We start from the raw sequence: 57671 nt of genomic DNA, 5'->3' as shown, positions 1-57671 counted from the left end.
AAGTGGACCGAAGTCGGCCAACAGGTTGCTGACGGCGCCTCCGCCGACCAGGTCCATCGCGAGCAGCGCCTGGTCGTCGTCGGCGGCCCAGCTGTACGGGCTCAGGATGTTCGGGTGATCGAGCCGCAGACCCTGCTCGCGGACGAAGCGGAGCAGCGCGCCGGCATGCCGCTGCCGCAGCACCTTGGCCGCGCAGAGGCGTTCGAGCCTTCGGTCCCAAGCACGCCAGACCGTCCCGTCCCCACCTGCTCCGATCGGGTCGATCAGCTCGAACCGTCCAGCGAACACGTCCGCCACCCCGCGGTCCTCCTCTCACCCGTCCGCGGGCTACCTTGCCAGGCCACCGGGGTCCCGAGCCAGCCGGACGGTACGCCGTACGCACGAGCAGCCCGGCCGAGGCGATCCGGCGGCCCCGCGTCTCCCCGCGGGCCTGGTCGCTTGCGTCGGGGTGAGCGGTGCTGCCGACTTGAAGACGAGGGCGCGGGGGCAGCCGGGCCTGGCCGCCGCTGTCGGCGGCGCCCGCGCCGGGCCCGGTCGCTTTCGCGGGAGTGAGCGGTGGTGCCGACTTGAAGACGAGGACGCGGGGGCAGCCGGGCCTGGCCGCCGCTGTCGGCGGCGCCCGGCAGACTGCCGGTGTGGACTTCACCGACGTGCTGAAGGGCGCCCGGCGGACGCGGCGGCTCAGTCAGCTCGAGCTTGCGCTGCGCGCGGGTACGACGCAGCGGCATCTGAGTTTCATCGAGTCCGGGCGCTCGCGGCCCGGCCGGACCATGGTGGTCCGGCTGGGTGAGTCGCTGGAGCTCTCGTTGCGGGAGCGCAACGACCTGCTGCTCGCGGCCGGGTTCGCCCCGGTCTACCCGCAGACCGCCCTCGACGACCCCCGGCTCGATCATGTCCGGGTGGCGCTGGAGCACCTCCTGACCGGGCACCTGCCGTACCCGGCGGTGGTCGTCGACGCCGGCCACCATCTCGTCCTCGCCAACGACGGCTTCGATCTGCTCGTCGACGGTGTGGCCGGCCACCTCCTCCGTCCGCCGGTCAACGTTCTCCGGCTCTCCCTCCACCCCGACGGCCTGGCGCCTCGCATCGTCAATCTCGGCCAGTGGGCCCGGCACATCCTCGACCGCCTGCCGCCCGGTGAGCTCCGCGACGAGCTGTCCGGCTACGTGCCGGCCGTCGAGCCCGGTCCCGAGCACGTCGGTTTCGCCGCTCCGCTCCAGCTGCGGACCGCTCTCGGCGACCTGCGGCTGACGACGACGATCACCACCTTCGCGACCGCGCTCGACATCACCGTGTCCGAGCTGCAACTGGAGGCGTTCCTGCCCGCGGACCGGGAGACCGCCGACCTGCTCGCCGGCAGCGCGCGGACCGCCGGCGTCGGGTGATCCGGGCAGCCGGCCGCCCGCGCTGCCTGCGTCAGCCTGCGCTGCGTGCGCTGCGTGCGCTGCGTGCGCTGCCTGCGCTGCCTGCGTCAGTGATCCACGGGGCCGGCCGCCGTTGCGCGGGCGTTCGGCGTCAGTCCGGGAACTGGTAGTCCGCGACGATCCGGTCGTCGGCGTCGAGCAGCAGGACCTCGAGCCCACCACCGACCACCTCACCGTCGGCCACCGACTCCATCTCCCAGCGGAACTTGACCACGTCCTCCAGCCGCATCTCGTCCCCGGCCGCCCGGAAGACGTACTTGCCATCAGCAACGAATTCGGCATGGCTGCGCGCGACCCGGTGCTCGATGGCCGCCCGGCCGCGGGCGGCCAGCTCACCGGTCGCGAAGCCGAGCCCGGCCGCCGCGGCCCGGACCTCCTCGGGCGGGTGCAGCAGGTGCCTGCCGCCGTCGGCCCAGAGCTCGTCGATAGCGGCCCGGCGGCGTTGCGGGTCCGGCTCGCCCCAGACGGCGACGTACCGGGTGACCAGGTCATGAGTGTCGGACATTCAAGTGCTCCTCGGATCGCGGTAGTTCGTGTGCCACGATCCTCGTCACCGCCCGCGCGCCCCTCAATTCCCGCCCGGGAATGGCGCGAGGCGCCGCACCCGAGTGGGTGCGGCGCCTCGCGATCAAGCGGTACGGCGTACTGAAGGAACTCAGTAGCGGTAGTGGTCCGACTTGTACGGGCCCTCGACCGGGAGGCCCAGGTACTCGGCCTGCTCCTTGGTGAGCTCGGTGAGCTTCACGCCGAGCGCGTCGAGGTGCAGGCGGGCGACCATCTCGTCGAGGTGCTTGGGCAGCACGTAGACGTCGGTCGGGTACTCGGCGGTCTTCACGAACAGCTCGATCTGGGCCAGCACCTGGTTGGTGAAGGAGTTCGACATCACGAACGACGGGTGACCGGTCGCGTTGCCCAGGTTCAGCAGGCGGCCCTCGGACAGGATGATGATGGTGTGGCCGTCGGCGAAGCGGAACTCGTCGACCTGCGGCTTGATGGTGACCCGCTCGACACCGTCCAGCTTGTACAGGCCGGCCATGTCGATCTCGTTGTCGAAGTGGCCGATGTTGCCGACGATCGCCTGGTGCTTCATCTGCGCCATGTGGTCGGCGGTGATGACGTCCTTGTTGCCGGTCGTGGTGACGAAGATGTCGGCGATCCCGACGACGTCCTCGAGCGTGGTGACCTGGTAGCCGTCCATCGCGGCCTGCAGCGCGCAGATCGGGTCGATCTCGGTGACGATGACCCGGGCGCCCTGGCCACGCAGCGACTCCGCGCAGCCCTTGCCGACGTCACCGTAGCCCGCGACGACGGCGACCTTGCCGCCGATCAGGACGTCGGTGGCGCGGTTGATGCCGTCGATCAGCGAGTGCCGGCAGCCGTACTTGTTGTCGAACTTCGACTTGGTGACCGAGTCGTTGACGTTGATCGCCGGGAACAGCAGCTGGCCGGCCTTGTGCATCTCGTACAGCCGGTGCACGCCGGTGGTGGTCTCCTCGGTGACACCCTTGATGCCGGCGCCGATCGTGGTCCACTTGTCCTTGCTCTGCTCCAGCGAGCGGGTCAGCAGCGCCAGGACGACGGCGAACTCCTCGGACTCCGCGGTCGACGGGTCCGGCACGGCGCCGGCCTTCTCGAACTCGGTGCCCTTGTGGACGAGCATGGTGGCGTCGCCGCCGTCGTCCAGGATCATGTTCGGGGCGTCACCGTTCGGCCAGGTCAGCGCCTGCTCGGTGCACCACCAGTACTCCTCCAGCGTCTCGCCCTTCCAGGCGAAGACCGGGACACCGGCCGGGGCGTCCGCGGTGCCCTCGGGGCCGACGACGACCGCGGCGGCCGCGTGGTCCTGGGTGGAGAAGATGTTGCAGGAGACCCAGCGCACCTCGGCGCCGAGGGCCGTCAGCGTCTCGATCAGCACGGCGGTCTGGATGGTCATGTGCAGCGAGCCCATGATCTTCGCGCCGGCCAGCGGCTTGCTCTCGCCGTACTGGGCGCGCATCGCCATCAGACCCGGCATCTCGTGCTCGGCGAGCCGGATCTCCTTGCGACCGAACTCGGCCAGTCCGAGGTCTGCCACCTTGTAGTCGAACGTCATGCGGTGCCGCTCCCTGAGGGTGTCGGTTGGTGAGGTCTTCGCCGACGAGGCTAGCGGTAAGGCGACCCTGCGTGACCCACCGGGTGGCGGTTCCTGACACCGAAATGTCAAGATGTCGCCATGCGCATCACCGAGGCCGCCAAACTGCTGGGCACCACCGCGCGGATGCTGCGCTACCGCGAGACCCTGGGCCTGCTCCCGCGCACCCGCACCAGCCGCTCGGCCCAACGCCAGTACGACGACCGCGACCTCGCCGCGGTCAAGCTCGCCCTCGAGCTCGAACACCGGTACGACGTGACGCCGGCCGCCCTCGCGTTCGCCCTGAAGGCACTCGCCGAACCCTCGGTCGCCGCCGACCTCCGCAACCTCGGCTACCGCACCGGCCGCCTCACCACACCACCCAGCCCCGCGGAGATCGACCGGGAACGGGCGCTCAGATGGCTGGGCCGCTCCGGAGTGCTCCCACCCCCAGCTCAGCGACCCCGCTGACGGGAAGGGGAGGGAGGGAGGGAGAGAGAGGGGCCGCGCGCCCCGAGCGCCAGGCTCCGCCGGCGTCCGCCACCACCCGTGCCCGGCTCCACCCCACCCCGTCTTCCCGCCACGAAGCCGCCCGGTCGCGCAGCGACCGGGCGGCTTCGGATGATGTCAGTGCGAAGGCGCCTCAGGTACAGCCGGACGCTCTTCCCGGACGTAGCCCTCGACGTAGATGTCGGGCTCCAGGTAGATGTGCTGCGACATCGGCTCGGCCTCGCGGACCGCGGCCTCGGCGGCGTTGATCGCGGCGGCGACGGCGGCGGCGTCGGCGCCGGGCTCGACGGCGACCTTCGCGGCGACCAGCACCTCCTCCGGGCCCAGGTGCAGGGTCTTGATGTGGATCAGCTTCTGGACGCCGGGCACGCTCTCGATCGCCGCGATGATCTTCTGCTGGGACTCCCGGGTCGCGGACTCGCCGAGCAGCAGGGACTTCATCTCGATCGCCAGGAAGATCGCGACCACGACCAGCAGCGCGCCGATCGCCATCGAGCCCGCGCCGTCGAAGACACCGTTGCCGGTGGCAAGGGTCAGGACGACGCCGATCAGCGCCAGCACCAGACCGGTGAGCGCCGCGAAGTCCTCGAGCAGGATCACCGGCAGCTCGGGCGAGCGCGCGTTGCGGATGAACCGCGACCAGGACACGTGCCCGCGGACCTTGTTGGCCTCGACGATCGCGGTCCGGAACGAGAACGACTCCATGATGATCGCGGCCACCAGCACGGCGACCGGGACCCACTTCCAGTTGTCGATCCCGTGCGGGTCGTGGATCTTGTGGTACCCCTCGTACAGCGCGAACAGCCCACCGACGCTGAACAGCACGATCGCCACGATGAACGAGTACACGTAGCGTTCCCGGCCGAAGCCGAACTGGTGCAGCTCGTCGGCCTGCCGCTTGGCGCGCTTGGCGCCGACCAGCAGCAGCACCTGGTTGCCGGCGTCGGCCAGCGAGTGGATCGCCTCGGCCAGCATCGAGGCCGACTGGGTCAGGCCCCAGGCGGCGAACTTGGTGATCGCGATTCCGGTGTTCGCCAGCAGTGCCGCGACGACGGCCTTGTTACCGCCACCAGCCATGTGGGTCAGTCCTCCAGCAACTCAGGGGGGCCAAAGATTTCGCCGAAGTGGTTCAGCGAGCGGACACGACGAAGGCCGTGCCGGAACCACGCAGGCTACAGGGTCCTTCGGGTCCTCGAAGGAACGCCGACTGCCCACCGGACAACGCTTCGGTCTCGTCGGTGCCCTCGGCACCCACCGTCACGTCGCCGTCCACCACCGCGACGATCCGCGCACCCTCGGCCGGTACGACGACAGCCTCGCCGGTCAGGTCCACCCGCCGGACCGCGAAGTACGGACTGCCGGTCTCGTACGCCGTGACGCCCGGCGCGACCGCGACACCGTGCAGCACCGGGTCGGCCAGCGGCTCGAAGTCGACCACCGAGACCAGCTCCGGCACGTCGATGTGCTTGCTGGTCAACCCGCCGCGCAGCACGTTGTCGGAGTTCGCCATCACCTCGAACCCGGTCCCGCGCAGGTAGGCGTGCACATTCCCGGCGGGGAGGTACACGGACTCGAACCGCTCCAGCCGCACCCGGTTGAGCAGCAGAGCCGCCAGGACGCCCGGGTCGTCGGGGAAGTCGACCGCAAGCCGAGCGAGCGTTTCCACGTCGAGTGCGAACTCTTGTCCGGTGTACCGATCACAAGCTTCGGCGAGCGCGGCGACCAAGGGACGGATCGAGTCCCGGTCGCTGCTCATGAAGTCGGTGAAAGCGTCCTGCAGCTTCCCGTCGCGCAGCGCGGCGGTCAGCTCCTCCAGGCCGACTGCACCGAGCGCGTCGAGCAGCGCGACCGTCCGCTCCAGCGGCCGGAAACCGACCAGTGCGTCGAACGGCTCCAAAGCGATCAGGATCTCCGGCTTCGGCCAGGAGTCCTTGTAGTTGCGGTCGGCCGCGTCCCGCGGGATGCCGGCCTCCTCGTCGCGCCGGTACCCGTCGACGGCCTGCTCCGGTGACGGATGCGCCTGGATCGACAACGGCTGCGCGGCCGCCAAGATCTTGGCCAGGAAGGGGAAACGACCGTCGAACCGCTCGGCCGTCTCCTCGCCCAGGACAGCAACCGGCGCCTCGGACACGAGGTCGTACAGCGACTCCCCCGACGCCAGCACCGACGGCGCCGACTCGTGCGCGCCCATCCACAGCTCGGCCTGGGGCTTGCCGTCCGGCTCGACCCCGAGCAGCGCCGGGATCGCGGTCGGCGATCCCCACGCGTAGTCGCGCACGGTGTTGCTGAGCCGGACTACCACCCTGTCACCACATTCTTCCTAGTACTTCGGGAAACCATCACCAAGCCGGGTCGACGGCCGGGTTGCCCGGGACGATCGGCGTCTCGGTCGCCTCGGTGCCGTACCGGCCCAGACCGATCCCCAGGTACGCCGCGGCGTACCGGCCGTGCTGCGTCAGCGCCGCGTACCGCGCGATGTCCGTGCCACTGGCCTGCGTGACCACGTGCACCCGGACGTCGTGCCGCTCGGCCTTCTCCTCCAGCTGGCGCCGGTGCTCGGCGACGCCCGCGTCCTCGACGCCGTCGTCCAGGATGACCAGGCCGGGGCGCAGGTCGTCCGGCTGGTCGAACGGGTCGGCGAACAGGTCACGCGGCGGCTGGTTCAGCACCGGCAGCAGGTGACCGGCGTCGGCCGCGAGCGCCGGACGGCCGCTGGCCAACCGCAGGGCCTCGACGACACGACGAGCCGCACGAGCGGCGAGAACCGATCCGCCCCAGACCAGCGGCATCGCGTCGGCCAGCATCAGCGACAGATCCTTCGCCGGGTTCGACGCGACGTCGTTGTTCGGCGAGCACTCGATCGCGACGTCGTCGAGCAGCGTCGCCACCGCCTTGGCGTCGACGACCGGCCCGAGCTCCATCTGGTGCAGCCCCTGCAGTACGGCGACGGCAGCGGCGAGCTGGTCGTCGGACTGCGACGGCAGGCGGATCGCGTGCCGCGAACCGGCCGAGGCCTGGGCGATCGGTGAGTCCGCCGGGCAGGCGACCATCAGACCGCTGCCCCGGCGGACGGCCTCGGAGGCGGCGGACATGGCTTCCTGGTCAGCGGCCGTGCCACCGAGCACGATCACCAGGTCGAGCGGACCGGTCCAGCCCGGCAGACCCGGCCCGGGCCAGGCCACGAACGGCACCGGGCAGACCGGCTCCAGCACCGCACGGACCAGACGGGCGTCCCGGCCGGCCGCGACGATCGCGCGCGGGCGGAAGCCGTCGGAGTCGAGCTTCGACAGCACCTCCTCGGCGGCGTCGATCTCGGCCCGGACGCGGGCTCCGGCACCGGCGAGCCGGCGCAGCAGGTGGTCGGTCGCCTCGAGCGCGGCGGGGTCGTCCAGCCGCGAGTCGTCGAAGGAGCTCATCAGTGGGTTTCGGCCTCTTTGGTCTCGCGCGCCTCGTCGATCAGCAGCACCGGGATGTCGTCACGGACCGGGTAGGCCAGCGCGCAGGCGGCGTTGGTGCAGACCAGCTCGTTCGCCTCGTCGTCCACGCGGAACTCCGAGCGGCACTTCGGACAGACCAGGATGCTCAGCAGGTCGGGGTCCAGGTTCACTGCCATCAGTTGTTCTCCTCCACCGGTGCACCGGTGATCAGGGCCAGTACTTCGTCCCGGACACGCTCCATGGTGGCGGCGTCCCCGGCCTCGACGTTCAGCCGCAGCAGCGGCTCGGTGTTGGACGCGCGGACGTTGAACCACCACTGTCCCGCGTCCACGGTCAGACCGTCCAGGTGGTCAACGGTAGTCCCGTCCCGCCCGGCGTAGGTGTCCTCGATCGCGGCGACGGTGGCGGCCGCGTCGTCGACCCGGCTGTTGATCTCGCCGGAGGCGACGTACCGCTCGTACTCGGCGAAGACCTCGCTGGCCGGCTTGTCCTGCTCGCCGAGCGCGGCCAGCACGTGCAGCGCGGCCAGCATGCCGGTGTCGGCACGCCAGAAGTCGCGGAAGTAGTAGTGCGCGGAGTGCTCGCCGCCGAAGACCGCGTCGGTCTCGGCCATCTGCTGCTTGATGAACGAGTGCCCGACCCGGGCCCGGACCGGCGTCCCGCCGTGCTCGGTGATCAGCTCCGGGACCGCCTTGGAGGTGATCAGGTTGTGGATCACCGCGGAGCCCGGGTGCTTGGCCAGCTCGCGGACGGCGACCGCGCCGGTCACCGCGCTCGGCGAGATCGGCTTGCCCAGCTCGTCGATCACGAAGCAGCGGTCGGCGTCGCCGTCGAAGGCGAGCCCGAGGTCGGCGCCGGCCTCGACGACCTTGGCCTGCAGGTCGACCAGGTTCTTCGGGTCCAGCGGGTTCGCCTCGTGGTTCGGGAAGTTGCCGTCGAGCTCGAAGTACAGCGGCACGATCTCGACCGGGCCGGTGGCGAAGACGGCCGGCACGGTGTGCCCGCCCATCCCGTTGCCGGCGTCGACGACCACCTTGAGCGGGCGGATCGCGGACAGGTCGACGAGGTCGTGCAGATGGTCGGCGTACGCCGTGAGCAGGTCCTTCTTGGTGATCTTGCCCGGCACCGGGACGCTCGGGGTCGGCTCGCTGACGGTCTTGGCGACCAGGTCCGCGATGTCGCGCAGCCCGGACTCGGCACCGACCGGCGAGGCACCGGCGCGGCACATCTTGATCCCGTTGTACTGCGCGGGGTTGTGGCTCGCGGTGAACATCGCGCCGGGCAGCTGGAGCCGGCCGCTGGCGAAGTACAGCATGTCGGTCGAGGCCAGGCCGATCACGATCACGTCGGCGCCGGTGCTGGCCACGCCCTCGGCGAACGCGGCCGCGAGCGCGGGGCTGGACGGGCGCATGTCGTACCCGATCACCACCGACCCCGGGCCGGACAGCACGTCCAGCACTTCGACGAACGCGGCACCGGTCGCCCGGGCCACCGACTCGTCGAGCTGGTCGGGGACGACCCCGCGTACGTCGTACGCCTTGAAGATGGCAGCTACGTCAACCATGCCCGGACTTTATCCGGCCGGAGGCGTGCCCCGCTCACGAGGCACGCCTTGGCTGTGGACAACTCAGTTCTCGAACCAGCCCGGGTTCTTGCGGTGGTGGACCGTCGGGAGCTGGCGCGGGCTGGTCGGTGCGGCCCAGCGGACGGCGTTGCCGAGGATCGTCTGGACCTCCGGCTGGTGGTACGTCGGGTACTCCTGGTCGCCGGGGCGGAAGTAGAAGACCCGGCCCTGGCCGCGGCGGTAGCAGCAGCCGGAGCGGAACACCTCGCCGCCGGAGAACGAGCTGACGAAGACCAGCTCGTCGGGCTGCGGGATGTCGAACAGCTCGCCGTACATCTCCTCGCGCTCGATCACCAGCGGGTGCGGGACCCCCTGCGCGATCGGGTGCCCGGCGGCGACCGTCCAGAGCAGCTCGCGGTCGTTCTCGGAGCGCCAGTCCAGCGAGCAGGTGGTGCCCATCAGCCGGATGAAGATCTTCGAGAAGTGCGCCGAGTGCAGCGCGATCAGGCCCATCCCGGACAGCACGTGCTGCTGGACCCGGTCGACCACGGCGTCGTCGACGTCGCCGTGCGCCGCGTGGCCCCACCAGGTGAGCACGTCGGTGTCGGCCAGGATCTCCTCGGTCAGGCCGTTCTCGTCCTGCTGCAGCCAGGCGGTCCGCACGTTCGCGTCCTCGCCGAGCTGGGCCCGGACGGCGGCCGCGATCGTCTCGTGCATCGTGTCGGGGTAGACCTTCTGGACCGACGCGTCGCGCTGGTCGTGGACGTTCTCGCCCCACACCGTGACGTTAACCATTGAGCACAACCTCTCGTCCCGCCTTCGCCGAGGCGTAGCAGGCGTCGATGACCTGGGTCCGGAGCAGCGCCTCGGAACCGTTGTGGGACGTCCAGTCGCCCGCCTGGACGATCGCGACGAACTCGCTGACCACCGCGCGGTGGCCGAGCCCGGCGCCGGTCGCCGGGCGGACCTCGGCCGGTACGCCGCCGACGTCGGTGAAGATCCGCAGCGTGTCCGTCGTGGTGTAGTTCTGGACCTCGATCTTGGCGCCACCTTCGGTGCCGAACAGCTCGATGCCGAAGTTGTCACCGGGAGCCCGGTACGTCGCCCAGCTGGTCTCCAGCTGCAGCGCGCCGCCGCCCTCGAGCCGCAGGTACGCCGTGGCCAGGTCCTCGACCTCGAACTTCGAGCCGAGCGTGTCGACGGTCGGCCGGATCGTGCTGCTCGCGCTGCCCCGGCCGCGCGGGCCGAGCTCGGCGAACGTGTCCGCCGTGACCGTGGTGATCGTCGGCTCGTTCAGCAGGTGCAGGGCGAGATCCAGGATGTGCACGCCGAGGTCGATCAGCGGGCCACCGCCGGACAGCTCGCGGTTGGTGAACCAGCCGCCCATGCCGGGGATGCCGTTGCGGCGCATCCAGTGCGCCTTGGCGTAGTAGATCCGGCCGAGCTGGCCCTCGTCGATCTGGTGCTTCAGCGCCGCGACGTCGCCGCGCTCGCGGTGGTTGAAGATGACCTTCAGCACCTTGCCGGCCTTCTTCGACGCCTCGACCATCGCCAGGCCCTCGTCGACCGTGCGGGCCAGCGGCTTCTCGCAGAGCACGTGCAGCCCCTGCTCCAGCGCGGCCAGCGCGATCGGCGCGTGCAGCTGCGTCGGCGTACCGATGCTGACGGCGTCCAGGCCGCCGTCCTGCAGGAGGTCCTCCCACTTCTCGTAGAGATGCGGTACCCGGTGCTTCTCGCCGAGCTCGGCCAGGATGTCCTTCTCCAGCCCGGCCAGTGCCACCACCTCGACGTCCGGCAGCTCCGAGAACGCTTCGAGTGCGGTCCGCCCGGCAAAGCCGAGACCGACCACTCCGACCCGTAGTTTTTGATCGTTCACAGGTCAGGAGTCTTGTCAGTACTTGCGGGCCCGGTCAACCCGGTCCCACGCTGCGAAACAGCATTTCCCCATCGAGTGGAGAAAATCAGTCCTGGTCGGTACTGCCCTCCCGCGAGCCGAACAGGTCCTCGTCGCTGCCCTCCCGCGAACCGAACAGGTCCTCGTCGCTGTCGTCTCCCGAACCGAACAGGTCGTCGTCGGCTTCGTCCATCGGGGACCCCGGATCGAGATCCTGATCCGGACCGCCGGGCTGCCCGGCCGGCGCCTCGCGCTCCTCGGCCCGCCGCCAAGCGGCGAAGACGTCGAAGTCCGCCGCCTGCATCGGCATGCCGGCCGGCGTGCTCGGCGGAGCCCCAGGAGCGTTCACCGGGGTTTCCGCCGGTGTCGGGGCGTCGTCGCCCGGTTGTACCGGCGCGTCCTGGGCGACGGCCGCCTCGACAGCCTGGACGAAGAGCTCCATGTCGATGTCCATCGGCTCGCCGGCCGGAGTCACGGGCCGGCGCGGAGACGGCGCGGTGCTGCCCCGAGCCGCGGAGCCGGGCGCCACCGGCGGCCGGTAGTGAATCCTGAACCGACTCTCCGCCGCCACCCCTGCGACCCCGGGTTGAAGGATCGATCCCGGTACCGCCTGGACCAGGTAGCTCCTCGCGATCTCTGGCCGCGTCGTCCACTGCCGGAGCAGCCCGGCCGCATCGATCGCGCGCTCGCCGGCATCGACACCGAACGCGGCGACCGTCATCCGCCACTGCGGTGTGGCGTTGTCCTGCAGGAACCTCATCAATTCGGCGAGGTGCTCCCGGTCGGAGTCGGCGAGCGTCACCTGACCTGACGGGAGCACGAGCGACCAGGACCGGAAGGCCCGGCCGTCGGCGTCCACGTGGTCGCGGGGATCGATCAGCCGCGGCACGTCCGTCATCGATGCCTCCGTGAACCGGTACCGGCGGTGCACCAACTGGATCACCGGCTCGGTGGTGCCCGAGTTGCTCGAACCCACCAGGCCCGAAGCGATCCAGGAGACCTGGCTCACCGACAGCTGCGGGTGACGAGTTCTCAGCTCCTGTTCGATCAGCTCCACCAGGTGGCGCCGCTGCTGGTCCCGCGCCGGGCCGCCACCCCAGGTGCGCGCCTCGACCACCAGCCGGCTCGGGGTCTCGGCGACACCGTTGTCGTCGAGCAGCGGCGTCGGCAACGCCCGAACGATCTCCGCGGCCGCGGCGGCGGGATCGGGCCAGGCTCCGGCGCGCACATCACCGTCCGCGATCCGGTCGCGCTCGGCTCGCCCCTGGACCGGTGCCGTGAAGGCACGGCCCCCTCCGAACAGCGCGGCATCCGGGACAGCACCGCCCAGGGCGCGCAGCCGCTCGCGGATCTGTTCACGTTCCGCCTGCCCCAGGGCCGGCGCCCAGGGAGCACGAGGCTCGCCGACCGGTAGCGCGTCCGCCGGGGTGGTGCCGCCCGTGCTCCGCGCCCCGGGCCGGATGTCCACCTGCACGAGTCGCCCTTCGAGCTGTTCGCGCCACCGTGGCGTCAGCACGCGTCCCAGCTGGGCGAACTCGGGCCCGGTGATCGTCGCCCGGCGCGCGACAACCGGCGTGGTCACGATGTCGGTCCGGTCCAGGTTCAGGGCCTGGGAGAGCCCGGTGGTGGCCGGAGACGGATTCACGTACGCCGTCACCGTCACCTCCCAGGAGCGTCCGCCGGATAGCTGCTCCAGCCGGACGAGGTGCGGACGCAGCGTATCCGCGAGGACTCCGGCTTCGGCACCGGCCGGCAGCACGATCCGCATCCGCCTCGGCACCGGCTGACCGTCGGTCCCCCGGTACGTCGCGTCCGATCCCGGCAGCACGGTCACGGTGGCCGGCAACTGCCGGAGGGTGGGCTTGCCGCGACCGCCGAGCTCGATGCGCACCCGGCGGGGACCGGCGAGCGCCTGCCGCTCACGCCACTGCTGTGCCGGGAGGTCGGCGGGAATCCAGTCGCGCGACATCGACTCGACGTCATCGGTCCGCGTGGCGATCGGGACGCTCGACGCCGCGGTCTGCAGCAGCCCGGCCACCCGCGCGGCGGCACCGGCGTTCGCGTCGTACCCGATCACTGTCACCGACCGCTGGTGGTTCGGCGGCAGGGTGCTCAGCTGGTCGGAGATCTCGCGCAACTGGGCCGCGGTGACCTGACCTCCCTCAGGCAGCAGCACGTCCCACTGCGTGGTGACCTCGGTGCCGTTCACGCCGGCCACGACGAGCGGGGATGCCCAGATCTCCAGCCCGCTCGGCAGCCGCGGATCCACGTCACCGGGCAGCGGCCCCGGCTCGTTCCGTCCGTCGTGAGCGGGGTTCGCCGGAGGCGACGGCTGCCGCGGGTTCCCGTCCAGCGTCCGCCCGGACCCACTCGCCTCACCCAGCCTCGGCGGTCCCGAGCGTCCGGAGCCGCCGCCCATCACCGGGCGCAGCTCATGGCCGCCGGTCAGCACGTAGTGCGCCACGTGCCCGCCCATCGTCACGTGATCGCGCGAGACCGAACCCGCCCGGCGGTAGTGATCCTCGAGAACCGCTCGTACCGTCTCCACATCCGGAACCAGGCCCGGCCAGCCACGGCTGACGTGATCCTCCAGCACGTCGACAGCCACGGTGTGAACAGCAGCAACGAAGCCGTCGCTTCGATGCCCGTCCGGCACCACCGCCGGCTCCGCGCCGATCCGCAACGGTTCCGGCACCGGACCGCGGCCGGCGATCGACCGGCTGATCCCGTCCACCAACGACTCCTGCGCCTGGATTTCGTTCCCGGCGTTGAACTCGACTGTCGTGTTCCGCACCAGCATCAACCGCTCCGCACTGATCGGCGCCGCGCCCAGCTCCACCAACCGCTGGTTCACCCGCGTCAGCAGGTCCGACTCGGCACCGTGCGTGAGGCCTGTCCGAGCACCTGCCGCACCACGACCGGAGGACTGATCGACTCCGGCCGGCCGGACCAGGCCGGCGGCGAGTTGGCGCAGGTCGGTGGGGAAGACACCGGCGCGCTGCCCGTACTGCGCCAACGCCGGAGCGACGTCCGCCATCCGCAGGCGCTCGGGGCGGCCTTGTCTGGTCAGTTCGTTGTTGACCGCGTTCCCGAGCCGCGCGGTCAGCGTGGGGCTGGACAGGATCTCCGCCGCGCTCAGCCGGTCGGCCGGTTGCTCGCTGTCGATCGACCGAATGATGACCATCCCGTCCTCGGCCCGGTGCGGGCCACCCGGCCGGCCGGCGATCGCCTCGCTGTCGGCCAGCTGGTGCGGGACCCGGTGGACGGTGACGAGGCCCGGGTCAGCGCCGCGCCTGGTCAGTTCCTCGGACACCATCCGCGCGACGGTCTTGTGCACCGTGCCGGTCCGGGTATCACCGAGCACCAGCCACGTCCTGGCGACCGGCGTCTGCGGGTCGCCGGCGCCGTCGACGTACAGCTCGACCCGGCTGCCGCGCCGGCTTGCCTCGTCGGCCCTGGAAGCGATCTCAATGGCGAACTGCCGCAGCTGCCGGCTGCCGTCCCTGTCCAGTCCGGCCTGCGTCGGCTCGAACGGGACCGCCAGCAGCGGACCGTGCACGTCACCGGCCGCGTCGTCGGTCTGGTCGCTCCACGCCGCGTCCAGCCGGACGGCCTGATCACCGTCGTGGACCAGCCCGGCCGGTACGTCGAGCAGAACGCGCTCCGTCTGCTCGGCGCTCAGCCCGAATTCGGTCGCCAACCGCCCACGGAGCGACTCTGCCAGGTCTTCGGCCTCTTGTCTGGTCACGCGGCCGGCCTGCCGGGACACGACGAGCACGAGCCACCGGTCGTCGGTCGTGGACCGCACCAGCTCCGCCAGGTGGTCCAACGATCCGGACACCGATCCGTCGGGCGCGACGGACCAGCTCCCGAGCGGCGCCAGGCGAACGTCCGGCCACACCGCCGGGTTCTCCTCCTCCGGTTCGGGCACCGGCGGCGGCTCACCCTCCGGCCGGGTCGCCATCCAGTGGTGGTCGGTCACGCGGATCAACCGGACGGTACGGGCCGTCGAGGGCACTGTCTGCGGGCTCCACAGCCGGCGACTCGTCCCCTCCAGGTCGTGCGCCACCAGGTCCAGTCCGTACGCCGAGTTCGCCAGAGCCGGCATCAGGTCACGAGCGGTCCGGTCCCACCACCTGTGCAGTTCGAACCGCGCTGCCACCGCGTCCGCGAACGCGCCGAGGTCATCGACCCGCCCGAGGTCCGGGTACGTCGCACCGACCGCGGCGATCACCGCAGGAGTCCAGATGCTCCGCTCGGCTTCCGGACGGGCCGCGTCCACACGGAGCTCGTTGGCGAGGTGCCGCCGGACCTGGCGTACCGTCCGGGGTTGACCGGCCGAGGTCCGCAGCCCGGCGGCGGTCACCAGCGCCCGGACGAAGCTGTCACCACCGCTGCGCGTGTCCACCGGGATCAGCCCGGTCAGTTCGTCGGACCGCCGGATGTCAGCCGCCGGCCGAGTCGTCCGCCGCCGCGTGGTGAGCCAGACATCAGGACCAGGACCGTCAGCTTCGGCCTCCGGGGCGATGACGATCGAGATCGTCCGGTTCGCCTGCTCCTGGGTCACTCCGGACTCGTTCAGCAGCCTGATCGCCGTACGCCGGAGTACCGCTTCGGCCTCGTCCGGAGTCACACCGGGCCGGCGACGAGCGGTGATGAGCAGCCGCTGGTTCGCCGGAGTGGAGTTGACCAGGTCGGCCAGCACCTGCAGCGACCGGGAGGCGCTGCCGTCCGGCGCCAGCACCAAGGTCTCGTCCCGGTCGGCCGCCGGCAACTCGTTCACGACGCTGATCAGGACCTGGCCGTGCTCGGCGCGGCTCGGCCCGTCGCGCAGGTCGAAGGTCACCGCCTGAGCGTCGGCCCCCCGAGCCCTCAGCTCGGCGGCAACCAGCCGCGTCAGCTCTTCCCGGACGGCGTCGGCCCGCAGGGTGCCGACGATCTGCCACGAACCGTCGTCCATGCCGTGGTCGCCGCTGCCCTCCGCCCGCAGCACGATCCGCACGCCCCGCGTCGCCACGGCATCGGCCAGCCGCGCCGCGAACTGCCGCAGCGGCGCGTCGGTCTGCCCGTCGTAGCTGACCTGCTCAGGGTCGAACACCACCCCGACCGTCAGCGGCGCGCCGGGATCGAGCGGAGCATCGCTGCCCGGCGGCTGGTTCGCGGGATCGGGCCCGCCCTGGCCGTCGACGTCGTCCTGCTCGTCGAAGCCGCCGCGGTCGTCGAAGTCGCCGTGGTCGTCGAAGTCGTCGTTGAAGCCCTCAGCGTTGAAGTCGTGGCCGTTGACCTCGTCGTCGTCGACGTCGTCGTGGGCCGGGTCGTCGATGTCCGGCTGCTCGGTGGCGACCGGTGACGGGGGCTCAGGTCCCTCGATCACCATCGGTCTGATGGTGACCCGCACCAAGCGGGCTGCGAGCTCGGTGATCCGGTCCTCGGCCTGCGCCTCCCGCAGGAAGGCGGTCATCGGAATCTCACCGCGCCCCCGGTGCCGGGTCCGCGGCGCGATGTCGGGCCGGTTCGCTCCGAGCAGCGCGGTCAGCAGCTCGGCCCGGGCCCGCCCGTTGGTCCCGAAACCGGTCGCCACGAGCTCCCACCGAGTCCCGGGCGCCGCCGCCCGCACCATCCGGTCGAGCTGGGCCGCGAGGTCCGCCGTACCACCGGATGGCTCGTCGAGCGGCAACAGCACGTTCCAGGCCGAGTCCTGCTCGTGCTCCCGAGCGTCCTCGACCACCAGGTACGGCGACAACGGCGGCAAGCCGTTGATCGGTTGCATGGCCCTGGCTCTGATCCCGGCCGGTACCGGCACGAGCTCCGTCCACGGCAGGTCCCGGGCGAACACGAGCTGCCCGGGCGTGTTCGTCACCACCGGTGCGGTCACCACCCGCGCCGGCACGGTGAGCACCGTCTCACCCTGCTGGTGCGCCGGGCCGGCGCCGGTGCTCCTGACCAGGATCCGCAGCGTGCGTCGCGCGATCCCCCGCAGCCGCGGGCGGTCTTCCCGCAACGACGGGTCGTTGGTCGCCCACGACGCGCGGACCTGGTGGTAGTACTGGCTGTCCGCAACGGTCTTGACGTCCGCACGCCCCTGCTCCAGCACGGCGGCGACCTGATCCGCCCGCGGTTGCGCGAAATTCCCGTACGCCGTCACCTGGACCTGCCAGCTCGTCCCAGGCTGGGCGGCCGGCAGCTGGATCAGGCCCCACAACTCCGCCGCGGCCGCGTCCAGCCCGCTGTCCGTGGTCCCCGCCGGCAGCAGCACCTCCCAGACCGCGTCGATCCCCCAGCTCTCGTCGTCCTCGACATCTCGCACGGGTCGGACGACCAGTTCGGGCGGCAGGCCGGACGTGTCGGCCGCGGCGGCCGCCGGTCCGGTCCGTGGCTTCTTCGCCGTGGCCGAGGACCCCTGCGACGGCCGTCCCCGGCGCTTCCGGGTCGAGCTCTCCGGTACGTCGGCCTCCTGCGCCACGGTCGCCATCCAGTGCTCGTGTGACGTCCGCACGAGATGCACCGGCCCGGGTGAGTTCCCGGGCACCGCCGCCGCGTCCAGCAGCGCCTGCACCGGATGCCCGGGCTGATGCACGCGGATGTCGTAGCCGAGCAGGCGAGCCGCCAGCTCGGGCGTCCGGTGGCCACCGAAGTTGCGCCAAGAGCCCGGCTGGCGGATCTGCGCGGCCAGCCAGTCGGCCAGCGTGCCCAGCTCGACTGCGGGCCGCTTCGTCTCCCGCTCGTACGCCGCCTCGGTGGTCTGCAGCAGATGGTCGTCCCACACCACTCGCTCCTGCTCCGGCCGGGCCGCGTCGGACACCAGCGCGTAGGCCAGCCGGGCCCGCAGATCGATCACCGTCAACGCCGTACCGGTCACCTCGTCACGCGGTCCGGCGGTCCGGATCAGCGCGTGGAAGAAGCAGTCCCCGTCTCCGGTGACGTCCTCCGGCCGCAGCGCGAGCTCGTCCAGCTCCGCCGCCAGGTTGGCGTCCTGGGTCCGCGGCGCTCCGCCGCGGACCGTCGTGATCTCGCCGTTCACCACGAGATCGGCCAGCAGGCGGGCCCGCTCGGACCGGTTCGGCGTACCGGCGATCCTGGCCCGCTCGGCGGCGGTGGCGCCCTCGTACGCCGTTCGGACGGCGGCCACCGTGGTGGCCGGCCGGTTGAAGTCGTTGGCCAGGGCGCCGTTCACCCAGGTCAGCAAATCGTTGCCGAAGGCATCCACTGCGAGGTCGAGGTCGACGACCGGGACGTCGGTGCCGATCGCTGTTCCGAGCACGTACAGGTGCCGCGGGCGCAGACCGCCCTGCTCGAGCGGGCCGGGAGCCGGCGCGTGGAAGTCACCCATCAGCGAACCGTCGGCGTCGAGGCCGGCGCCGGCCTCCCGGTACTCGTCCGGCAGGCCGAGAAAGTGGCCGAGCTCGTGCGCGAGCTCGTCGGCCGAGCTGTCCACCCGCCAGTGCCGCTCGGTCGTCCGTGCGTTCTCGTCGGCGCTGATCTCGACCGTCAGGTCCGCGGGCCCGGCCGGACCGGCCGGCACCACCCGGACGAACAACCGGTCGCCGGCCGGACCGGCGGTGAAGTCGTACCCGGGCTGGTTGTACCGGCGATCCACACCTTCCTGGAGACGGGCCAGGCCGTCCCGCAGCTGCTGCTCGGTGACCCGACCGCCCTGGACGGCCCGCACCGCGACCCGCACCGTCACCTCGGTCACCGTGCGACCGCCGGACCGCAACCTCTGGACGCCGAACGTCGAGGCGTGGCCCGGTGCACGCCGCTTCCCCTTGCTCAGGTCGGCGGGCTGCGGCCGGCGCTCCACCGAGCGTCGTACGGACTGCCCCTGCGACCGGGCCGGAGCCAGGTCCTCGTCGGACAGGTCCAGCGGGTGGCTCGTTCGGTCGTCGCGCGACACCGCTTCGATCCAGTCCGCGGGACGCCGCGGTGCGGGCGAGTCACCGGCATCGGTCATCTCGTAGTCGTCGTCGGTGATCTCGTGGTCGTCGTCGGTGATCTCGTGGTCGTCGTCGGTCATCTCGTGGTCGCCACCGGTCGCTGTGCTGCCGGTGGTCTGCTCGGCCGCGAGCGCGGCGAGCTGGTCGGTCAACTCGTCCGGCGACAGGTCGGACGACTCAGCGGCGATCCTGATGTGCAGCGCCCGCAGCTGGACGACGGTGATCGCCGGATTCCCAGTGGCGGACAACTTCTCGTTGACCTCTGCGAGCAGCTGCTGGTCGGAGCTGGAGCGCTGGGCCTCCACCGCGACCCCGTACAGCGCCTGGTGGAAGTCGTCGATCTCGGACTGGGCGAGCGTGATGTCCTCGAGCTCGTCCACCCGCGAGTTGTAGCGGCGCAGCTCCAGCAACGCCTGCGGAACTTCCAGCCTCCCCTCGTTGTCGTACGTCAGCAGGAAGTTGGTGCTGATGCCGAGGGTCGTCTCCTGGTCGACGACCGGACCGGTTCCGTCGTAGGCGAAGGCGTTGGTGAGCTCCACCCGCTCGGCGGTCGGCCGTCCGGGCGTGCCCAGGAAGGTGTCGGCCTCGTCGAGGAAGATCCCGTTGTCCTCGAGGCGCTCCCGGGCGCTGTCGGTGACGAGCAGGTCGATGTGGTTGACCAGCGCCTCCATCAGGTCCTCGGCCCGGCTCGCCAGGAAGGCCTGGGTCCGGGTCGGCGCCGCGGCGAAGATCGCGGCCAGCGCGGTTCTCGACGGAGCCAGGGTGCTGTTCTTCGACAACCCCTTGCCCGACGTCATCGCGGCCAGCATCTGGGCGAAGGTGTTCGCCGCGATCGAACGGACCGCGTCGGTGGCTTCGTCGTCGCGCTCGTCGAGCCACTCCGTGAGTCTCGCGTCGGCCGTGAGCGCTTCGCCCTCCTCGAACAGGGTCACCTCCCGGCCGGCGTACAGCGCGCCCACCCGGTCGCCGAAGGCCAGCGCGAACCCGGTCAGCTCGTCCAGCGGATCCGGGCCGTTCGGCCGCTGTGTCCACTCCTCCATCGCGTGCCGCATCATCGCGTGGATCTGCGGTACCGGGACCGAGACGGTGTACTGCACGAACTTGCGGTCCCACGGCACATTTCCGGTCGGCTCGGCGATGCCGATCACGTCGCCGTGCGGGAAGACCGCCCACGGCCGGCCGTCCTGGCCGTCGTACCCGCTGAAGATGTCCACCAGCCGCCGGCCCGGCGCCTGCCGGTGCAGCAGGTCGTACGCCGCGTAGATCGCGGTCAGCCGCTCCTGCGCGTCGGGCACGTCACTCTCCCCGAGCAGCGAACCGGCCGGCTCGCCGACGATCTCGAGGATCGGCGACCGCTCGAAGTAGTCGATCACGATCTTGAAGTGCGGGGTCCGCATCACGGTGGCGGTGACCTTGTTCGTCTTCGGATCGCGGGGCAGCGATCCGGTGGTCACCTCGAACCCGGTCTCCAGCTCGATCCCGACCGACCCACCGCGAAGCCGCGGCCGGATCTCCCGGCCGTTGGTCAGGAAGTAGTGCGTCAGGTGCCCGGCCAGCGCCTTGTGGTCGAGCGGGATCGTGGTCGCCCGCGAGTAGTAGTCGGCCAGCGCGGTGTCGATCCGCGCGGCGTCCGGCAGTGCCCTGGTCCAGTGCGGCCCGGTCAGGTTCAGCACCACCTGGTGCCGCAGGTCGGTCAGGAACCCCGGGGTCCGGTGCGCCGCGGGGACGACCGCGGGCTCGGTGTCGAGATCGACGACGTGCACGTCCTCGCCGATCGCCGTACCCAGCACGTACAGGTGCCGGTCCTGCAGGCCGCCGCGGTCCGGTGCCTTGCCCGGACGGTCGGTGTGGAAGTCACCCATCAGCGATCCGGGAACGTGCAGACCGCCGAGGCCCCCGGCCCGGTACTCGTCCGGCAGGCCGAGGTGGTGCCCGATCTCGTGCGCCAGCTCGTCGGCCGAGGAGTCCGTCCGCCACGACGTCTGGTGCGTCGGCGCGTCGTCGCTCAGGACCACCGACAGATCCGCGTCGGCCGCCGAGTCGGCCCTGACGACCCGCACCGACAGCCGGTCACCGACGGGCCCGGACTTGAACGTGTTCGACGGTTCGTTGAACCAGCGGCCGACCCCTTCCTCCAGCCGCGACCACACCGCACGGACGGTGTCCTCGGAGACCTGGTCGCCGGCCGGAGCGACCGCCACCCGGACGGTCACCTCGGTGACCGAGACGTCGCCCTTCGCGAGCCGGCGCACCCGGAACGTTCCGGGCCCGCCCGGCGCCGCCTCGACGTGGGGCCGGCCGGACTCCGGCACCCGCGTCACCGGACGGGCCCCGACCGACCGCTCGGCCCCTGGGTGCCGGTCCCGCGCCGCGTTCAGCGCCTCCTCGTCCAGTCCCAGCGGATGCTCCGGCGTGGCACCGACCGTCCCCGGACCGGTCTCGAAGTTCGCCGGCCTCGGCGGCGCGGCACGCCCGGAGCGGGACGAGGGCCCGGCCTGCGGGCCGGGGTCCTCGTCGACCGGGTCCTGCACCTCGGACAGGTGCAGATCGACGATGAGCCGGGCCAGCTCGTCCTGGTCCGGTACGTTCGAACGGCCTTGGCGCACGACCGCCTTGCGGTGCCGGACCATGTCCTCCATCGCGATGTCGGCCAGCCCGGAGTCCTCCAGCTGGGCGTTGACCTTCACCAGCAGCGTGGACCGCTGGCGCGCGTCGAGCGCTTTGCCGTACAGACGGTTGCTGACGTCGATCAGCTCGGTCACGGTGTCCTGGACCGCCTGGTCGCTGCCCGGGTTCCGGCGGAAGAACCGGAGCTCCAGCAGCGCCTGCTCGAGCTCCAGGGCTCCCTCGTGGTCGTACGTCTCGGAGAACCGCGTGATCATGCCCAGCGCAGCGAACTGGTCGATCTCCTGGTTCGGGCTCACCGGGGTGAACGCGTTGCGGAGCAGGTCGAGGACCGTCTGCCCGGTCGAGGTGATGACCACGTCCAGCAGCACGCCCGGTGTGTTGATCCGGAAGCCGGCCTTGGCGATGTCCCGGACGGTCTCCGGCGCGAGGGCGATCGGCACCGTGGTCTCGATCGCCGCGGCGAGGGCGAAGAAGTTCTGGGTGAAGTACTGACGTGCCTGCGGCGAGGCGGCCCGGAAGATCGCCGCGAGCGAGGTCCGCGACGGTGCCAGCACCCAGTTCTTGGACAGCGTCCCCGGGACCAGCGCGCCGGCCTGAGCGACCGTCTCGGCGAAGGCGACCGCCGCGACGGACCGGATCTCACCGATCACCTCGTCGCGGTCGCGCGCGTCCAGCAGTCGCCGGAGTTCGTCGCCCGGCAGCTGCCGCGCCGTCACCGAGTCGTAGACGCCGGGACGGCCGTCGAGACCGAGGTAGCCGGCCGCTGCCTGGTCCCCGAACGCGAGCGCGAAGTCGGTGATCCGGCCGAGGTTCGGCCGCGCCGTGCTGGTGTAGTGGCGGCGCGCGTACGTCATCATCGCGTGCAGCTGCGAGACGGGCGCGGAGACCGTCGACTGCAGGTAGCGCCGGTCGATCGCGACCTTGCCGGTCGACGCCTTGATCTTGACCCCGGCCGCCGGACCGCGGTGCCGGACCCACGGTTGCCCGTTGCTGCCGTCGTTCTCGGGGAAGATCTCGGCGATCGACCGGCCCACCATCGCCGGGTTCCGCAACTGCTCGTGGACGCGCAGGATGTGCGGCAGTGCCTCCTCGTACGTCGGGTAACCGGTCTCCCGCGGATCGCTGCGGTACGGCTTCCCGACGAACTCGATGACGAGTGCCTTGCTCTTCTGGTCGCGCTTGAGATCGAAGTACCTCGACTGCAGCAGCGTGATCCCCGACCCGACCGGCACCGACAGCTCGATCCCGGTCTCCAGCTCGATCCCGACCGACCCACCGCGAAGCCGCGGCCGGATCTCACCGGTCCGGAAGTAGCCGGCCAGGTGGACCGCCAGCTCCTGGTGGTTGACCGGAAGGTAGCTCGCCTCCTCGTCGTACGTGCGCAGCGCCTCGTCGACCTCGGTCTGGGTCGGCATCGGCCGGTTCCACTCGCCGCCGGTCAGCTCCTTGACGATCTCGTCGCGAAGCTCGGCCCGGAACGCCGGCGAGTGGTGCTCGGCCGGGACCTCCAGGTCGCCGGAGCGCAACGTCCGCGGCGCGTCGACGACGAGGACCGGGATGTCGTCGCCGATCGCCGCCGCCAGCCGGGACAGGTCGGGCAGCCCGAGGATGCGCGCGACCTCCTCCTCGGTCGCGTCGGCCAGGTCCGGCTGCTCGTTCTCCGCGGCTGCTTCGACCCGCACCACCAGTGGCTCGCCCGACGGCAGGACCAGCCCACCGAACTGCTCGTCCACGTCGGCGCGCAGCTGCTCCAGCGTCTCCGCCGGCACCGGCCCGGCCTTCACCGACACCTCGGTCACGGTCACGCCGCCGGCCGCCAGCCGCCGTACGCCGAACGCACCGGTCACCTCCGGCGCCTTCTGCTTTCCTTTGCCTGAGGCAACCACCAGCGACCGCTGGACCGGCTCGCTGTCGGCCCGCGCCGCGGCCAGCCGCCGTGGGTCCAGCCCCAGCGGATGGCCGAGGTCGAACTCGTCGACCCCGACGTCGTCGGTGTGCTGCCGGGTGACCACGGCCAGTTGCGCGATCCGTGGCACCAGGTCGGACACCGAGTCCTGGAGACGGTCGCGCAGATCACGCAGCTCGGCCAGGTCGATCTCCTCGTGACCGCCGTCGGTCAGCCGCGCGTTGACCTGGTCGAGCAGCCGCTGGTCGACGACGTCGTCGTACAGACCCGCGGCGATCCCGTGCAGGTACTCGACCGTGTCCGCGATCTCCTCGGTGCTGCCCGGGCTGTTGTCGAAGTGCCGCAGCTCCAGCAGGGCGTTGGAGACGACCAGCTCCCCGTCGTGGTCGTAGAGCCGGGTCAGCCCGTTCTCCCGCCTCCCCAGCACGGAGGGACCGACTTCGTCCTCGGGATCGACGGAGGTGAACGCGCTGTACAGCATCCCGCGCAGCTTCCGGTCGATCCCCAGCACCAGACCCGGCTCGGTGATGTCGTACCCGGTGAGCGTTTCGATCAGGCGGGTCAGGTCCGGCCCCAGGACACTGGGCAGGAAGAGCTCGAACGCGTCCATGATCGCGTCGGCGTTGTCCGACAGGTAGGCCTGCGACTCGACCGGGCTGCCGCGGAACAGCTCCGCCATCGCCGTGCGCACCGGCGCCAGCAGGTACCACCTGGTCAGCGCGACGACATCCTGCTCGGTCGCCCACGGCCGCACCAGCGCGAGCCCCTGGGCGAAGGCGACCGTCGCGATCGACCGGATGCTGCCGACGTCCTCGCCGGTCTCCCGGTCCAGGCGCGCGGCGAGCCGCGGGTCGAGGCGCAGGCGGTCCGGCGCCACGAACTCGGCGTCCGTCCCCCCGTCGACGTACGCGGCGGCGACCAGGTCGCCGAAGGCGAGCGCGTAGTCCGTGTACCGCGCCAGATCGTCGTACGACGGTGGCCGCTGCTGGTAGCCGGCACTCGCGATCTTCAGCAGCTCGTGGATCTTGGAAACAGGGGCCGGCACCGTGTACTGCAGGTAGCGGCGCTGCCGGGCCGCCGGCGTCGCCGTACCGATCCGGATCTCGCCCTTGGTCTCGGGGAACGTCGGGTCGACGGACCCGTTCCGGCCGCCGTTGTCGCCGAACAGGTCGGTGACCAGCGAACCCGCGGGCGCCGCCAGCAGGGTGTCCCGCGCCTTGTCCACCGCGTCGAGGATGTCCTGCTGCGGGTCGAAGAACCGCTCCAGGTCCGACGTCCGGCCCGGCGCCGACACGATCTCCAGGATCGGCCGGCCACCGTGCCGGTCGACGACGATGTCGAAGTACCGGGTCTGCACCACGGTCGCGTACCGGTCCCCGGTCAGCTTCTCGGTCCCCGGCTGCTCCAGCTCGACCTCGACACCGGTCTCGAGCTCGAACCCGACCGAGCCGGCGCGCAGCCGCGGTCCGAGCTCCCGGCCGCCGGTGACCACGTAGTGGGCCAGGTCGACGGCCAGTGCCCGGTGCCCCCGGGGGATGTACGGCGCCCGCGTGTCGTAGTCGGCCAGGGCCAGTTCCATCGATCCCGGATCGACCATCGGGCCGTCGTACCCGAGCTTGTCCAGCTCGAGGTGCAGCTGGTTCCAGACGTCCATCAGGAACTTCGGGTCGGAATGCTCGGCCGGCACCGGCACCGGCACGTGCCGGGCGAGACTGCTGTCCAGGTCGATCACCGGTACGCCGTCGACAGCGGCCGTCAGCACCGTCAGGTGGCGCGCCCGCAGACCCGGCGCACCGTCCTCGGAGACGCGGTGGAAGTCACCCATCAGCGAGCCCTCGACGTGCACGCCCGGCTCGTCGCCGGTCCGGTACTCGTCCGGCAGGCCGAGGTGATGACCGATCTCGTGCGCCAGTTCGTCCGGCGTGCTGTCGGTCCGCCACACGAACTCGCTGGTTCGGGCGTCCTCCGCACCGGTCAGTGCGACCGACAGGTCGGCGTCGCCGTCGGCCGGGAGGATCCGGACGAACAGCCGGTCGCCGCCGACCTGGTTGCCGGGGTTGTTGAACCAGTGGTCCACGCCCTGCTGCAGCCGCGACCACACGTCGTTCGCGACGCCGTCGGAGACCAGTTCACCGCCCGCGTCGCGGAGCTCGACCCGGACCGTGATCTCGGTGACCTGCGTACCGGCGTACGAGAAGCGCTGGACGCCGAAGGTCCCGGCCCGGCCCGGGGCCCGCTGCTTACCCTTGCCGGTCAGGTCCGAGACCTGCGGACGCTGCTCCACCGACCGTCGCTCGACGTCGTTCTGGGCCCGGGCGGCCGCCACCACCAGCGACGGCAACCGCAACGGGTGCCGGGCCGGCGGCTCCTGCGACGGGAGGTCGTTCGTCACCAGCTGGTCCGCCGGTCGCTCGGGCGCCCGCCGGCCGGACGGTCCCGGACCTCGACCCTGGTCCGGCGCCGGTGGCCGGAACTCCTTGCCGTTGGTGAGCAGGAAGTGGGCGACCTCGGCGGCCATCGACCGGTGGTCGCGCTTGATCTTCCGGGTCTGCGCGTCGTACGCCGTCAGGGCCACCTCGATCGCCCGGATCCCGGGCAGCGTCCGCGGCGGCTGCGGCATCGCCTGCATCCGGACGACGACCGCGTTGCGCAGCAACCGGACGAAAGCCGGGTCGGTGTGCAGGCCCACGAGTCCCTGCGTGGTCCGCTCGGTCGAGGTCTGTCGACCGTCGAGCGGAGCGATGCCCAGCAACCCGGTGAGGATGTCCGCAGCGACCACGAGCTCCTTCTCGGGGGTACCGATCTCGTGCGGTGGCGGCGCGACGGCGGCCCGCGCCGTCCACAGGTCGGTGACACCGATCGGGTCCAGGTCGGCCGCGACCAGTCGCCGGTTGACCAGGCTGAGCATCTGCTCGTCCAGCGCCCGGTCGTAGTCGGCCTTGTTGATCTCGATCAGCTGCCGCATCGTCGCGGCGATCTGGTGGTCGTCGCGCGGCTTCTCGTCGAAGAACCGGAGCTCGAGCAGCGCGTGCGGGACCGCCAGGTGCCCGAAGTGGTCGTAGACGGTGCGGTAGTTCGTCCTGACCTCGAACGCCTCGAACTGGTCGATCCGGTCCACGGGGTCGACCGGGACGAACGCGTCGCGCAGGATCCGCCCGATCAGCGTCGGGCTCTCCGGCGAGCCCACGATCATGGCGACGTCGAAGTCCGCCCCGCCGCTGATCTGCTGTTGCACGGCGGCCGGCAGCGTCTGCCACGCGAACCGGGCGGCCGACTCGACCAGCCGGTCCACGTTGTCGGTCAGGTACGACTGCGCCGCGGGCGGGGCCGCGGCGTAGAGCGCGCCCATCGCCGTTCTCGACACGCCCAGCGTCAGGTTCTTGGCCAGCGGTGCCTTCTCGGCGCGGGCGTGCAGCAACGCGACGACCTGGCCGAAGGCGACCGCGCCGATCGAACGCACCGTGCTCATCGACTCGTTGCGCCGGGTGTCCAGCCGGTCCGCGAGGTTCTGGTCGAAGTGCAGCTCCGCGGGCGCGGTGAAGACCAACGGGTCGCCGGACAGCCCCAGGTAGCCGGCGGCCACCTGGTCGCCGAACGCGATCGCGGTCCGGGTCAGCTCGGCCACCGGCTCCGGGTTGCGATGGGTGAGGAGGTACTGCTGGTGCGCCGCCGACATCATCGCGCTCATCCGTGAGATCGGGACCGCCGCGGTGTACTGCAGGTACCGGCGGTCCTTCTTCACCGCCCCCGACGGCTTCCCGACCGTGATCGTCCCGCTCGTCGACCGATGCTCGACCCACGCCTGCGTGGCACTGCCCGGGGTGGCCGGGAAGACGTCCGTGATCGGCGTACCGGGCTTGGCGTCGAGCAGCTTGCGGTGCGCGGCGAGGATCGCCTGGTGCGCCTCGGCCAAGGCCGGGTAGCCGCCCTCCAGCAGCAGGGCCCGGACCGGTTTGCCGCTGATCTCGAAGAACGACCGGCGCTCGTACCAGTCGATGACGATGTCGAAGTACTTCGACACGATCGGCCTCGCTTCGTGGTCAGCCGTCTGCTCGCTCAGGCTGGCCTTGATGCCGGTCTCCCACTCCAGCCCGACCGAACCACCCAGCGCCCTCGGCCCGACCTCGCGGCCGTCGGTGACGACGAAGTGCGCCAGGTTGACCGCCACCGCCCGCTGGTACGACGGGATCGACGTGGCCCGGGCGTCGTGCTCGTCGAGCGCGACCTGGATCGCGGCCGCGTCCGGCAGCTCGCCCTTCCACCTGAGGCGCTGCAGCTCGAGGTGGACCTCGTTGCGCAGCTCGGCCCGCCACTTCGGGTCCGCGTGCGTCTCCGGCACCGGCAACGGCCGGACGGCGGTCACTCGGACGCCCTTGCCGATCGCCGCGCCGAGCGCGTACAGGTGCCGCTCCCGCAGGCCGGGCGAGTGGTGGACGTCGCCCCGCGGCGAACCGTCGACAGGCAGCCCGGTGACGCCGGACCGGTGGTCGTCCGGAAGGCCGAGGAAGTGGCCGATCTGGTCCGCCAGCTCGTCGCTCGAACTGTCCGCCCGCCACCGCTGCCCGGTGGTGGGTCCGTCCTCGTCGGTCACCTCGACCGACAGGTCCGCGTCCACGGCGGCGACCCGCTCCGTCCGGACGACCAGCCGGTCCCCCGTCGGACCGTTGCCGAACACGTTGTCCGGGCGGTTGAACCAGTGCTCGACCCCCTGCTGCAGCTTCGACCAGACCAGGTCCGTGTCCACGGTGCCGGACGTGCGCATCCCGACCCGGACCGTCACCTCGGTGACCGTCCGGCCGTTCGACGCCAGTCGCTGCACGGCGAACTGCCCGGCGCGGGGCGGTGTCGCACCGCGGACCGGCGGCCGCAGTTCTCCCGTCGCGCGCGCTTCGAGAGCCGCAGCCAGCTCCGGCGCCGTCGGTCGCCGCTGCACCGACCGCCGGACGACGTCGGCCTGTCCGCGCTCCCGCGCGTCCGCAAGCTCGTCGTCGTCGAGTCCCAGCGGGTGGTCGGCCCGCGGTCCGGTACGGCGTTTGCCCTTGTTCTGGTCCGGGACCAGCTCGTCCGCGCGCGGCGAAGCATGCTGCGGCGACGGTACGGCGATCGGTGGCGCGTGCTGCAGCACCGGGTCGGCGACCGGCGACGCGTTCTGCTGCACCGGTTCGGCGACCGGCTGCTCGGTGTCCACCGGGACTGCGGGCCGGATCATCCGGCTCGCGTCGAACCGGACGTCGTCGGACTGCCCGGGGGCGGGCTCGACGTGGTCGGAGTCCAGGATGCGTTCGTGCGCCGCGGTCACGTCGGCTTCCGAACGCGAGCTGATCAGGTCGACGACGACCTGCCGCCGTTGCGCCGCGCTCCCGTCCTGGTCAGGACGCCCCGAGGACACGAACCTGACCGGCGTCTCGTCGAGACCGAGGCCGCGCTGCGCCAGCCGGACCTCGACCAGCGACCGAAGCCGTTCCTCGACCGAAGCCGCTCGCTGCGTGCCCTTCAGCACCGGGCTGTCACCCCACAGCCGCGGCGCCCGGCCACCGCCCTCCAGGTGAACCAGGACGTGCTCGCCGAGCCGGGCCCGCCGGACCACCTCGTCGGCAACCCGTTCGAGTTCGGCCTCGGCGTGCGCCGTGTACCCGCGTTCGCGCCGCCCGAACGTCACCACCGCGGGCACGAACGGATCCGGGGCGTCCGCCCGCACCGGCTCCAGCCGCGGCGGCGGCACGGCGGCGCGCAACGGCACCAGCGGCGACTCCGGACCGACCTGCCCAACCGGCGGCACCCCGCCACGCAACGACACCAGCGGCGACTCCGGACCGACCTGCTCGACCGGCGGCACCGCGCTCTCGCGGGCCTCGTGGTCGACGGAGCGGACCACCGACTCGAGGTGGTCGTAGGAGTGCTCGACGACCTGCATGACGGTGTCGGCCAGCGAAGCGTTCACGTCCGGCCCGGTCTCGGGGTACACCAGGAACGCGCGCAGCTCCAGCAGCATCAGGCCGGTCGTGCGCCGGCCGTCGTTGTCGTCCGGCCGCAGCGGAACACTGATCCCCAGCGTCTCGACCTGGTTGACGGGCCGGGCCGGTGCGGCCGTCAGGGCGTTGTCGAGGTACTCCCCGACCGACAGCGAGGGCTCGTACTGGTCTCCACGCCAGGACAGCAGATCGCCCTCGAGGTCCGGAGGAAGCCAGCTGCTCTGCTGAAGCTCCGCGGTGAACTGTGCCCTGATCTCGCCGGCGTGCTGCCGCACGAAGTCGCGGACCGCCGGGGGCTGCAGCGCCAGGAGGTCCGCCAACGAGACCCGCGAAGCCACCAAGGTGAAGAACTTGGCCTTCCGGACCGGAGAGTCGTACGGAACGGCGAACGAGTTGGCCAGCGCCGCGACCTGGGTGTGGACCAGCGCGCCGAACCCGTTCGCGGCGTCGAGCTCGGCCTGCGTCGCGGTGGGCGAGCTCTGGGCGTAGAACTGCTGCATCCAGTCGCCGAAGCGCTGCGCGGCCTGGGCGTTCTCGTGCGCGTTGCCGAGCTGCTGGGTGTTCAGCGCGAGGTGGTGCTCGACCGCCTGGTCCAGTACGGCGCGCAGACCGGTGGCCGGCACCCCCACGGTGAAATGCACCGAGAACGCTTCAGGACTGGGCACACCGAACCGCGCGTTCTCGCCGTCCGGGTCGGTCCGCGTCCCGAAGTGGTCCCCCACCCGGTCGCCCTCGGGAGCACCGAGCACGGTCTCCAGCCCGCTCCGGACGGCGCCGAAGGTCTCGTCGCGGTGCGCCGGCCCCTCGTCGAGCGGGAACGGCCGGCCGTCGGTACCACGGACGGTGATCGGCTCGGTGACGAACTCGAAGTACCGGTCGTGCCCGGGCGCCTGGTCGACCACGACCTGGTACCCGGAGCCGTGCGCGACCGTTTCCTTGCCCTCGGCACCCATCAGGGTACGGCGGGTCTCGACCTCGACGCCGATCCGGCCGCCCGGGAACCGGACCGTGCCGTCGCCGCCGGGCTGCAGGTGCTTGACCGCGAGCTTCTGCACGAAAGCCGGGGTGTTCAGCGCCCGGTCGCCGGGCGGAAGGTTCTCGACCAGGCCGCGGACCTCATCCTCGTCGACCTCCCAGTTGGCAAGCTCGTCCGGGTTCGTGCTGGTGGCGATCTTGCGGATCTCGGCGTTCACGCGCCGGGTCAGCTCGAGGTAGTCCGGCCCCGGGGTGCCGGTCGCCGGCACGTCCGGTTCGAGCCCCAGCGGATGATCGGTCCGGAGCGCGGCCGGGTGAATCACACCGTCCAGCGCGATCACCGGCACGCTGTCCGTGGCCAGTGACAGCACCGCCAGATGACGCGACTGCAAGCCGGCCGGGGTGGTGGTGGTGGTGGCGTCCGGAGCCTGCGTGTGGAAGTCACCCATCAGCGAACCGTCGACGTGCAGCCCCTCCGAGCCTGCCGGCCGGTACTCGTCCGGCAGACCGAGGACGTGACCGATCTCGTGCGCCAACTCGTCGCTGCTGCTGTCCGTCCGCCAGTGGAACTCGCTCGTCGGTCCGCCGGAGGTCACGTCCACCGGGAGATCCACGTCGTCGTCGGCCCGCACGACGCGGACGAACAACCGGTCCTGCCCGTCGCCGAGGACGTTGCGTGGCCGGTTGAACCAGTCGTCCACCCCGTCCTGCAACCGTGACCACACAGCTTCCAGTGCATCGTCGGTGACTCGGGTGTCGCCGGCCGGGCGAAGACCGATCCGTACGGTCACCTCGGTGACGTTCTGCCCTTCGAACGACCAGCGCTGAACACCGAAGGTCGCCGCCCTGCGGGGCGCGCTCCCCCGGTCTCCCGCCGGCTGCGACCGCACCACTCCATCGCCGGCCGGACGCAGATTCGCCCGTCCCTCCACCACCTCCGAACGCGCCGGACGCGGCTCCACCGACGTCCGAACCACCGGACCGGCGGATCGCGCGGTCGCCAGATCGTCCGCGGACAGCCCCAACGGATGCACGATCCTGGACTGACCGGACACCCGGCCGTCCGAAGCCGATCGGCCCTCCGGCCGCGGCGGCGCCTGCCGCCCTGCCGAAGAGGACGTCGAAGGACCCGATTCGGGCGGCTCGGAGACCGCTGTGCGCGAGTCGTTCAGTGCGAGCTGGAGCATGCGTTCCGCGATCACTTCCGGGCCGGACGCGCCGAGGCCGGCTTGCCGGACAGCTCTCCGCCGGAACTTGTCGAACTGATCGTCGGTCAGCGACACCCCCGCCGCCTCGAGCTTCGGCGACAACTGCTCGTTCAGCTGCCGCCGGGCCCGATCCCGCTCGGCGTCGTCGTACCACCCGGAGGCGCGACCGACGAGCTCCGTCAGCGTCGTCCTGACGGCCGGATGGCCGTCCGGGCGCTCATCCAGGAACCGGAACTCCAGCAACGCCTGGGGCACGCCGAGCTGCCCCTCGTGGTCGTAGGCCCCCGGGAAGGTCGTCTTCATTCCCATCAAGACGTCCTGGAACACCTTCTCGTTCTCGGGCACCGTGGTGAACGCGTTCCTGACCACTCGACGGAGTGTTCCGATCTTCGGGCCCTCCAGATCCAGGACCGCTCCCTCGGCGTCGTCGAGCACCCAGCTGGGTGACCTCCTGGTCACGGACTCGTCGTTCATCGCACCGCGGACGGTTCTCTCCACGGCCCGGGCGATCTGGTCGAAGTTCGCCTCGAGGTACGCACGCGCGGGGTCACTGGCCGAGGCCAGAATTCCCGACAGCGACGTCCGGCTCCCCGCCAGGACATGGTTCTTGGCAATCTCCTTGTCGATCATGGTCTCTGCCACCGTGGCCGTGATCTGAGCGGTCGCCAGGGCCACGATCGAACGGATCTCACCGACCACGTCGTCACGCTCGTGGCCCCGCATCGCCTCGTTCAGCTGCTCAACGGCCGGGGGTACGGGGTTGAACTCACCGGGTGGCCCGTTGACGCCGAGGTAGCCGGCGGCGACATGGTCCCCGAAGGCCAGGGCGATCGCGTTGAAGCGGGACGGAGTGTCCCGCGGGTCGTGCCGCCGGCCCGCGAGCCGCATCGCCTCGTGGATCCTGGAAATCGGTACGGACACGGTGTAGTGCAGCAAGCGCCGATCCACCGGCACCGCCCCCGACGGTTCCCGGACCTTCAGGTTGCCGCCGGCCGGGTGGAACCGGGCCCCCGGGTAGCCGGCGAAGATCTCGCGCAGCGTCTTGCCCGCGTTCCGCGGATCGCTCAGTGCGTCGTACGCCGCGAAGACCTGATCTGCGATGTCCTTCGGTGTCGAGAACCCGGTTTCGCGGTCCTGGCTCCGGGATGGTTTGGAGATGATTTCGAAGATGCGGCGAGTACCTGGCGTCACACTGCTGCCGGCCGGCGGCCGGCCCTGGGTCTTGTCCGTCGTGATGGTGAAGTGGTCGGTCTCCACGAGCGTGGCGAGGCCGAGCCGTTTGTCGAACCCGCTGCGGTCGACCTCGGCGCCCGTCTCGTACTCCAGTCCGACCGAGCCGCCCTTGACCCGGGGACGGATCTCTTCGCCACCGGTCCGGAAGTAGTGGGCCAGATGAGACGCGAGTTCGCGGTGGTTCTTCGGGAAGTAGGTGGCGCGGTCCCGGTAGTCGGCCAGGGCCTCCACGACCATCGCACGCGGCGGAAGGTCGATGGTCCAGCCCTGCTTGCGGAGCTCGATGTTGACCTCGGGGACGAGGAACTCGAGCAGACTCTCGTCGTCGGCGTGGTCGACCTCGGCCGGGCGGTCGGCCTCGGCCGGGCGGTCGACGGTCGCATCGTCGTGAATCGCTTCAGCGGACCGGGTGAGCTGCTCGCCGATGTCGTCCGCGGAGTCGACGGTGCTGCGCTGCTTGCCCGCGCGAACGGTGGACGGGCCGGGGTCCCCGGTGAGCTCGGCCGCCGGCCGTGCGGTGATGGGCGCCGGGGTGGGGGCGAGTGACGCGGCAAGTGGCTCGGCTGACGGCTGCTGATCCGGGGCCTGGTCCTGGGGGCGCGGACGAGCGGTGCCTGGCCGGCCCGACTCGGTACGGACCGGAGTCGCCTGGGTACGGCTCGGGCCAGGGGTGGCCTGCGTACGGCTCGGGCCAGGGGTGGCCTGCGTACGGCTCGGGCCAGCGGTCGCCGCGCCGGGGGCCGGCGTCGGCTGGACCCGGCTGGATCCGGCGACGGTGGACTCGGCTCGGGCCGGCGTGGCTTGGGTTGGCGTCGACGCGGTGCTGGTGCCGGGGGTCGCGTTCGAGGAGGTCCTGGAAGCGGTGTTCGCAGTACCGGTCGTCTGGTTCGACGTCGCGGACGTCGTTTCGGTGGTGGACTGCGAAGGACTGGTCGACACAACGGACTCGGACCGACCGATCGAGGTGGTCGTCAGCGAGCCGGCGTCGGTCGACTCGGTGGAGGTGGTGCCGGCGGTCTGCTCGACCGACGTCGAGGTCGTCGCCGCGTGCTGTTGTTCGGCAGTGACAGTGGTGTCGGCGGACGTCGCCACGGTGTCGGTCCCGGTGGTGACGTCCTGGGTGGTGCCGAAGCCGGGAAGGCCACCCTGCGTGTTCGAGGCCGTGGAGTCCGAGGTCGACTGCATGGTGCCGGTCGGGCTGCCGGCCACGGTGCCGGCGGTCGTGCCGGTCGCCGTGGTGTTCGAGGTGGTCGTGCCGGTGTGCTCGGACGTTGTGCTGTTGGTGCTGTTCGAGGACGTGCCGCTGGTGATGCTCGACGAGGTACCAGTCGTCGAGCTGCCCGTGGACGTCGCGCCGGTGGTGGACGTGGTGCCGGTGGTGGACGTGGTGCGGTTGGCGCCGGTGCCGGACGATGCGGACCCGGTGGCCTGCTGACCCCGGTTCGCCGAACCCGTCGCCCCGCTGGTCGACGTCGAGCTCGACGTACCGGTGGACGTCGTGCCCGAGCTCGACGTGGTCCCGGCGGAGGAATTCGAGGAGTTCGTGGTTCCGGACGAAGCCGAGGTTCCGGACGAGCTCGACCGCCCCGAAGCACCGCTTCCGGCGCTCGACCCCGCTCCGCCCGGCGAAGCACCGTCGTACGCCGGCGGCTTGTCGTCCTTCACTTCCTCGTACGACGGCGGCACCTCCCCGGACGACGTACTGCCCACGTCGCCCGTCGAGCCTCCCTTGGCCATCTCGCGGAGCTTGCCGAGGTCGTGGTGCTGGAACGGGTTCATCTCGTGGGCCTTGTGGCTGGCGCCACCGGAGGCCGCGCCGTGCGCCATTCCGACGCCGATGTCGTCGGCGCCGCCCTCGGGGTTGATGCCGAACTGAGCCCCGCCGACGAAACCCTCGGTACCGGCCTCGGTCGTCGCCGCGCCGCCGGCTCCATGGGCGAACTTGTGGTTCCCCTTGGCCAGCCCGTGCACGAACCCGCCCGCGAAGGCACCGCCGAGGCCGCCGAGTGCGCCGGACATCTTCAGCTGGTCGTCGTCGAACTCGTGCCGGTTGCCCTCGATGAACTGGATCAGCTCGGCGGCGACCTCCTCGAGCACCTCCTCGACGGCTTCCTGGGCGGCTTCGGCGATCATCGTCGCGACCACGTCCAGCTCGCCGAGGATCTTCTTGATCGCCAGCCGGCCGGCCGCGATGAACTCGGGGACCAGCTCGACGGTGAACGGGTTCGAGATCGCCCAGAGGATGTCGGCCAGCGTGATCACGCCGGCGATGATGACGCCGTACTTGCCGTTCTCGATGTTCAGCGCCTGGTCGCGCAGCATCTTCGAGTTGCTGCCGGCCATTCCGGTGAAGCCGCCGCCGATCCCGCCCAGCGTCTTGCCGCGCTTGCGGATCCCGCGTCCGCTGTCACCGCTGACGTGCCGCGCGGAGTTGTTGCCGAGGTCCTCGAGCCCGGCCCCGGCGTTCTTCGCGTCCCGGCCGATCTGGTCCCACTCGCCTGCCATCCGGCGCATCGCGTCCTCGTCACCCTGCGGGAAGCTGCTGCCGCCGATCAGCCAGCCGAGCTCCTTGGGCATCTCGATGCTCATCCGGTCACCACCCGCGCACGCGTCGAGTCCCGGTGACGCACCGCGTCACCGGGTTCGGGCTGGTGGGCCGGACGGATCGTCACTGCTGGTTCGTCTCCTCTGCCGCGGCCGGCTCCCGTACGACGTCCTTCCGCCGCTCGCCGACCACCTCCTCGTCCTGCTGCGCACCGAGCCCGGTGCGGTGGTGATGAGCGCGCCGCACCGGCTCCGAGTGGTCGTCGGACCCGGCGGCCGCAAAGCCGCGGTGCGCGGGGTGGGCCGGCGCCGGGTCGTCCACGTGCGCGGGCGTCGCGTCCTGCGCACCGGTCGCCGCGTCGAGCTGCGGCGACAGCGCCGTCCCCGGAAGCGGCGCCTCCTGCGGCACAGCCCCGTCCACCGCGAACGAGTGGCTCTGCGGGTACGCCGGCGCAGCCGCCTCGGCGGCGAACGACTCGTCCCGCGCCACCGCAACCGGCTCCGCCGCGAACAACTCGCTCCCAGCCACCGCAGCCGGCTCCCCCACGAACGACTCGTCCCGCGCGAACGCCCCCGGCTCCGCCGCGAACGCCACGTCGCGCGCGAACGCCCCCGGCTCCGCCGGGAACTCGACCGGCGCAGCGTCGTCCCGCAGGGGGTTTCCGTCGGCATCCAGCAGCGGCGACAACGTCGCCGGGAACACCTCCGCCTCCCGCACCGCCTCCCCAGCGAACACCCGAGAATCCCCCGGCGCGAACAGCTCCGTCGGCTCGATCACCTCCGACGCCACCCGCTCACCCACCACCTCGTTGCCATCAGCATCCAACTGCGGCGACAACGGCGTCCCCGGCAACACCTCCGCCTGCCGCACCATCCCCTCCCCGGCCAGCACCCGACCATCTCGCGGCGTGAACGGCGCCGTCGGTTCGATCAGCTCCGACGCCACCCGCTCACCCACCACCTCGTTGCCATCAGCATCCAACTGCGGCGACAACGGCGTCCCCGGCAACACCGTCTCCTGCCGCACCGACTCCGCCCCCTCTCCGGCGAACACCCGCGCGTCCCGCGGCGCGAGCAACTCCGTCGGCTCCAGCACCCGCGCCGGGATCGCGTCCGTCACCCCGTCCCGAGCACCCCCGCCCGAGCCCGCCTCTCCCGACTCCGACCCGCCGGCACCGGCGTACAGCTTCCGCCCGAACTGATCCGCCTGCGCCCCGGCGCCGTCCTCGCCGTTGACGAGGATCTTCGCCGCCGACCGCACGCCGTGCCCGGACGCCGCGATCGCCTGGCTCCACAGGTCGACCGCCTCGTGCATCTCCCGCGCGGCCTTCAGGAAGACCTTCTGAAACTTCTCCCCCTGGTCGTCGTCCCCGAGCACGTTGCGGACGTAAGCGGAGTTGCTCAGGTCGTCGATCCGGCGCTGCAGATCCCGGACCTGCCCGGCCTTGTCGTCGAACCCGCCGGCCGACTTGCCGAGCCCGTCGGGGTCGGCCCAGAAGTTGTCGCTCACGGCTGCCTCAGCTCGACGCCGGCCGGGATCCCAGGCTCGTCGGGCAGGATCGCCGACAGGTCGGCCCGGCCCTTGACCAGGTCGTGCGCCGAGATCCCCTCGGGCAGCATCGGCGCCATCAGGTCAGCCGTCTGCTCCAGCGCCTCCCCGCGGGCCTGCTCGATCGTCTCCAGGATCACCGCCGCCAGCTCGGCCGGCGCGAGCCGCTTGTACGCCGTGGTCGGGAACTTGAGCGCGGTCACCTCGCCGTACCGCCCGACGGTGACCGTGACGACCTGGCGCGGCGCGGTCGCCGTCGCCGTGACGGCGGCCAGCCCTTCCTGCATCGCGGCCATGCTCTCTCGGTGCTTGCGGTAGGTACCGAGCGCCTCGTTGAGTACCTGTTCCATCCGTGACATGTGGTGTCCTCTCCGCCGGTCAGCCGACCGGTCCAAGTACAAGGGCAGGCCCGGCCCCGGCCGGTACGGCGGCCGCCGGGACGACGGCCCGCAGGTCCGCCACCGCCAGCGTTCGCGACGCGGCGGCGTTCGACAGCCGGCGCGCCAGCCGGTGGGCGGCGTACACGGTCGGCTCGTCGCCGTCCGCGAGCACCTCGGCGATCGCCGCCCGCACGTCGACGGGCACCTCGTGCCCGCGCCGCGTCAGCAGCCGGACCGCGGCCTCGGTCTGTTCCTCCAGCGTGTAGTCGGTCAGCTCCCATCCCCGGGTGAAGCGCGCTCGCAACTCCGGAGTGGTCGTCAACGCTGCGGACAGCCGCCGTTGTTCCCCGGTGAGCACCACCACCGGGTCGCCGGGCCGGTCCTGCATCGCGGCGGCCAGCGCCTCCAGCGCTTCGGCACCGGGGCCGTGCGGCTCGATCGGCCAGTCACCGTCCACACTGATCATCACCGCGCCGCCGAGTGCGTCCTCGAACAGGCTGCCCACCAGCGCCTGCGCCTGGCCCGGCCACCGCGGGTACAACCGCTCGCCGACAGTTGCGTGGAGCAACGGGCCGTGGCCGGTGACGCCGAGCTCGGAGAGCGTCTGCGCGTAGAGCGCGGCGATCTCCGACCGGCCGGTGCCCCGGCGTCCGCCGATCACCGCACCGGCCCGCTCACCGGGCGTGCGGCCCTCCCGCAGCACGGTGCCCAGCCCGAGCAGGGTCTGACCGATCTGCTGCAGCGCCGCGTCCTGCCCGATCAGCTGGTCGAGCCGCCGCCAGCCGGCCGTCTCGTCCGCGGACCGCACCGGCGCGCCGGTCAAGGCGCGGGCCGGTTCGGTTCCGGTGGCGGCCGGGAGCTGGTCGATCTCGGCCCGCAGGTCGTCGGCGGTCAGCCGGTTCAGCTCGGAGTCCTTGGCCGGCGGGTTCAGCGCGAGCCTGGTCGCCTGGTTGTTGACCATCGCCTCGAACAGCTTGCGTGCGACGCGGCCGTTGCCGAAGGTGTCGTTCTTGGGCACCTTGGTGAAGAACTCGCGCAGCGCGTCCACCGCGTCGTCGGTGAGCTCGTAGTAGTGCTTGCGGCACAGGTCGCTGGTGATCGTGACGAGCTCGTCGACGCTGTAGTTCGGGAACTCCACGGTCCGGGTGAAGCGCGAGGCCAGACCGGGGTTGGACTCCAGGAACTTCTCCATCAGCGCGGAGTACCCGGCGACGATGACGACCAGCTCGTCGCGCTGGTCCTCCATCATCTTCATCAGCGAATCGACGGCCTCCTGGCCGAAGTCCGGGCCGGAGCCGCCGGACTGCGCGGTCAGCGTGTACGCCTCGTCGACGAACAGCACGCCGCCGATCGCGCTGGTCACCACCTCGGTCGTCTTGATCGCGGTCGAACCGACGTACTGGCCGACCAGGTCGGCCCGGCTGACCTCGACCATGTGACCCTTGCTCAGCACCCCGAGCTCGGCCAGCACCGCGCCGTACAGACGCGCGACTGTGGTCTTACCGGTACCGGGCGGACCGGCGAAGACCAGGTGCCGGCTCATCGGCGGCACCGGCAGACCCATCGCCTGGCGCTGCTGGGACACCTTGATCAGGTTGATCAGGCCGTTCACCTCGCGCTTGACGTCGGCCAGGCCGATCAGCGTCTCCAGCTCGGCCAGCGGGCCGTCCAGCGGTGCGGTGCTCTGCCCGGAAGGCTCGTCCTGCGGCTCGTCCGCCGGCTCGGCGTAGGTCAGCTCCGGAGCACCCTCGTACGCCGCCCGCTCCTCAACGGTCAGTTCCACGACCGAGACACGGCCGGCCTCGGCCGAACGGTTCACCGGCTCGCCGCCGACCCCCTTGACCACGCACCGGTCGATCACGACGTCCTCGGCGGTCTCGATCCGGAAACCGTCCTCGCCGGCCCCCAGCACCTCGACCTCGGTCAGCGTCACCTTCGACGGCCCGTCGACCGCGATCCCGGCGCGGCCGGCGTCGCGGACCCGGCAGCGGGCCGCGGTCAGCGTGCCACCGGCCGACACCCGGACCGCGTCGCTCGGCGCCCCGGTGAACTCACTGTCCTCGACCGTCACCGCGCCACCACCGGCGATCCGCAGACCACCACCCCGGACCAGTACGGCGGCCAGCGAGCTGACCGTGGCGTCCTGGAAGCTGATCGCGCCCTCCGCGGTCGAGACCACCTGGACGTCCTGCACCCCGGCCGCCGATCCGCCGGAGACCTCGAGGCCGGCGTACGGGCCGGAGTCGAGCACCGCGTCGCGCAGGGTGAGCCGGCTGTGCCCGGTCAGGACCACCGCCGGGCCGTTGCCTGAGGCAACCTGCAGACCGTCCACCCGGGCCTCGGCGGCCTCGGTCAGCTCCAGCGCCGGACCGGAGATCGCGCGCAGCTCGGTCCGCTCGAGCACCGGCCGGCTGCCCGCGTCGGCCCGGACCCCCAGCTGGGCGTCGCTGATCGTGCAGTCGGCCAGGCGCGGTGTCGCGGCCCCACTGACCTGCACGGCGATGCCGTTCTCCGCGGTGATCGTGCACGCGGTCAGGACCGGCGCGGCGCCCTCACCGACGTGCACGGCCTGGTCGCCGGCCCCGGTGAAGACGGAGTCCCGCACCGAGACCTCTCCGGAGCTGATCAGGTACAGGTCGACGTTGCCGCTGCCGTTGACGGTCAGTCCGCTGATCGCCGCGCTCGCCTGCTGCTCGACCACCACCGCCGGCTTTGCGGCACCGGTCACCGTGGTCCGCTCGATGGTCGCCGAACTCTGCCCGTTCACCCCGATTCCGTTGCCCTGGGCCCGGGTCACCGAGCAGCCGCGCAGCACCGCGGAGCCCTGCTCGGCCAGCACGATCCCCGACGACGCGGTGTCCAGGATCTCGGTGTCCTCCAAGGTGCTGGTCGACGCCGACGTGACGACGACCCCGACCCCACCGGTGCTGGTCACCACGCACCCGCGCAGCGCGACGGCGCCGGTCCCGCGGGTCAGCAGCGTGGCCCACGAGGCGCCGTCGATCCGGCAGCCGTCGAAGGCGGCCTCACCGGCCACGACGTCGACCGCGGCGAGCTCGGGGTCCGCGCTGCCCAGCACGAAGTCCCGGAGCTGCACCGCCTCGGCCCGGACGACCAGCACGCTGCCCGTCGCCGCGTGGACCTCGACGCTGCCCGGCTCTGCCTCGGGCACCAGGGTGACCATCCGGTCCACGACCAGGTTCTCGGTGTACCGGCCGGGCGCGACGCTGATCGTCGCACCGGACGGCGCCTGGGCCAGCGCCGCGCCGATCGTCGGGTACGCGCCGGCGCGGTTACGGGCGACCGCGAGCACTTGCCGGTTCATTGCTGCCTCCTCATCGATCCACTCCACCTCAGACCAGTCCCGGGAGCCGGCGGAAGCGGGCCGCCGCGTTCTTGCTGATCCGTACTCCGGCGGTACCGGCCGCACACTTCTCCTCCTGCCGGCGCAGGCTGTTCAGCGCGAGCTGGTCGAGCGCCTCGCCGTCCCGCAGGACGCCGTCCTCGCCGATCTCGGCCGAGCCGAGCTCGCGCAGCAGGATCCGCCCACGGGCACCGTCGGCCGGGCGGCTCAGCTCGAGGATCTTGAAGCTCGTCCCCGGGACGAACAGCGCACGATCGGCGACCCCGCCGTCGTACGGTTCGAGCAGCCTGGTCCGGCGGGCGGTCATCGACCAGATCAGGACGTCGGTGTCCCCGTCGACACCACCGACCGGCTCGGTGGTCGCGTTGACGAAACCCCACTCGGTGAGCACCGCCGCGGCCTCGTACAGCGCCCACTGCCCCGGCGTCGGCGAGACCTTCAGCACCGACGGTCCCCGGTGCGACGGCAGCCGGCTCAGCCCTGCCACCACGCACCGGGCCAGCGGCACGTGCGGCCCTGCCGTCGCCGACCGCAGTCCGGCGTCGATCGCCTCACCGCGCTGCGACAGGTAGATCTGCACCGCCACCGCATCGGTCAGCACGTCGTCGGCCGACCGCCCCTGCGCTCCCTGGAACCCCGGATGCTCGGACAGCACCCGAGCCACGGCGTTCGACATCGTCCCGTACTCGGCCCCGAACGTCCGCCGGAGCCATCCCCGCTCGTCGTCCAGTCCCCGCGCCGGCAACGCGCCGGCCGCGTCCCCCGAGGGCACCGGCTGCCACTTGCCCTCAGCAACCATCTCGGCTCCGGGAGAGATCCCCGGCGCACTCGGCGCCGCGGCACTCGTCGTCGCGTCAACGGAGGGCGCGGCTGCGCCGAGCTCGGGCGGTACGTCGCCGCCGGCCGAGGAGCCGGCCGTTCGCGCTCGCGCCGGATCCGCCGCCGGCCCCGACGGGTCGGCGCCGGCCTCGCGCGCCGCCGCGGCGGCGCCGTCGTTCGTCACCACACCAGCGGAGCCGGCCGCGCCGGCAGGTTCGGCGACCTCGGCCGGACCGTCGGAGCGGACCGCCGGCTCCGGGGCCGCGCCGGTCGGCACGCTCGAGCTCACCATCCGAAAGCTCGGCGGGGCGGACGGCGCGGTCGCCACCAGACCCGCCACCGCCGGTACGGCGGCCAGGCTCTCGCCGGCCCCCGAGACGTTCACGTCGGCCAACGGCCCGGCAGTCGGCGATCCGCCGAGCGCTGCCGGCTCCCCCGAGACCACCGAACCACCGACGCCCGCCGGCTCCGCCACACCGGCCGAACCGCCGGCAACCCCTGGATCGCCCACGACCACCGAACCGCCGGCAACTCCTGGATCCGCCACGACCACCGAACCGCCGTCCGTCGCCGGCTCCGCCACGACCGCCGGCTTCCTGCTCGCCTCGGGTCCGTCGGTGCCGAGCGGTTCCGCGGCCGCCTCCGGCCGGACCGCCCCATCCACGGCCGGCCGGGTCGTTGCCAACGGCACCGAAATCCCCCGCTCGGCCAGTACCGCGGGCGCCGCGACCATCCGGGTCGCGGCCCGGGTCTGCTCGTCCAGCCGGGCGTACAGGTCCTCCGTCAGCCCACCGATCCGCGCGGCGTTGTCCTGACTGGTCGCGTCGACCACCAGCAGCTGACCGGCTCCGTCGGCCGGCAGGGTGCGCAGCGCCGCGGTCTCGCGGGTGTCGAACGGGGGCCGGACCACCAGCCCGGCCTGGATCACCTCGATCACCGCGTCGGGGGCGTACCAGTAGACCGCCGGCGCGACCATCGGCAGGTCGAGGGCCGGCATCCGGTGGGTGAGCAGCTCCGGCGTGGACTGCTCGCCGGTCCGTGGCCGGTAGCCGATCTCCTGCGCGAACGGAGCCCAGTCCTGCTCGCCGGTCGCCGCGACCTCGTGGACCTCGAAGGTCTTCGGCGTGCCCAGCGGCACCCCGGCGTACATCCTGACCCCGGCACCGCTCAGGTCCGCGAGCACCTGCCCGACGGCCGCGGAACCAGGCACGTCGACCGCGCCGTACCGCGCGAACCGCAGCCCGGCACGGGCCTGCTCGGGCAGGTTCGCCCAGACCCTCATCACGTCGTCGACCGCGACCGGCGGATCACCGGGCGATCCCAGGACCAGCGTCATGAACTCGTGGTGCAGCGGCATCCGGGTCAGCAGCCGGGCCCGGTGCGGCCGCTGCTGCTCGTCCCGGCCGACGGCGTGCAGCCAGAGCCCACCGGGTACCGGCTCGGCGACCGCCCGTGAACTGGTCGGCATCTGCTCGGCCAGCACCTCGGACTCCCACGCCGGCCGCGGAAACCGCTTCGACTCCCACACCGGCGGCCGGCCGGCGCCGAAGCGCACCCACCCGGTCCCCGGTCCGGAGTCGACGAACAGCGAGCCGCCGGCCCCGGCGATCACCTCACCGTCGGCCGCGACGACCGGTCGGCGCAGGCGCTCGGCGAGCAGCTGACCCGCCAGCGCGCTCGTCTCCCGGGAGCGCCCACCGATCACCACCCGGACACCCCGGCGGTGCCGCGGCAGGATCCCGGCCACCGCGTCCCAGACCGCGACCGGCACGTCGGCCGGCAGGTCGATCACGACGAACTCGTGCTCCGGGTCGTCCGCGACGTCCATCGCCAGCGCCCGGGCCTGCTCGGTCAGCCGGCCCGGCTGGTGGACGACCTGCGCGTGGCCGAGGACCTGCTTCACCAACGCCGGCTCGTCGGCGTCCGCCCGGTATCTGCTCAGCACCGACATCTCACTTCTCCTTGCCGGTCGTGGCGGCACCACCGAGCCCGCCACCTCCGGTCTGCGTGATCGGCGCCTGCTGGGCGCCCTTCGGATGGGCCGGCTTCGCGACCCCGAACACGAAGAACCCCGCGCTCATCAGCACCGCGACCAGCACGCCGGCCAACAGACCCATCGCCGCCCGCCGGGCGGGGATCTCCAGGTGCGTGACGTCGCCGGCCAGCAGCGCGCTGGTCATCCGCCCGATCGCGAACGAGTAGGCGTCGACATGGTCTTTCTGCGTCTGCACGTCAGGTCACCCGGCCAGGTTGCGGAAGAACGAGAACACCCCGAACAGCTGCAGCACCAGCGGCAGCATCGCGATCGCGCTCGCCGTCTCCAGCCCGTTGGCCAGATGACCCCAGATCGGCAGCAGCCGGCGGGACGGCGGCCGCAGCATGGCCATCGCCACCAGCGCGAAGGTCCAGGCCAGGACGACCAGGAGCACCGTGTCGCCGCCGTCTCCGAAGCTGCGCACGATCGACACCGCTGCGACGACCAGACCGAAGGACCCGGCGGCGGTCACCGGTACGCGCTGCCACACCGCGCCGTACCCACGAGCCCGCAGCAGCACCGCCGCGGCGGACACCAGCGCGGCGATCCGCCCGAACCATCCGCCACCCGTCATCACGGGGAACGCGGCCGCGGCCAGAACCGCGCTGCTGACCGAGGCGATGACCAGGTAGCGGTCCGCCTGCGCGGTTCGCCGTACGACATCGTCCTCGGGGAGCGGCTCGAGGTCGCGCTGCAGCTCGTCGGCGGTCCGCGGCAGTTGCGGCGGCCGGATCCGGGCCAGCCGGATCGCCATCCGCGGCGCCGTGATCAGCAGGACCAGCAGCACCAGGACCAGCACCCCGGCCACCTGCGCGGACGTCCAGAGCACCACTCGATAGGCGTACTCGGCCAGCGCACCGAGCACACCGGTGAGCAGGAACGTCCCGGCCGGGGCGAACGGGATCCCCGGTGCGAAGGAGACGCGCAGCACGAGCTGCACGGCTCCCGCGGCCGCCAGACCGATGGCCCCGAACAGCACCGACGCACTTGCCAGGTGCAGTACGCCGTGGACGCCGTCCGGCGCGATCGCACCGGCCAGTGTCTCGAACAGGGCGCCGCCGCAGCCGACCAGCAGCGCGAGCATCCGGCTCCGGGAGTAGGCACCGACGACGATCGTCGCGACCAGGAGGGCCGCACCGAGCGCGGTGGCCGACACCAGGGCGCCCGCGTCGGTGGGCGCGGTGAGTACCACCCAGACCCCGACTCCGAGAACAGCGACCGCCAGGCCGAGGAACAGCGGGCGGTTGTGCTCGGGACCCCAGCGGCCGGACTGCCGGCGGACCGCGGTCGCCATCCCGTCGGCGATGTCGTCGAAGTCCAGCTCCGGCAACGGGTTCTCGGCCGGCCGCAGGTAGAGCTGCTCGCCGTCGACCCAGTCGAGCGACTCCGCGGTCGCGGTCAGCTCGAACGGTGCGCCGCCGAGCCGCTGCAGGACCCACACCTGGTCCTGGTCGGACTGCCCACCGGTCCGGCGGAGCAGGATCGGCAGCAGGTCGCCCACGGCCACGAAGGTCGGGACGGCGAGATCGGCCCGGCCGCCCGGGCCGTACACCGAGATCCGGCACAGCTCGGTCTGTTGCAGAGTACTCATCGATTCTTCCCTCGACGGACGGTTGAAGTGGTCACAGGCCACCGACCAGGCGCGACTCCAGCGGCTCGGTGCCTTCGGTGTCCTGCGCCGCGGCGGTCTGGATCAGCCGGACACCGCGGCGGGTGACCAGCTGGGCGCGGCCGGCCGGCAGCTTGCGCGGCACCGCCTCGCCGAGGAACTTGCCCTCCTCCTTGGGGTAGGAGAACAGCACGCCGGGGTTGCCGAGCTCCCAGATCCGGCGCACCACCGGGTCCGACATCGCCCGCATACCGCCGGAGCTGCTCCGCGCGATGATCAGGTGGAACCCGATGTAGGCGCCTTGGGCAACCAGCGGCAGGATCGGGTCGAGCGGTGACCCGAGCGTCGTCGACAGCAGCTGGTAGTCGTCGACGACCATGAACAGCCGGGGCCCGCTCCACCAGTCCCGCCGGGCCAGCCGGTCGGCGGCGATGCTCTGGTCGGGAACCCGGCCGGCCAGCGACGTGTTCGTCTGGGTGGCCAGTTCCCTCAGCGCCTCGCCGGTCAGCGCGTAACCGACCCGGTACTCCGGCGGCACCTCCGCGTCCAGCGTGCGACTCGGGTCGGCCAGCACGATCTTGGCCTCGGCCGCGGAGTACCGGTTGATCACCGACCGCGCGACGACACGCAGCAGGTTGGTCTTGCCGGTCTCGTTGTCACCGAACGTCATCAGGTGTGGCGTGGCCTCGAAGTTGTGCCAGACCGGCAGCAGCCGCTGCTCGTCCAGGCCGATCGCGATCCGCAGATCGCCTTCCGGAGCGGGCAGCTGCTCGAGCGGCAGGGTCGGCGGCAGCATCCGGACGGCCGGCGCGCGGCGGCCCGGCCAGAACGTGGCCACCTCCTCGGCCAGCGCCTTGGTCGCCGAGGAGAGGTCCGCGCTGTCGGAGCTGCCGTCCATCCGGGGCAGCCCGACCAGGAAGTGCAGACCTTCGGCAGTCATCCCACGGCCCGCCTGGTGCGGGACCTTCGACGCCTTGCGCGACCCGACCTCGGACTCCATCGGGTCACCGAGCCGCAGCTCGAACCGGGTCCCGAGCAGGTCCCGCAAGGACGGCCGGATCTCCGACCAGCGGGTGGACGCGATCACCACGTGGATGCCGTACGACAGGCCGCGCGAGGTGAGCTCGCCGATCTTGCTCTCCAGCTCGGAGTAGTCCGACCGCATCGTGAACCAGCCGTCGATGATCAGGAACACGTCGCCGTGCGGGTCGTCGAGCTGCCCGCTGCGACGCTGGGCCCGGTACGCGGCCATCGACTCCAGCCCGCGCTGGGCGAAGATCGTCTCGCGCCGTTCCAGCACCTGCAGCAGTTCCTCGATCGTGCGGACCACGCGATCGCGCTCGAGGCGGGTGGCCACCGACCCGACGTGCGGCAGGCCGCTGATCGACATGATGCCGCCGCCACCGAAGTCGAGGCCGTAGAACTGGACCTCGTCGGGCGTGTGCGTCAGCGCCAGCCCGAGGACCAGGGTCCGCAGCAGCGTCGACTTGCCGGACTGCGGCGCACCGACCACGGCGACGTGGCCGTCGGCACCGGCCAGGTCGGCGACCAGCAGCTCGCGGCTCTGGTCGTACGGCTTGTCGACCATGCCGACCGGGACCCGCAACCGGCCCCGTTCGGCCGGGTCCTGGACCGTCATCCCACGGACCGGGTCGGGCAGGACGCTCGGCAGCAGCGCGTCGAGGCTCGGCGACTCCGACAGCGGCGGCAGCCACACCTGACGGGCCGCCGGTCCGGAACCGGCCAGCCGGTCGATGAACACATCGGCCAGCGACGGTCCGGTCGGCTGCGGAGTCTCGTCCTCGGCGTCCTCGTCGGCGGCCGTCGCCGACTCGACCAGCTCCAGCGGCAGCCGGTGCAGCGTCGGGTTCGCGTGCACCTGGAACGACACCACCTCCTGGCTGACGGCGTACTCGTGGTCGGCCGCGCCGCCTTCCGTTGCCGCAGGCACCGGTCCGGACACGTAGGCGGCCTTGAACCGGACCAGGTTCGAGGTGTCGATCTTCAAGTAGCCGTTCCCCGGTTCGGACGGCAGCTCGTACGCGCTGGCGGCGCCGATCACGCTGCGGGACTCCATCGAGGAGAACGTGCGCAGGGCGATCCGGTACGACAAGTGACCCTCGACCCGGTGGATCCGGCCCTCGTCGAGCCGCTGCGACGCGAGCAGCAGGTGCACGCCCAGACTGCGGCCGAGCCGGCCGACCGAGACGAACAGCTCCATGAACTCGGGCTTGCTGCCGAGCAGTTCGCTGAACTCGTCGACGACCAGGAACAGTGTCGGCATCGGCGGCAGCGGTTCACCGGCGGCTCGGGCCTTCTCGTACTCGAACAGCGACGGGTAGCCGGAGGCGCGCAACTGCTCCTGCCGGCGGACCATCTCGCCGTTCAGCGAGTCCTGCATCCGGTCGACCAGCGGCAGCTCGTCGGCCAGGTTGGTGATCACCGCCGACGTGTGCGGCAGCCGGTCCATCCCGAGGAACGTCGCGCCGCCCTTGAAGTCGATCAGCACGAAGTTGAGGATCGACGACGAGTGCGTCGCGGCCAGACCGAGCACCAGCGTCCGGAGCAGCTCGCTCTTCCCCGAGCCGGTCGCCCCGATCAGCATCCCGTGCGGACCCATCCCGCCCTGGGCGGACTCCTTCAGGTCGAGCTCGACGACCTCGCCTTCCTCGGTGACACCGATCGGAACCGACATCCGCGCGCGCTGCGTCTCCCGCGGCCGCCACTTGGCCTGGACGTCGAACGAGTGCGCGTCCCGGATCCCCAGCAGGGCGGTCAGCCCGAAGTCGCTGTCCAGCGGCTGGTCGACGATGTCGACCGTGCCGCTGGTCCGCAGCGGTGCGAGCAACCGGGCCAGCGACTCGGCGCCGGCCACGGCCACGTCGTCGCGAACCGCCGTTCTGGTGCTGCCACCGGAGGCGAACTCGATCCGGTCGCCGGTCGTGTCCAGCCGCAGCACCTTCGGACCACCCGGCAGCACACCGGTGATGTCGAGCAGTACGACGTTCTGGATCCCGGCCCCGAGCAGGCGCGACGCCTCCGGCACGTCGGCCCGGTCGGCGACGATCACCAGGAACGGCTCGCTCGCACTCGGCGCCGCGGTCCGGTCGTGGTCGCCGCGTTCGTCCAGGTCGGGGCCGAGCAGGTCCATCAGCTCGTCGTGGTCGACGGCCAGCATCCGCATCGGCCCGGCGTCGTCCCGCTCGGTCGGGTGCGCGTTGTGCGGCAGCCACTTCACCCAGTCCCACTGGCCGATCCGCTGCTCGTTGGTCAGGACGGCGACACGCAGATCGTCGGGTGAGTGGAACGTGACCAGTTGGCCGAGCATCGCGCGGACCAGACCGGCCGCCGCGTCGGGGTCACCGGCGAACTCGACACTGGTGAAACTGCGCAGACCGACCGCGACCGGGATGCCCGACACCGTCCGGTACGCCTCGCTGAAACGGCGCAACGCGATCGCCGACAGCGGTTCCAGGTCCTCGATCGGCTTGGTCTCGGGCGGCAGCAGCTCCAGGACGGCGCGCTGCGTGCCGAGGCCGATCCGGATCCGGCCGAAGTCGTCGTGGCCGGCCCGGCGCTCCCACAGCCGCGAACCGCTCGCCAGCGACCACAGCGCGCTCGGGTCCGGGTTGCTCCACAGCACCGACGTCCGCTGCTGGTCGCCGGACGCGCGGACCTGCTTGCGCAGCTGGGCGATGTAGCGCAGGTAGTCGCGGCGCTCGGCCTGCATCTTGCGCTTGCGGTCCGCGCCGCTCTTGCCGATCTGGGTGATCCCCATCGTGATCATCGAGACGCCCATGCCGCCACCGATCAGGTACGACAGCACCGAGTTGCCACCGACCCCGGACAGCGTGATCACGAGGATCACCGACCCGATCCCCATCGGCAGCATCATCAGCAGCGCGTGGAAGTCGCGGGTGGCCGGCTCGGCCAGCACCGGCGGCTCCTCGAGCTGGATCTCGCCGTCCGGCAGCTCCGGCGCGGCCTTGCGGGCGCCGCGTTTGACCGTCGTCGTACTCATTCCAGTACCCCGGACGGCGCCGGACCGTTCGATCCCCAGGCGGTGTGGTCCTGACTGAGCAGGTCGGCCATCGAGCGCTCCTCCGTTTCCTCGTCCTCGTCCGGGTCGTCCTCGTCCGGCTCGTCCCCGTCGTCGCGGATCACCAGGTCGTCGAGCCCGAGCCGCGGCTGCTCGTCCCCGAACCGCACCCCGCCGCCCGTCGCCCCCGTACCGCTCCCGGCGACCCGCCGGTACCGGACCGGCATCTCGTCGTCCTCGTCCTTGCCCGCAGCGGTCACCCCGGTCGCCAGCGCCATTCCGAGGAACCCGGCCGCCGGCACGTCCCACGCCGAGGTGTCCTCCGCGCCCGAGCTCCGGACCACCGCCACCCGGTGCTGCCCCACCTCCGCGGCAACCGGCGGCGGCGCTGCCGCCGGTCCGGGCGAATCCGGTCCGCCTGGCTGAGTCGTCGCCGTCCCACCCGCGGGCGCGGTGCTCGGCGCCGGCGTGCTCATGAAGCTCGGCAACTGCCCCTCACCGAGCGTCGCTCCCGCCGAAAGCCCCTTCGCGGGCCCCGCAGTCACTCGCATCGCTCCAGCCACCGACCGAGACGGCTCAGCCGACGGTCGCGTCGCTTCGGCCGACGGTCGCGTCGCTTCGGCCGGCGGTCGCGTCGCTTCGGCCGGCGGTCGCGTCGGCTCGGCCGACGGTCGCACCGGCTCGGCTGCCCCCGCGGCAGGCCCCGCCGAACCACGCGCCCCATCGACCGGCGCACGGACAGCCTCGGCCGGAGCACGAACCGGGTCCGCCGACGCACGAACCGGCTCGGCCGACGCACGAACCGGCTCGGCCGACGCACGAACCGGGTCCGCCGACGCACGGACCGGGTCGGCCGACGCACGGACGGCCTCGGCCGGCGTACCGACCGGCTCCGCCGGCGTACGGGCGGGGCCGGAGCGGGCGCGCTGGGGTTCGGATGGTGCTGTCGGCAGGGCGACCGGCGCGACGACCGGCTGGGACGTCGCGAGCAGGCCGGGGTCCGCGGGTGCTGCGTCTTGCGCTGTTGCAGCGAGCGTGGCCGGTTCGGCCGGCGCCAATGTGTCCTCGGCGTCGGTCGTTTCCGAATCGTCCCAGTCGGCCGTCGAGCGCTGCAGCTTGTTCTCGGAGTCCTCCGTGCCGGACTCGGACTCCTCGCGGCGCGAGTTGTCGATCCAGGCCAGCGACTGCGCCGGCAGCGCGCCGGACTCGTCGAACTCGGAGTCGATGACCTCTCCGGTCGCCCACGGATCGTCCCCGGCCGAGAGCAGACCGGCCGCGTCCGGGCGCTCGGCGCCGTTCTGCTGGCCTTGCCCACCGCCGCCCATCCCGCCCGGCGACATCGGGGCGCCCTGGCCCGGCTTGCCGCCGGCACCGGTGAGCTCGGTCGGCTTGAGCGCGCCGTTCTTCAGCCCGTTCAGCCCTTCGCCCGTACCACCGTGCAGACCGGTCGGCTTGCCGGTCTCCAACCCCTCGAAACCCTTCAGCCCACCACCGACGCCGCCCTTGAGCCCACCACCGATACCGCCCTTGAACCCGTCGCCGAGCCCACTTTTCAGGCCGTCACCGATCCCGTTCTTGAGCCCACCGATTCCCCGCGACCCACCGAAGGTCGACTTGCCGGGCGGCGAGAGCCTGATCGGCGGCGGCAAGGACAGACCGGTGTGCCCCAGGCCCGGGCCGTTCCCGGAGCCGTTGTTCCCGCCGATGTCCTGCAGCTCCGGCGGCTTCAGGTCTCCCAGATTCGGCGGCTTCAGATCCCCGAGGTCCGGCGGCGGCTTCAGGTCACCGAGGTGCGGACCGTCGGTGTCGAGGGTCTTCGCGCCGTTCGGGTCGAAGACGCCGAGGTCCGGCGGCGGCTTGACGTCGCCCAGGTTCGGCGGCGGCTTCAGGTCCGGCAACCCACCTTTCCCGCCGAACGGGTCGTCACCGCCGTCGGTCGTGAGGTTCTTGTTCGGCGGCGGGGGCAGGTTCACCTTCGGGCCGCCACCGTCACCGCCCTTGCCGGTCTCGCCGTCGGGGTCGTCGAAGACGATGTCCGGCTTGCCGTCCCCGTCGAGGTCGATCCCCTTCGGCTTCTTGCCGTCGCCGTCACCGCCGTCGCCGTCGCCGCCCTTCGGTCCGGTGTACGGCGTGTACTCCGGCGCGACGATCCCGCCGATGCTGAACTGGTACTTGTCCTTGAGCTGGACGGCGACCGCCTTCATGTCCTCGGTCATCATCTTGACCAGCGTCGGGTCGCTGGAGATCTGCGTCAGCCCGGTGTCGGTCTTCTTCGTGCCGCCGTACTCGGTGTCATGGCTCTGCACCCACGCGGCGTACGTGGTGTCGATCTCGACCAGGGCCTTCTGGGCCCAGTCGAGGTAGACCCCGTCGTTGTAGAGCTCGTTGACCGGGTTGTCGGCACCGTCGCCGCCGGACAGCTGGTCGGCCCGTCCGCTGACCTGGGCCCAGATCCCCTGCATCATGGTGCCGAACGTCTTGGCCGCGACGCCCGACCACGAGCCGTTCTCGCCGACCAGTGCCTCGGTCCACTCGCTGAGGGCCTTGGCGATCAGCTCCAGGTTCTGCTGCACCCCGTAGAACACGCCGGCCGCGTCGATCAGGCTCTGCGGGTCGGCGATGGATCGCGCCCGGGCGATCGCGTCGTCACTGCTCAGCGCCGCGCCACCGCAGATCGCGGCCTCGATCTGCTTCCAGGTCCAGCCCTCGAAGTCGACGCCGTCGTCCGGCAGCGCCGACGGGTTCGCGAAAATGCCGTGGTTGGTCCGCTCGAACCCGCCGGAGTTCTCCGGATCGGCTCCGGTGTCCTCGTCCTTGTTCCCCATCGTTCCTCGTCTACGGCCTGGATCCTGGTTGTCTTGCGGTGCAGCGGGTCAGGCCTTGGCGCCACCCGTTGCGCCGTCGCCGTCCTTGCCGAACGCCTTGGCGTCGGCGCTGGCCTGGCCCATGTACTTGGTGAAGTCGGCCGCGCTCATCTGGTTCAGCTCCTCGCCGCTGTCGTAGGAGATCGCGACCTTGCCGAGCGAGTCCGACGTGTGTCGCAGCGCCTTGAGGAGCGCGTTCAGACCGATCCGGGTGGATTCGACCAGCCCACCGTCGCCGTTCACCTTCTTGGCCAGGGCCGCCGCGGTGTGGAAACCACCGGGCTTGACGTGCACGGTGTCGAGCGCCGTGATCATCTTCGTCAGCGGGCTGCCGTCGGCGGTCATGTCGTGCAGCATCTTGGAGTAGCTCTTCAGGTCCTCGGTGTTGACCCGGTTGGTCGCACCGGAGTTCTCCGAGCCGGGTGCCTTCCCCGCGTCGAACGTGGCGTACTTGCTGTCCGGGGTGCTCTGGTGGTCGCCGATCTTGTGGTTGTTCGGCCGGTTGAACCCATTGGTGGTGAAGGAGCTCTTGCTGTTGCTGCTGCCGCCCGAGCCCGAGTACTGGTCACCCGCAACCATGGCTACCGACCGCCGCCCATCGCGTCCTCGGCGCCGCGCTCGTGGGTGTCGTAGGTGTTCAGGATCCCCTCGAGCGCGATCTTGGCCTGCGCCAGGCTCTCCGGCATCTTGCCGCTGGCCGCGTCCCAGCGCGCCTTGCGGGTGGTGTACGTCGTCTGGGCGTCGCCGGTCCACTCGGCGAGGTCGTTCTTCACGCCCTCGGTCATGTTCTCCAGCGTCGCGACGAGCGTGGTGCGCATCTGCTCCGCGCGCTCCATGAAGTTGTCCATCTGCTGCCGGTCGTAACCGAACTGGCTCATTACGGGGTCCTTTCGGGGAGAGAAGGGCGCCGGACCGGTTCCGGCGAGGCCCTGGGGTTGCGGAACGAGCCGGTCAGTCGAAGCCGGGCAGGCCGGCCGAGGCGTTGGCGAGCTGGTTGGCCAGCTGCGAGGCCTGGTCGAGGGTCTGGCCGTGGGCCTGCGCGTACAGCGCGGCGGAGGTCTCGACGTCCTGCGAGAGCGCGAACAGCTCGTCGAGGACGTCGTCGCACAGCTGCCAGAAGCCGTCCATCGCCTTGGTGACGAACAGGTGGGAGGCCTCGCCGACCCAGCTCACCGAGAGGACCTCGAGGTCGCTCTGCAGACTCTGGACCTGGCCGCGAATGCTCTGGTGGTTGTCGTAGAAGCTCTGCGCGGCCCGCAGCATCTTCTGGGTGTCGACGGTGTTCTGTTCAGCCATCCTGCTCAGCCTCGTCCTCGATCGTAGTCACGGGCAGTCGGCGGACCGCCCCTGATGATCAAGGATGATTAGTCACCATATACGACCAATAGACAAGCTATGTATCACAGCAACAAGCGGTCTGGACCGGCAAGTTCACGCCATTCGGCGCCGGCGCGGCAGTTGCCGGACCAACGCCTGATCCGTACCGGTCAGGACGAGAGAGCAGCGGTCAGCCCTGTTCGGTGTTGCCCTGGTTGTGCGCGTTGCTCGGGTCCTGCAGCATCCGCAGGTGCCCACGGCGGGCGACCTCGACCGGAGCGCCCGGCGTGGTGGACCCAGGACGGCCGGTCTCCCGCGGCGGCAGCGGCCGCGCGGCTTCCCGTACGGCGTTAGCGAGCGCCTCCAGGTCGTCCGACGAGGGGCCGGCGGCGGCCGGGTCCGGGGCGAGCCGGATCACTTCCCAGCCGTTCGGCGCGGTCAGCCGGTCGGCGTGGTCGGCGCAGAGGTCGTAGCAGTGCGGCTCCGCGTAGGTGGCCAGCGGGCCGAGGACGCAGGTGGAGTCGGCGTACACGTACGTGAGCGTCGACACCGCCGGCCGGTGACAGGCGGCGCGCGAACAGATCCTGGCGATGCTCACGACCAGACGTTACCCCCACTAGGCTGAGCGCGTGACCGAGGCTCGCCGTCATCGCAGGCACATCGACCGGCACGGCCGGGGCATGCTCGGGCCGATCAGCCGGCCCAGCAGCTTCGCGCCGCGCGGACTCCCGCTGCAGCGCTCCGCCGCCGCGCAGTTCGACGAGGTGGTCGCGATCGAGGTGACCCGGCTGGAGAAACGGCTGCCGCAGGTGGTGGCCAGGGTCGAGTTCGCGATCGAGGACGTGCCGAACCTGGACGCGCACGCGGGCGAGATCCCGCTCACGCACTCCACCGGCGGCACGTCGCACGAGCCGTACCGGATCGTCGTCTTCCGCCGCCCGATCGAGCTCCGCGCCGAGCGCTCGGGCGCCGGGCTGGCCTGGCTGGTCCGCTCGGCCCTCGTGCTGGAGCTGGCCGACGTACTGGCGCTGTCCCCCGAGCAGATCGACCCGGACTTCGACGCCGAAGAAGACTGACTACTTCAGCGCGGCGCCGACGTCCGGCTGGGCGCCCAGCTGGGCGCGGAAGACCAAAGACGTGGTCAGCGGCCAGACCGCGACCTGCGGGACGTCGTCCTCGTCCGGCTTCGCGGCCGGCATCAGCGTGACACCCGCGACGATGTCCCCGCGGAGCTGCTCGACCATCAGGTACGTCGGCTTCGGCTGCGGCTTGAACGTGATCAGCGTCGTCGCGCCACCCACCAGGTCCACCGACCGCGCCTGGACGATCTTGTTCGCCGCGTCCCGCAGCTCGAACTTGACGCCCGCGGTCTCCCCCGGCGCGGTCACCTGAAGCACCGCCGGCTGCGAGTGCGCCGGCAGCACCAGGTACCCCGGACCGCGCAGCGGTTCCGTCGCGCCGATCGAGGCGAACTCGCGGACCGTGGAGTCCGTCACCCGCGCCGACGCCGTCACCGGCTGGTCGGACGTGATGGTGACCGCCGACGCGTCACCGTGCAGCACCTTCTCCAGCCGGATCACCTTCACCGACCCGGCCGGGATCTGCATCGTCGACAGCCCGGCGGGCTTGAACGGCCCGTTCGGCCCGTTCACGGTGATGTTCGCGGTCGCCTGCAGATCGGTCGGGTTGGCCACCGTCAGGATCCGTACGCCGCCACCCGGCGCGATCGCCGGCACGACGATCTTCTCGGCCGGCGTCGCCGACTGGTTCAGCCAGTCCACCCCGGCCGGGACCTTCCCGTTGGTCGCGTTGTCGCGGACCGCCGGAGCGACCCGCCCACCGGTCGACTCGACGTGCAGCGCCAGATCCCGCTGCCCGGCGGCGACCTGGCCGAGGAAGATCTCCGTGGTCCCCCGCGCCGGAACGACGACGCCGCGAGCGTTCGGCGCCTCCAGCTGCCCGGCGGCGCCGTACAGGGAGACGTTGACCTCGGCGTTGATGCTGTCCAGGTTCGTCAGCACCAGCACGTCGCGCCGCCCGGGCGCGGCCGAGGCGCCGACGAACCAGAAGTCCGAGCCCGGTACGACGCACGGGACGCTGGCCATGCCGCGGTTGACGCCCTCGTCGGCGGTCGTCGTCGCGGTCGCGGCCGTCCCGGCGGCGAGCGGGCCGGTGCCCTGGATGCCCAGGGTCACCAGCTTGCTGGTCGGGGCGGTCGAGGCGATCCGGCCGCGGGCGAGCACCGAGCCGACCGGGTTCGCGGTCGTGTCGAGCGGCGCGATCGAGAGCGGTGCCTCGTCGCCGGCCGCGGTCGGCGTACCGTCCGGAAGGGTCGGGGAGACCGCGCTGACCTGGCTCTGCGTCTTGACGCCCGCACCGGGCACCGGGCAGGCGAGGGCGGTCCGGTTGACGACCGTGCGGGCCGGCTCCTCGACGCCCTCCGCGCGCGTGGTCGCGGCCTTGGGCTTGGTCACCACACCGACCCCGCCGGCCAGCGCCAGCGCGAGCACGCAGGCACCGATCCGGACCTTGAGGTCCGACAGCAGGGCGGTCACGAGCTCCTCCGGGCGTGGGTGCCGTGCGGGACGGCGACAGTACGTCGGGCGCTCGGCAGGCAGAAGATCAGGGCGATCAGCCAGGCGATGATCCCGAGCACCCGCCACAGGCTGCGGACCTGGGACTCGACCGGGGTCTTGCCCTCGATCTTGGTCCGGTCGACAAGCCAGGACGCGTCGTTGTCGGCGGCGCTGGCCCGGGTCAGGCCGGGCAGCGAGTCGAGCGTGGACATCAGCGTCGGGTCGACCGGCGCCGGCAGGTACACGTAGTCGACCGCGAGCGCGGCCAGCTGCCGCCCTTCCTCACCGGTCCCGCCGCCACCGAGCGCGGACAGCACGTCGGTGATCGGCTTGGTCTGTTCCGGCTTCGGCGCCGCCTCCAGCGCGCCCATCCGCGGCCCGCCCTCACGCACCAGCGAGAACCGGGTCGCGCTGGCCGGATCCTTGCGGACGACCAGGATCGAAGCGTTCTGCGGCGGCCCCTGCGAGGACACCAGGTACGCCGGAAGGTCCTGCGCCGGTCCACGCCACAGCGGCCCGTCGTCTCCGCGGACGAGCCAGAACCCGGCCGTCACGACCGAGGCCACCAGCACGATCCCGAGCACGCCCTGGACGATCAGGTCGGCCGACTTGCCGACCGAGTCCCACGCGACGGTGACGGTCATGATCCAGCCGGCCGTCATCAGGAACATCAGCGGCCCGCTGCCGCCACCGAGGCGGCTGGCGATCAGCGTGCCGGCCAGACCGGCCAGCGCGGCGAACCAGCCGACCAGCTCGTACCGCTGCCGGGTCTCACGGGTCAGGGAGAGCAGAGCCACCAGGATCAGCGGTACGGCGAACCACCACGGCGCGGGCGCGCCGACCGGAGTACCGGTCAGCAGGTTGGCGAGACTGTCGCCCGGGCCGACGCCCGCGGTCGGAGGACCACCTGCCTCCTGCCCGAGCCGCGACGGGTGCAGCACGAGCTGGATCGTCCACGGCAGCACGAGCACCAGCCCGAGCACCACCGAGAACACCAGCTGGCGACCCTGCCGCCGCCAGCCGAGGCCGAGCACCGCACCGGCGGCCAGCGCGATGCCGACCAGCAGCCCGAGCGCCGGGGTGAAGGCGAACAGCACCGCCTGGCAGATCCCGGCGAACCACGCGGCTCGCCAGCTGCCCTGGATGACCACGCGCCGGCGGCGAGCGACCGTGTGCACCGCCGCGCCGAGCAGCGGCAGCACGATCGCGGCCACCACCGTCCCGATCCGGCCCTGCGAGATCGCACCGTTGGTGAACACCGCCAGCCCGTACGCCGAAGCGCCCCACGCGCGCGCCACCCGGTCGACGACGAACGCGCGCAGCAACGCCCACGCGGCCAGCGCGGCCAGCGGGATCGCTCCGAGCAGCAGCAGGTTGGTCGCACCGGACGGGCCGAAGGTGACCGTCGACAGCGCCCAGAACTGCGCCAGCCAGGCCGGCGGCGTGACGCCCTCCGGCGCGGCCGCGGCGGCGTGCCACAGCGAGGCGAGCGTCTCGTGCGGCGGAAGCATCAGGTTCGACCGGAGGACGCCGCCGCCGATCAGGCCGCGAGCGGCGACGATCGCACCGATCGCGAGCACCACCCAGGCGACCAGGAACGGGCGACGGATCAACTGCCGGCGCCAGCGCGGCTGGTCGACCGCGACCCGGGCCGTGCTCTTGGCGCGGCGGGCCGACGTCGGCGCCTGCTCCTCGGGCTCGTCGGCCCAGGCCTCGCGCAGCCGCTCGGAGATCGTGCTGCCGGTCTCCTCCAGGTTGTGCCGCAGGGCGTGCACGGACC

General features: G+C 71.7%; 28 protein-coding genes (2 of these 28 cut by a window edge). 3 read left to right on the top strand and 25 right to left on the bottom strand.

Annotated elements, in window-relative coordinates:
• Positions 1-288: the 5' portion of a serine/threonine-protein kinase gene (locus tag ACZ6Z4_RS06285; protein WP_465558749.1), read on the bottom strand. It extends 1104 nt beyond the left edge of the window; only the first 288 of its 1392 coding nucleotides appear in the window; the start codon lies at positions 286-288; its stop codon lies beyond the left edge, outside the window.
• A 278-nt stretch (positions 289-566) separates the two neighbouring features.
• On the opposite strand from ACZ6Z4_RS06285, the gene ACZ6Z4_RS06280 reads away from it, so the two are divergent.
• Positions 567-1385 (top strand): helix-turn-helix domain-containing protein, encoded by an 819-nt coding sequence (locus ACZ6Z4_RS06280; RefSeq protein WP_465558747.1) that lies wholly within the window; start codon positions 567-569, stop codon positions 1383-1385.
• A gap of 130 nt (positions 1386-1515) precedes the next feature.
• Here ACZ6Z4_RS06280 and ACZ6Z4_RS06275 read toward each other — a convergent pair whose 3' ends face one another.
• Both ACZ6Z4_RS06275 and ahcY read right to left on the bottom strand, forming a co-directional pair.
• A complete protein-coding gene (locus ACZ6Z4_RS06275; protein ID WP_465558745.1) occupies positions 1516-1929 on the bottom strand; it encodes a hypothetical protein in 414 nt (137 codons plus the stop codon).
• A 150-nt stretch (positions 1930-2079) separates the two neighbouring features.
• Entirely contained in the window at positions 2080-3516 is a 1437-nt protein-coding gene (gene ahcY / locus ACZ6Z4_RS06270) for an adenosylhomocysteinase (RefSeq protein ID WP_465558743.1), read from the bottom strand.
• Between the two features lie 120 nt (positions 3517-3636).
• Here ahcY and ACZ6Z4_RS06265 point away from each other — a divergent pair, with 120 nt between their 5' ends.
• Positions 3637-4005 (top strand): MerR family transcriptional regulator, encoded by a 369-nt coding sequence (locus ACZ6Z4_RS06265; protein ID WP_363676621.1) that lies wholly within the window; start codon positions 3637-3639, stop codon positions 4003-4005.
• A 156-nt stretch (positions 4006-4161) separates the two neighbouring features.
• On the opposite strand, the gene ACZ6Z4_RS06260 is transcribed toward ACZ6Z4_RS06265, so the two are convergent.
• The 20 genes from ACZ6Z4_RS06260 to ACZ6Z4_RS06165 all read right to left on the bottom strand — a co-directional run bounded on the left by ACZ6Z4_RS06260 (position 4162) and on the right by ACZ6Z4_RS06165 (position 53913).
• Positions 4162-5121, bottom strand: coding sequence for a cation diffusion facilitator family transporter (locus ACZ6Z4_RS06260; RefSeq protein WP_465558740.1), 960 nt, complete (start codon positions 5119-5121; stop codon positions 4162-4164).
• A 52-nt stretch (positions 5122-5173) separates the two neighbouring features.
• Positions 5174-6346 (bottom strand): mannose-6-phosphate isomerase, class I, encoded by a 1173-nt coding sequence (gene manA, locus ACZ6Z4_RS06255; protein WP_465558738.1) that lies wholly within the window; start codon positions 6344-6346, stop codon positions 5174-5176.
• 37 nt (positions 6347-6383) lie between these two features.
• Positions 6384-7460 (bottom strand): SIS domain-containing protein, encoded by a 1077-nt coding sequence (locus ACZ6Z4_RS06250; protein ID WP_363676618.1) that lies wholly within the window; start codon positions 7458-7460, stop codon positions 6384-6386.
• Positions 7460-7657: a Trm112 family protein gene (locus tag ACZ6Z4_RS06245; protein WP_363676617.1), complete on the bottom strand. Its 198-nt coding sequence runs from the start codon at positions 7655-7657 to the stop codon at positions 7460-7462. The genes ACZ6Z4_RS06250 and ACZ6Z4_RS06245 overlap by 1 nt, the downstream gene beginning before the upstream one ends.
• Complete coding sequence (locus tag ACZ6Z4_RS06240) at positions 7657-9045, bottom strand: phosphomannomutase/phosphoglucomutase (RefSeq protein WP_465558734.1); 1389 nt, start codon at positions 9043-9045, stop codon at positions 7657-7659. The genes ACZ6Z4_RS06245 and ACZ6Z4_RS06240 overlap by 1 nt, the downstream gene beginning before the upstream one ends.
• 63 nt (positions 9046-9108) lie before the next feature.
• Positions 9109-9840 (bottom strand): ThuA domain-containing protein, encoded by a 732-nt coding sequence (locus ACZ6Z4_RS06235; protein WP_363676615.1) that lies wholly within the window; start codon positions 9838-9840, stop codon positions 9109-9111.
• Positions 9833-10921, bottom strand: coding sequence for a Gfo/Idh/MocA family protein (locus ACZ6Z4_RS06230; RefSeq protein WP_465558732.1), 1089 nt, complete (start codon positions 10919-10921; stop codon positions 9833-9835). Before ACZ6Z4_RS06230 ends, ACZ6Z4_RS06235 begins: the two co-directional genes overlap by 8 nt.
• Before the next feature lie 85 nt (positions 10922-11006).
• Complete coding sequence (locus ACZ6Z4_RS06225; RefSeq protein WP_465558730.1) at positions 11007-35384, bottom strand: WXG100-like domain-containing protein; 24378 nt, start codon at positions 35382-35384, stop codon at positions 11007-11009.
• Between the two features lie 79 nt (positions 35385-35463).
• The gene (locus ACZ6Z4_RS06220) at positions 35464-36849 is read right to left on the bottom strand and encodes a hypothetical protein (RefSeq protein ID WP_465558728.1); all 1386 of its coding nucleotides are present in this window, start codon (positions 36847-36849) and stop codon (positions 35464-35466) included.
• A complete protein-coding gene (locus tag ACZ6Z4_RS06215; RefSeq protein WP_465558726.1) occupies positions 36846-37247 on the bottom strand; it encodes a YbaB/EbfC family nucleoid-associated protein in 402 nt (133 codons plus the stop codon). The genes ACZ6Z4_RS06220 and ACZ6Z4_RS06215 overlap by 4 nt, the downstream gene beginning before the upstream one ends.
• Positions 37248-37266: 19 nt before the next feature.
• Positions 37267-40593, bottom strand: coding sequence for a right-handed parallel beta-helix repeat-containing protein (locus tag ACZ6Z4_RS06210; RefSeq protein ID WP_465558724.1), 3327 nt, complete (start codon positions 40591-40593; stop codon positions 37267-37269).
• A gap of 28 nt (positions 40594-40621) precedes the next feature.
• Positions 40622-43402 carry a hypothetical protein gene (locus ACZ6Z4_RS06205; protein WP_465558721.1) on the bottom strand — a complete coding sequence of 927 codons (2781 nt, stop codon included), beginning with the start codon at positions 43400-43402 and terminating at the stop codon, positions 40622-40624.
• 1 nt (position 43403) lies between these two features.
• On the bottom strand, positions 43404-43682 hold the full coding sequence (locus ACZ6Z4_RS06200; RefSeq protein WP_465558719.1) for a type VII secretion protein EccB: 279 nt from the start codon (positions 43680-43682) through the stop codon (positions 43404-43406).
• A gap of 6 nt (positions 43683-43688) precedes the next feature.
• Complete coding sequence (gene eccD / locus ACZ6Z4_RS06195) at positions 43689-45077, bottom strand: type VII secretion integral membrane protein EccD (protein WP_465558716.1); 1389 nt, start codon at positions 45075-45077, stop codon at positions 43689-43691.
• Between the two features lie 31 nt (positions 45078-45108).
• The gene (gene eccCa / locus ACZ6Z4_RS06190; RefSeq protein WP_465558714.1) at positions 45109-49116 is read right to left on the bottom strand and encodes a type VII secretion protein EccCa; all 4008 of its coding nucleotides are present in this window, start codon (positions 49114-49116) and stop codon (positions 45109-45111) included.
• Positions 49113-51959, bottom strand: a complete 2847-nt coding sequence (locus ACZ6Z4_RS06185) for a ribosomal eL19 family protein (RefSeq protein ID WP_465558712.1) — start codon at positions 51957-51959, stop codon at positions 49113-49115. Before ACZ6Z4_RS06185 ends, eccCa begins: the two co-directional genes overlap by 4 nt.
• Positions 51960-52007: 48 nt before the next feature.
• Positions 52008-52577, bottom strand: coding sequence for a hypothetical protein (locus tag ACZ6Z4_RS06180; RefSeq protein WP_465558710.1), 570 nt, complete (start codon positions 52575-52577; stop codon positions 52008-52010).
• 2 nt (positions 52578-52579) lie between these two features.
• A complete protein-coding gene (locus ACZ6Z4_RS06175) occupies positions 52580-52876 on the bottom strand; it encodes a WXG100 family type VII secretion target (protein WP_465558707.1) in 297 nt (98 codons plus the stop codon).
• Positions 52877-52949: 73 nt separating this feature from the next.
• Positions 52950-53294 carry a WXG100 family type VII secretion target gene (locus ACZ6Z4_RS06170; RefSeq protein ID WP_465558705.1) on the bottom strand — a complete coding sequence of 115 codons (345 nt, stop codon included), beginning with the start codon at positions 53292-53294 and terminating at the stop codon, positions 52950-52952.
• A gap of 211 nt (positions 53295-53505) precedes the next feature.
• Positions 53506-53913, bottom strand: a complete 408-nt coding sequence (locus ACZ6Z4_RS06165; protein WP_465558703.1) for a DUF3499 domain-containing protein — start codon at positions 53911-53913, stop codon at positions 53506-53508.
• 31 nt (positions 53914-53944) lie between these two features.
• Here ACZ6Z4_RS06165 and ACZ6Z4_RS06160 point away from each other — a divergent pair, with 31 nt between their 5' ends.
• Complete coding sequence (locus ACZ6Z4_RS06160; RefSeq protein WP_363676612.1) at positions 53945-54391, top strand: metallopeptidase family protein; 447 nt, start codon at positions 53945-53947, stop codon at positions 54389-54391.
• Here ACZ6Z4_RS06160 and ACZ6Z4_RS06155 read toward each other — a convergent pair whose 3' ends face one another.
• Both ACZ6Z4_RS06155 and ACZ6Z4_RS06150 read right to left on the bottom strand, forming a co-directional pair.
• Positions 54392-55870, bottom strand: coding sequence for a DUF5719 family protein (locus tag ACZ6Z4_RS06155; protein WP_465558700.1), 1479 nt, complete (start codon positions 55868-55870; stop codon positions 54392-54394).
• On the bottom strand, positions 55867-57671 hold the 3' portion of the coding sequence (locus ACZ6Z4_RS06150) for a glycosyltransferase (RefSeq protein ID WP_465558697.1). Its footprint extends 1108 nt past the window's final position; 1805 of the gene's 2913 nt are visible here — the last part of the coding sequence; the start codon falls outside the window, past its right edge; it ends in the stop codon at positions 55867-55869. The genes ACZ6Z4_RS06155 and ACZ6Z4_RS06150 overlap by 4 nt, the downstream gene beginning before the upstream one ends.

The organism is Kribbella sp. NPDC104740 (genome assembly GCF_055583505.1).
The sequence above is the reverse complement of the archived record's forward strand: the minus strand, read 5'-3'. Positions and strand labels throughout refer to the sequence as shown.

What these genes read in the sequence shown, in the direction of transcription:
- ACZ6Z4_RS06275 (WP_465558745.1), bottom strand. Translation starts at nt 1,929, where the DNA reads ATGTCCGACACTCATGACCTGGTCACCCGGTACGTCGCCGTCTGGGGC.
- ahcY (WP_465558743.1), bottom strand. Translation starts at nt 3,516, where the DNA reads ATGACGTTCGACTACAAGGTGGCAGACCTCGGACTGGCCGAGTTCGGT.
- ACZ6Z4_RS06265 (WP_363676621.1), top strand. Translation starts at nt 3,637, where the DNA reads ATGCGCATCACCGAGGCCGCCAAACTGCTGGGCACCACCGCGCGGATG.
- ACZ6Z4_RS06260 (WP_465558740.1), bottom strand. Translation starts at nt 5,121, where the DNA reads ATGGCTGGTGGCGGTAACAAGGCCGTCGTCGCGGCACTGCTGGCGAAC.
- ACZ6Z4_RS06250 (WP_363676618.1), bottom strand. Translation starts at nt 7,460, where the DNA reads ATGAGCTCCTTCGACGACTCGCGGCTGGACGACCCCGCCGCGCTCGAG.
- ACZ6Z4_RS06245 (WP_363676617.1), bottom strand. Translation starts at nt 7,657, where the DNA reads ATGGCAGTGAACCTGGACCCCGACCTGCTGAGCATCCTGGTCTGTCCG.
- ACZ6Z4_RS06240 (WP_465558734.1), bottom strand. Translation starts at nt 9,045, where the DNA reads ATGGTTGACGTAGCTGCCATCTTCAAGGCGTACGACGTACGCGGGGTC.
- ACZ6Z4_RS06235 (WP_363676615.1), bottom strand. Translation starts at nt 9,840, where the DNA reads ATGGTTAACGTCACGGTGTGGGGCGAGAACGTCCACGACCAGCGCGAC.
- ACZ6Z4_RS06225 (WP_465558730.1), bottom strand. Translation starts at nt 35,384, where the DNA reads ATGAGCATCGAGATGCCCAAGGAGCTCGGCTGGCTGATCGGCGGCAGC.
- ACZ6Z4_RS06215 (WP_465558726.1), bottom strand. Translation starts at nt 37,247, where the DNA reads ATGTCACGGATGGAACAGGTACTCAACGAGGCGCTCGGTACCTACCGC.
- ACZ6Z4_RS06210 (WP_465558724.1), bottom strand. Translation starts at nt 40,593, where the DNA reads ATGAACCGGCAAGTGCTCGCGGTCGCCCGTAACCGCGCCGGCGCGTAC.
- ACZ6Z4_RS06205 (WP_465558721.1), bottom strand. Translation starts at nt 43,402, where the DNA reads ATGTCGGTGCTGAGCAGATACCGGGCGGACGCCGACGAGCCGGCGTTG.
- eccD (WP_465558716.1), bottom strand. Translation starts at nt 45,077, where the DNA reads ATGAGTACTCTGCAACAGACCGAGCTGTGCCGGATCTCGGTGTACGGC.
- eccCa (WP_465558714.1), bottom strand. Translation starts at nt 49,116, where the DNA reads ATGAGTACGACGACGGTCAAACGCGGCGCCCGCAAGGCCGCGCCGGAG.
- ACZ6Z4_RS06185 (WP_465558712.1), bottom strand. Translation starts at nt 51,959, where the DNA reads ATGGGGAACAAGGACGAGGACACCGGAGCCGATCCGGAGAACTCCGGC.
- ACZ6Z4_RS06180 (WP_465558710.1), bottom strand. Translation starts at nt 52,577, where the DNA reads ATGGTTGCGGGTGACCAGTACTCGGGCTCGGGCGGCAGCAGCAACAGC.
- ACZ6Z4_RS06175 (WP_465558707.1), bottom strand. Translation starts at nt 52,876, where the DNA reads ATGAGCCAGTTCGGTTACGACCGGCAGCAGATGGACAACTTCATGGAG.
- ACZ6Z4_RS06170 (WP_465558705.1), bottom strand. Translation starts at nt 53,294, where the DNA reads ATGGCTGAACAGAACACCGTCGACACCCAGAAGATGCTGCGGGCCGCG.